Source organism: Phreatobacter sp. (assembly GCF_052440005.1).
In the GTDB taxonomy this organism is placed as follows: domain Bacteria; phylum Pseudomonadota; class Alphaproteobacteria; order Rhizobiales; family Phreatobacteraceae; genus Phreatobacter.
The window spans coordinates 1-54,630 of the sequence record NZ_JBQVQL010000013.1 but is presented as its reverse complement, the minus strand read 5'-3'; the positions used below and the strand labels follow the sequence as shown (position 1 = coordinate 54,630).

Annotated in this window: 56 protein-coding genes and 3 pseudogenes (1 of these 59 only partly in view); 23 read left to right on the top strand and 36 right to left on the bottom strand. The window is 68.5% G+C overall.

The window, feature by feature from the left end; translation table 11 throughout:
• The 8 genes from ACT6XY_RS05425 to ACT6XY_RS05390 all read right to left on the bottom strand — a co-directional run.
• A protein-coding gene (locus tag ACT6XY_RS05425) for a TRAP transporter substrate-binding protein (protein ID WP_444747309.1) crosses the window boundary here: on the bottom strand, positions 1-294 show its 5' portion. Its footprint begins 774 nt before the window's first position; the window shows 294 of its 1,068 coding nt (coding positions 1-294); its start codon is at positions 292-294; its stop codon lies off the left edge, out of view.
• 101 nt (positions 295-395) lie between these two features.
• Positions 396-2,117 carry an FAD-dependent oxidoreductase gene (locus tag ACT6XY_RS05420; protein WP_444747323.1) on the bottom strand — a complete coding sequence of 574 codons (1,722 nt, stop codon included), beginning with the start codon at positions 2,115-2,117 and terminating at the stop codon, positions 396-398.
• A gap of 137 nt (positions 2,118-2,254) precedes the next feature.
• Positions 2,255-3,004: an SDR family NAD(P)-dependent oxidoreductase gene (locus ACT6XY_RS05415; protein ID WP_444747308.1), complete on the bottom strand. Its 750-nt coding sequence runs from the start codon at positions 3,002-3,004 to the stop codon at positions 2,255-2,257.
• A 29-nt stretch (positions 3,005-3,033) separates the two neighbouring features.
• On the bottom strand, positions 3,034-3,816 hold the full coding sequence (locus ACT6XY_RS05410; RefSeq protein ID WP_444747307.1) for an IclR family transcriptional regulator: 783 nt from the start codon (positions 3,814-3,816) through the stop codon (positions 3,034-3,036).
• A 151-nt stretch (positions 3,817-3,967) separates the two neighbouring features.
• Positions 3,968-5,293: a TRAP transporter large permease gene (locus tag ACT6XY_RS05405; protein WP_444747306.1), complete on the bottom strand. Its 1,326-nt coding sequence runs from the start codon at positions 5,291-5,293 to the stop codon at positions 3,968-3,970.
• Positions 5,290-5,808: a TRAP transporter small permease subunit gene (locus ACT6XY_RS05400; RefSeq protein WP_444747305.1), complete on the bottom strand. Its 519-nt coding sequence runs from the start codon at positions 5,806-5,808 to the stop codon at positions 5,290-5,292. Before ACT6XY_RS05400 ends, ACT6XY_RS05405 begins: the two co-directional genes overlap by 4 nt.
• 66 nt (positions 5,809-5,874) lie before the next feature.
• Complete coding sequence (gene dctP, locus ACT6XY_RS05395) at positions 5,875-6,906, bottom strand: TRAP transporter substrate-binding protein DctP (RefSeq protein WP_444747304.1); 1,032 nt, start codon at positions 6,904-6,906, stop codon at positions 5,875-5,877.
• A 69-nt stretch (positions 6,907-6,975) separates the two neighbouring features.
• A complete protein-coding gene (locus ACT6XY_RS05390; RefSeq protein ID WP_444747303.1) occupies positions 6,976-8,286 on the bottom strand; it encodes a hydroxymethylglutaryl-CoA reductase, degradative in 1,311 nt (436 codons plus the stop codon).
• A gap of 138 nt (positions 8,287-8,424) precedes the next feature.
• Between ACT6XY_RS05390 and ACT6XY_RS05385 the strand changes: the two genes are divergently transcribed.
• Complete coding sequence (locus ACT6XY_RS05385; protein ID WP_444747302.1) at positions 8,425-9,801, top strand: aminotransferase-like domain-containing protein; 1,377 nt, start codon at positions 8,425-8,427, stop codon at positions 9,799-9,801.
• Between the two features lie 280 nt (positions 9,802-10,081).
• On the opposite strand, the gene ACT6XY_RS05380 is transcribed toward ACT6XY_RS05385, so the two are convergent.
• The gene (locus ACT6XY_RS05380; protein WP_444747301.1) at positions 10,082-10,465 is read right to left on the bottom strand and encodes a hypothetical protein; all 384 of its coding nucleotides are present in this window, start codon (positions 10,463-10,465) and stop codon (positions 10,082-10,084) included.
• 113 nt (positions 10,466-10,578) lie between these two features.
• Between ACT6XY_RS05380 and ACT6XY_RS05375 the strand changes: the two are divergent.
• Together ACT6XY_RS05375 and ACT6XY_RS05370 are read left to right on the top strand one after the other, a co-directional pair.
• Positions 10,579-10,773, top strand: a pseudogene (locus ACT6XY_RS05375) (transposase); the annotation flags it as partial.
• A gap of 6 nt (positions 10,774-10,779) precedes the next feature.
• Positions 10,780-10,985, top strand: a pseudogene (locus ACT6XY_RS05370) (IS3 family transposase); the annotation flags it as partial.
• A 92-nt stretch (positions 10,986-11,077) separates the two neighbouring features.
• Here the strand turns inward: ACT6XY_RS05370 and ACT6XY_RS05365 are convergent.
• Positions 11,078-11,902 (bottom strand): phosphodiesterase, encoded by an 825-nt coding sequence (locus ACT6XY_RS05365; protein ID WP_444747300.1) that lies wholly within the window; start codon positions 11,900-11,902, stop codon positions 11,078-11,080.
• A gap of 181 nt (positions 11,903-12,083) precedes the next feature.
• On the opposite strand from ACT6XY_RS05365, the gene ACT6XY_RS05360 reads away from it, so the two are divergent.
• From ACT6XY_RS05360 to ACT6XY_RS05340, 5 genes are all read left to right on the top strand, one after another.
• Entirely contained in the window at positions 12,084-13,271 is a 1,188-nt protein-coding gene (locus ACT6XY_RS05360) for an ABC transporter ATP-binding protein (RefSeq protein ID WP_444747299.1), read from the top strand.
• Positions 13,264-14,196, top strand: a complete 933-nt coding sequence (locus tag ACT6XY_RS05355) for a carbohydrate ABC transporter permease (protein WP_444747298.1) — start codon at positions 13,264-13,266, stop codon at positions 14,194-14,196. The genes ACT6XY_RS05360 and ACT6XY_RS05355 overlap by 8 nt, the downstream gene beginning before the upstream one ends.
• A gap of 7 nt (positions 14,197-14,203) precedes the next feature.
• Positions 14,204-15,052: a carbohydrate ABC transporter permease gene (locus ACT6XY_RS05350; protein ID WP_444747297.1), complete on the top strand. Its 849-nt coding sequence runs from the start codon at positions 14,204-14,206 to the stop codon at positions 15,050-15,052.
• 34 nt (positions 15,053-15,086) lie between these two features.
• A complete protein-coding gene (locus tag ACT6XY_RS05345) occupies positions 15,087-16,361 on the top strand; it encodes an ABC transporter substrate-binding protein (protein ID WP_444747296.1) in 1,275 nt (424 codons plus the stop codon).
• Between the two features lie 76 nt (positions 16,362-16,437).
• The gene (locus tag ACT6XY_RS05340; protein ID WP_444747295.1) at positions 16,438-17,727 is read left to right on the top strand and encodes an ABC transporter substrate-binding protein; all 1,290 of its coding nucleotides are present in this window, start codon (positions 16,438-16,440) and stop codon (positions 17,725-17,727) included.
• On the opposite strand, the gene ACT6XY_RS05335 is transcribed toward ACT6XY_RS05340, so the two are convergent.
• The 14 genes from ACT6XY_RS05335 to ACT6XY_RS05270 form a co-directional block, all read right to left on the bottom strand.
• Entirely contained in the window at positions 17,705-19,009 is a 1,305-nt protein-coding gene (locus tag ACT6XY_RS05335) for an RNA polymerase sigma factor (RefSeq protein ID WP_444747294.1), read from the bottom strand. The genes ACT6XY_RS05340 and ACT6XY_RS05335 overlap by 23 nt on opposite strands.
• A 4-nt stretch (positions 19,010-19,013) precedes the next feature.
• Positions 19,014-19,358 (bottom strand): YciI family protein, encoded by a 345-nt coding sequence (locus tag ACT6XY_RS05330; RefSeq protein ID WP_444747293.1) that lies wholly within the window; start codon positions 19,356-19,358, stop codon positions 19,014-19,016.
• Between the two features lie 11 nt (positions 19,359-19,369).
• On the bottom strand, positions 19,370-19,957 hold the full coding sequence (locus ACT6XY_RS05325) for a hypothetical protein (protein ID WP_444747292.1): 588 nt from the start codon (positions 19,955-19,957) through the stop codon (positions 19,370-19,372).
• A 154-nt stretch (positions 19,958-20,111) separates the two neighbouring features.
• On the bottom strand, positions 20,112-20,981 hold the full coding sequence (locus ACT6XY_RS05320; RefSeq protein ID WP_444747291.1) for a metallophosphoesterase family protein: 870 nt from the start codon (positions 20,979-20,981) through the stop codon (positions 20,112-20,114).
• An 84-nt stretch (positions 20,982-21,065) separates the two neighbouring features.
• Positions 21,066-22,358: an ABC transporter substrate-binding protein gene (locus tag ACT6XY_RS05315; protein WP_444747290.1), complete on the bottom strand. Its 1,293-nt coding sequence runs from the start codon at positions 22,356-22,358 to the stop codon at positions 21,066-21,068.
• Between the two features lie 36 nt (positions 22,359-22,394).
• Positions 22,395-23,201 (bottom strand): phosphonate ABC transporter ATP-binding protein, encoded by an 807-nt coding sequence (gene phnC, locus ACT6XY_RS05310; RefSeq protein ID WP_444747289.1) that lies wholly within the window; start codon positions 23,199-23,201, stop codon positions 22,395-22,397.
• Complete coding sequence (phnE, locus tag ACT6XY_RS05305; protein WP_444747288.1) at positions 23,201-24,028, bottom strand: phosphonate ABC transporter, permease protein PhnE; 828 nt, start codon at positions 24,026-24,028, stop codon at positions 23,201-23,203. The genes phnC and phnE overlap by 1 nt, the downstream gene beginning before the upstream one ends.
• Before the next feature lie 2 nt (positions 24,029-24,030).
• Positions 24,031-24,894: a phosphate/phosphite/phosphonate ABC transporter substrate-binding protein gene (gene phnD / locus ACT6XY_RS05300; RefSeq protein ID WP_444747287.1), complete on the bottom strand. Its 864-nt coding sequence runs from the start codon at positions 24,892-24,894 to the stop codon at positions 24,031-24,033.
• Between the two features lie 23 nt (positions 24,895-24,917).
• Positions 24,918-25,763, bottom strand: a complete 846-nt coding sequence (locus ACT6XY_RS05295) for a carbohydrate ABC transporter permease (RefSeq protein WP_444747286.1) — start codon at positions 25,761-25,763, stop codon at positions 24,918-24,920.
• A 9-nt stretch (positions 25,764-25,772) separates the two neighbouring features.
• Positions 25,773-26,687, bottom strand: coding sequence for a carbohydrate ABC transporter permease (locus ACT6XY_RS05290; protein ID WP_444747322.1), 915 nt, complete (start codon positions 26,685-26,687; stop codon positions 25,773-25,775).
• A 13-nt stretch (positions 26,688-26,700) separates the two neighbouring features.
• On the bottom strand, positions 26,701-27,885 hold the full coding sequence (locus ACT6XY_RS05285) for an ABC transporter ATP-binding protein (RefSeq protein WP_444747285.1): 1,185 nt from the start codon (positions 27,883-27,885) through the stop codon (positions 26,701-26,703).
• An 82-nt stretch (positions 27,886-27,967) separates the two neighbouring features.
• Positions 27,968-28,684 (bottom strand): phosphonate metabolism transcriptional regulator PhnF, encoded by a 717-nt coding sequence (gene phnF / locus ACT6XY_RS05280; protein ID WP_444747284.1) that lies wholly within the window; start codon positions 28,682-28,684, stop codon positions 27,968-27,970.
• A 322-nt stretch (positions 28,685-29,006) separates the two neighbouring features.
• Complete coding sequence (locus ACT6XY_RS05275; RefSeq protein ID WP_444747283.1) at positions 29,007-29,633, bottom strand: tyrosine-type recombinase/integrase; 627 nt, start codon at positions 29,631-29,633, stop codon at positions 29,007-29,009.
• A gap of 134 nt (positions 29,634-29,767) precedes the next feature.
• Positions 29,768-30,664 (bottom strand): LysR family transcriptional regulator, encoded by an 897-nt coding sequence (locus ACT6XY_RS05270; RefSeq protein WP_444747282.1) that lies wholly within the window; start codon positions 30,662-30,664, stop codon positions 29,768-29,770.
• Between the two features lie 201 nt (positions 30,665-30,865).
• Here ACT6XY_RS05270 and ACT6XY_RS05265 point away from each other — a divergent pair, with 201 nt between their 5' ends.
• From ACT6XY_RS05265 to ACT6XY_RS05235, 7 genes are all read left to right on the top strand, one after another.
• Complete coding sequence (locus ACT6XY_RS05265; RefSeq protein WP_444747281.1) at positions 30,866-31,618, top strand: pirin family protein; 753 nt, start codon at positions 30,866-30,868, stop codon at positions 31,616-31,618.
• A 17-nt stretch (positions 31,619-31,635) separates the two neighbouring features.
• Complete coding sequence (locus ACT6XY_RS05260) at positions 31,636-32,595, top strand: alpha/beta fold hydrolase (RefSeq protein ID WP_444747280.1); 960 nt, start codon at positions 31,636-31,638, stop codon at positions 32,593-32,595.
• A gap of 347 nt (positions 32,596-32,942) precedes the next feature.
• On the top strand, positions 32,943-33,464 hold the full coding sequence (locus tag ACT6XY_RS05255; RefSeq protein WP_444747279.1) for a helix-turn-helix domain-containing protein: 522 nt from the start codon (positions 32,943-32,945) through the stop codon (positions 33,462-33,464).
• Between the two features lie 250 nt (positions 33,465-33,714).
• Positions 33,715-34,032: a hypothetical protein gene (locus ACT6XY_RS05250; RefSeq protein ID WP_444747278.1), complete on the top strand. Its 318-nt coding sequence runs from the start codon at positions 33,715-33,717 to the stop codon at positions 34,030-34,032.
• 69 nt (positions 34,033-34,101) lie between these two features.
• Positions 34,102-35,805 (top strand): type I secretion system permease/ATPase, encoded by a 1,704-nt coding sequence (locus ACT6XY_RS05245; RefSeq protein WP_444747277.1) that lies wholly within the window; start codon positions 34,102-34,104, stop codon positions 35,803-35,805.
• Between the two features lie 10 nt (positions 35,806-35,815).
• Positions 35,816-37,147 (top strand): HlyD family type I secretion periplasmic adaptor subunit, encoded by a 1,332-nt coding sequence (locus tag ACT6XY_RS05240; RefSeq protein WP_444747276.1) that lies wholly within the window; start codon positions 35,816-35,818, stop codon positions 37,145-37,147.
• A 7-nt stretch (positions 37,148-37,154) separates the two neighbouring features.
• Entirely contained in the window at positions 37,155-38,255 is a 1,101-nt protein-coding gene (locus ACT6XY_RS05235) for a hypothetical protein (RefSeq protein WP_444747275.1), read from the top strand.
• Here ACT6XY_RS05235 and ACT6XY_RS05230 read toward each other — a convergent pair.
• From ACT6XY_RS05230 to ACT6XY_RS05215, 4 genes are all read right to left on the bottom strand, one after another.
• Complete coding sequence (locus ACT6XY_RS05230; RefSeq protein WP_444747274.1) at positions 38,248-38,517, bottom strand: hypothetical protein; 270 nt, start codon at positions 38,515-38,517, stop codon at positions 38,248-38,250. The genes ACT6XY_RS05235 and ACT6XY_RS05230 overlap by 8 nt on opposite strands.
• A gap of 363 nt (positions 38,518-38,880) precedes the next feature.
• Positions 38,881-40,194 (bottom strand): cytochrome P450, encoded by a 1,314-nt coding sequence (locus ACT6XY_RS05225; protein ID WP_444747273.1) that lies wholly within the window; start codon positions 40,192-40,194, stop codon positions 38,881-38,883.
• The gene (locus ACT6XY_RS05220) at positions 40,191-40,928 is read right to left on the bottom strand and encodes a DUF4336 domain-containing protein (protein WP_444747272.1); all 738 of its coding nucleotides are present in this window, start codon (positions 40,926-40,928) and stop codon (positions 40,191-40,193) included. Before ACT6XY_RS05220 ends, ACT6XY_RS05225 begins: the two co-directional genes overlap by 4 nt.
• The gene (locus ACT6XY_RS05215) at positions 40,925-41,917 is read right to left on the bottom strand and encodes an SDR family oxidoreductase (RefSeq protein WP_444747271.1); all 993 of its coding nucleotides are present in this window, start codon (positions 41,915-41,917) and stop codon (positions 40,925-40,927) included. Before ACT6XY_RS05215 ends, ACT6XY_RS05220 begins: the two co-directional genes overlap by 4 nt.
• Before the next feature lie 252 nt (positions 41,918-42,169).
• Between ACT6XY_RS05215 and ACT6XY_RS05210 the strand changes: the two genes are divergently transcribed.
• Positions 42,170-42,658 carry a hypothetical protein gene (locus ACT6XY_RS05210; protein ID WP_444747270.1) on the top strand — a complete coding sequence of 163 codons (489 nt, stop codon included), beginning with the start codon at positions 42,170-42,172 and terminating at the stop codon, positions 42,656-42,658.
• Here the strand turns inward: ACT6XY_RS05210 and ACT6XY_RS05205 are convergent.
• Positions 42,655-43,335, bottom strand: a complete 681-nt coding sequence (locus ACT6XY_RS05205) for a Crp/Fnr family transcriptional regulator (RefSeq protein ID WP_444747269.1) — start codon at positions 43,333-43,335, stop codon at positions 42,655-42,657. The genes ACT6XY_RS05210 and ACT6XY_RS05205 overlap by 4 nt on opposite strands.
• Before the next feature lie 194 nt (positions 43,336-43,529).
• A complete protein-coding gene (locus ACT6XY_RS05200; protein WP_444747268.1) occupies positions 43,530-43,769 on the bottom strand; it encodes a DUF6894 family protein in 240 nt (79 codons plus the stop codon).
• Positions 43,770-43,998: 229 nt separating this feature from the next.
• Between ACT6XY_RS05200 and ACT6XY_RS05195 the strand changes: the two genes are divergently transcribed.
• A complete protein-coding gene (locus ACT6XY_RS05195; protein WP_444747267.1) occupies positions 43,999-44,202 on the top strand; it encodes a hypothetical protein in 204 nt (67 codons plus the stop codon).
• Positions 44,203-44,328: 126 nt separating this feature from the next.
• On the opposite strand, the gene ACT6XY_RS05190 is transcribed toward ACT6XY_RS05195, so the two are convergent.
• Complete coding sequence (locus ACT6XY_RS05190) at positions 44,329-45,432, bottom strand: hypothetical protein (protein ID WP_444747266.1); 1,104 nt, start codon at positions 45,430-45,432, stop codon at positions 44,329-44,331.
• A gap of 280 nt (positions 45,433-45,712) precedes the next feature.
• Here ACT6XY_RS05190 and ACT6XY_RS05185 point away from each other — a divergent pair, with 280 nt between their 5' ends.
• Positions 45,713-46,945 carry a carboxylate-amine ligase gene (locus ACT6XY_RS05185; RefSeq protein WP_444747265.1) on the top strand — a complete coding sequence of 411 codons (1,233 nt, stop codon included), beginning with the start codon at positions 45,713-45,715 and terminating at the stop codon, positions 46,943-46,945.
• Positions 46,942-47,157 (top strand): hypothetical protein, encoded by a 216-nt coding sequence (locus ACT6XY_RS05180; RefSeq protein WP_444747264.1) that lies wholly within the window; start codon positions 46,942-46,944, stop codon positions 47,155-47,157. Before ACT6XY_RS05185 ends, ACT6XY_RS05180 begins: the two co-directional genes overlap by 4 nt.
• Positions 47,158-47,202: 45 nt before the next feature.
• Here the strand turns inward: ACT6XY_RS05180 and ACT6XY_RS05175 are convergent, their stop codons facing one another.
• Genes ACT6XY_RS05175 through ACT6XY_RS05155 form a run of 5 tightly spaced genes read right to left on the bottom strand, consistent with a single transcriptional unit; the run spans position 47,203 to position 51,474 of the window.
• The gene (locus tag ACT6XY_RS05175; protein WP_444747263.1) at positions 47,203-48,225 is read right to left on the bottom strand and encodes a Gfo/Idh/MocA family protein; all 1,023 of its coding nucleotides are present in this window, start codon (positions 48,223-48,225) and stop codon (positions 47,203-47,205) included.
• The gene (locus ACT6XY_RS05170; protein WP_444747262.1) at positions 48,222-49,223 is read right to left on the bottom strand and encodes an MDR/zinc-dependent alcohol dehydrogenase-like family protein; all 1,002 of its coding nucleotides are present in this window, start codon (positions 49,221-49,223) and stop codon (positions 48,222-48,224) included. Before ACT6XY_RS05170 ends, ACT6XY_RS05175 begins: the two co-directional genes overlap by 4 nt.
• 11 nt (positions 49,224-49,234) lie before the next feature.
• Entirely contained in the window at positions 49,235-49,762 is a 528-nt protein-coding gene (locus tag ACT6XY_RS05165; RefSeq protein ID WP_444747261.1) for a DUF1003 domain-containing protein, read from the bottom strand.
• Positions 49,763-49,768: 6 nt separating this feature from the next.
• Positions 49,769-50,707 carry a beta-xylosidase gene (locus ACT6XY_RS05160; RefSeq protein ID WP_444747260.1) on the bottom strand — a complete coding sequence of 313 codons (939 nt, stop codon included), beginning with the start codon at positions 50,705-50,707 and terminating at the stop codon, positions 49,769-49,771.
• Positions 50,704-51,474, bottom strand: a complete 771-nt coding sequence (locus ACT6XY_RS05155; protein WP_444747259.1) for a TIGR04290 family methyltransferase — start codon at positions 51,472-51,474, stop codon at positions 50,704-50,706. Before ACT6XY_RS05155 ends, ACT6XY_RS05160 begins: the two co-directional genes overlap by 4 nt.
• A gap of 182 nt (positions 51,475-51,656) precedes the next feature.
• On the opposite strand from ACT6XY_RS05155, the gene ACT6XY_RS05150 reads away from it, so the two are divergent.
• The 4 genes and pseudogenes from ACT6XY_RS05150 to ACT6XY_RS05135 form a co-directional block, all read left to right on the top strand.
• Positions 51,657-51,926: a hypothetical protein gene (locus ACT6XY_RS05150; protein ID WP_444747258.1), complete on the top strand. Its 270-nt coding sequence runs from the start codon at positions 51,657-51,659 to the stop codon at positions 51,924-51,926.
• 9 nt (positions 51,927-51,935) lie between these two features.
• On the top strand, positions 51,936-53,048 hold the full coding sequence (locus ACT6XY_RS05145) for an NAD-dependent epimerase/dehydratase family protein (RefSeq protein WP_444747257.1): 1,113 nt from the start codon (positions 51,936-51,938) through the stop codon (positions 53,046-53,048).
• Positions 53,045-54,052: pseudogene (locus tag ACT6XY_RS05140) on the top strand (SDR family NAD(P)-dependent oxidoreductase); the annotation flags it as partial. The gene ACT6XY_RS05145 and the pseudogene ACT6XY_RS05140, both read left to right, overlap by 4 nt.
• Before the next feature lie 84 nt (positions 54,053-54,136).
• The coding region (locus tag ACT6XY_RS05135) for a glycosyltransferase family 4 protein (protein ID WP_444747321.1) at positions 54,137-54,630 on the top strand (494 nt) is incomplete at its 3' end.

Genomic DNA, 54,630 nt, shown 5'->3' with positions numbered 1-54,630 from the left:
CATCCAGTCGAAGGCCATGGGAATGGCACCCGACGACACCGCGCCGAACATCTCGAGCGGCGGCGAGAGTTCGCCGGCGTTGCGGACGCGGATCTTCACCTCGCCGTTGGTCATGGCCTCGACCATCTGCGCCCAGCGGCCCGGGCTCGGGCCGAGGGACGGCAGGTTGACCGGGAAGCCGTGCTGCAGGTCGAACGTCCGCGACTGTTGCGCCATGGCGGGATTTGCCGCCGGAACCAGGGTCGCCGCGGCCATGAGTCCGAGGCCCGCCGCCATTGTCTTCAAGAGTTTCATCGCCGTTTCCTCCTCCGGCAGGTCAAGAAGCCCGCTTGGCCATTCGGCCTTGGTGATGCCGGATCATCCTGGGCGGGGGCCAGGATGCCGTCGAGCCCCGATCAGGCACGCGTGCCCTGCGGCAACTCCTGGTCGGATGGTGCGATGGGGTGGTGCTGCATGTGCCGCGCGGCGATGTAGCCGAAGGTCATGGCCGGTCCGAGGGTGATGCCGCCGCCGGGATAATTGCCGCCCATGATGCTCGCAGCGTCGTTGCCGGCGGCATAGAGCCCTGGGATCGGGGCGCCGCTCTCGTCGAGCACGCGGGCGTCGGCGTCGCAGCGGATGCCGGCGAAGGTGCCGAGCTCCCCTGGAACCACCTCCACGGCGTAGAAGGGTCCGGTCTCGATGGGGGCGACGCAGGGGTTCGGCTTGACATCGGGATCGCCGAGATAGCGGTTGTAGGCGGTGCTGCCACGACCGAAGGCGGGATCCTCGCCGCGGCGTGCCGTCTCGTTGAAGTCGCGGATCGTCGCCTCGAAAGCCTCCGGATCGATCCCGGCCGCGGCTGCGAGCTCCCGCAGGGTCCGCCCCTTCTTCAGGTAACCGTTGGCGAGAACGGGCGTGAGCGGCACCGGAAACGGCTTGACGAAGCCGAGCCCGTAGCGCCGCAGGGTCGGATGATCGGTGATGAGCAGAGCCCGGACCTCTGCCCCCTTCGGCGTCGCCCTGAACAGGCCCTGCATGAAGTCGTGATAGGAATTCGCCTCGTTGACGAAGCGCCGGCCTGCCGGCGTCACCGCGATGACGCCCGGCTTGGCGCGATCGATGAAGTGGGGGAAGAGCCCGATGGAGCCGTCGCGGCGCGGCACCCGCGAGACGGGCGCCCAGGCTGCCGGATTGGGATAGTCGGTGACCACAGCGGCGCCGACACGTTCGGCGAGCCCCAGACCGTCGCCGGTGTTGCCGGGCGGGGCGGGGGAGTAGTGCTCCTCGCCCGTCGGCGCATGCGGATAGAGCGCCTTGCGTCGTTCGGCGTTGCGGGGAAAGCCGCCGCTGGCCAGCACGACGCCGCGACGGGCATGGATATCGACCGGACCGTCCGGCGTGTCGACGATCCCGCCGATCACGCGCCCGTCGCGGACGATGAGGTCCCTGAGGCCACTGGACGTGCGGATGGGAATGCCGAGATCGAGGGCCGACTTCGCCAGACGGCCGATCAGCGCATTGCCATTGGTGAGGCGCATGGCGCGACCGTGCAGGGCAAGGTCGCGGGCATAGCGCGCGAGCAGCATGCCGACATAGCCGGCCGACTTCACCGAGCGCGTCACGTTGAAGAAGTGCAGCAGCTCCTTGCCGGAGCCGATCATCATGCCGAGGAAGGTGATCTCGGGGAGCGGCGGGCGCAGGCGCTTGATCTCGGCGCCGAGCTCCCGGCCGTCGAAAGGCTCGGCGACGATGGAGCGACCGCCGGGTTTCGCACCCGGTGCGTCCGGATGGTAGTCGGAGAAGGCCGGCCCAAGCACGAACTTCACCGCGGTGTTCTTCTCGAAGAACGACACCATCTCCGGCCCATTGGCGAGGAAGGCGTCGACCCTCTCGCCGTCGAAATGGTTGGCCGCCTCGTGCTGCAGGTAGCGGCGGGCCTCGGCCGGCGTGTCGGCGATCCCGGCCTCCTGCGCATGGGGATTGCAGGGGATCCAGAGCCACCCGCCCGACCGTGCAGAGGCGCCGCCGAACAGGGGCTCCTTCTCGACGACGATCACGTCGAGCCCGCCAAGCCGCGCGGTCACAGCGGCGGCGAGACCTCCGGCGCCGGAGCCGACGACGAGCGTGTCGGTCATGATGGCCGTCACGGACAGGGCCTCCCTTGAGGGGTTGGGGTCGCCAGATATTCGCAATGAACGAATGCGTTCGTCACGCTAGGCGAGGTCCTGCCTCGATGGCAAGCAGCCGTTCGGCGGGTCCTGATCTGCACATGTCAGACGGCGAGATAGCCTCCGTCGACGACCAGCGTCGTGCCGGTGACGTAGGTCGACATGGGCGAGCAGAGGAAGACGACCGGACCGACCAGTTCCTCCGGTTCGCCGAACCTCGCCATCGGAATCCGGGCGAGGAATTTCGCCGCGCGCGCCGGATCATTGCGGGTGGCGGTCGTCATCTCGGTGGCGATGGTCCCCGGGGCGATGGCGTTGACGCGCACGCCGCTCTGGGCGAGTTCCTGCGCCAGGTTCTGGGTCAGCATCTTCAGGGCCGCCTTGGACGTCGAATAGCCGAGGGACGTGGCGGTGGAGACGAAGGCGGCGATGGACGCGATGTTGACGATGCAGCCGCGGGTCCGCTTCAGCGCCGGCAGCACCGCCATGGTGACGTTGAGCGCACCGTCGAGGTTCACCTTCATCACCGCGTCCCAGGCCTCGAAGAGGGTGGGATCGTCGATGCCGTGGCGCGGGCAGATGCCGGCGCCGTTAACGAGGATGGAGACGTCGCCGGTCCTGTCCATGATGCCGGCGAGGACAGCTGCGGCACCCGTGCGGTCGGTGACGTCGAGGGCAGCCCATTCGGCCCGGCCTCCTGCGGCCGTCACGGCGTCGGCGGTGGCGCGGCACGCCTCCTCCGACCGGTCCGTGGCGATCACCACGGCCCCCTCGCGCGCGAGGCCAAGGCACAGCGCCCGCCCGATGCCGCCGCCGGCCCCCGTCACCAGCGCCACGCGCCCCTGAAGCATCATCTCGGTCTCCCAGTCGTCAGCGGGTCCCTTTACGGCGCCCGATATCCCAGATCGGAGGATAGTTTGCCGGCAAAAGCCAGCATGGCCTTGGCGCGCTCGCCGCCGACCCCTGTGTCGAGCATGCCGGCGGCGGCGATCATGGTCACGACGCACTGGAGCTGGCCAGTGTAGTCCCGCACGGGGGCGGCAATGGCGTTGACCCCCGGCACCGGCTGTCCCTCGATCGGGGCAAAGCCGTGCCGGCGGATGAAGGCCGCATGCTTCTTCAATTCCGCCAGCGTGGTGACCTGACCGATCCGCTGCGTCGCACGATCGGTCCGCTCGGCAGCGACGCGCTCGGCGATCAGGCTTTCGGGCAGGTGAGCGGCGAAAACGCGGCCGGTGGCCGTGCCCGTGATGGAGAAGACCGTCCCCGCACGCACGTTGACATGCAACTGGTGCGGCCCCTCCTGCACCTGGATGATGGTGGGCCCATAGGTGCCCCAGACCGACAGGGCGATCATGGCGGACTGTTCCGTCGAAAAGCCGACGATGGCGCTGCTCGCCATGCGCAGAGGTTCATGCGTGCGCAGCCTGACGAGGCCCAGGTTGAGCGCCGTCGGTCCGAGACGGTAGAGGCCCGAGCCGTCCTCCTGCTCGACCAGTCCGGCGCTCTTGAACGAAACGAGGTAGGCATGCGCCTGGGCTGCGGTCAGGCCCGCGTGTTCGGCGAGGTCGCGCAGCATGGCTGGCCGGCCGATCGTGACGAAGGCGTTGAGGATACGGCTCCCGGTTTCGATCGCCCCGATACCTCGCTGGGGTTTGGTCTGCACGGCCATCACTCTCCGCCCGACGTCTGCCCCGGCATCCTATCACGCTGCCCGGCACCTGCACGGATCGCCGCGCCGGTCCGGTCAGGGGTAACCCGAGCGGGCCCGCGTTGAACAGCATGTCGAGGCGCGACGCCGGATCCGACCCTTGAGCCTAGCGGTCCATCAGGGTCGGCAGGATGGTCATCAGGCCGGGGAAGGCCATGGCGATGGCGAGGCCGACGGCCTGGAGCAGGAAGAAGGGTATGATGCCGCGGTAGACGACGCCCATGGACAGGTGCGGCGGCAATGTCCCCTTCATGTAAAAGAGCGTGTAGCCGAAGGGCGGCGAGATGTAGCCCATCTGGATGGTGATGGCGTAGAGCACGCCGAACCAGATCTCGTCGAAGCCGAGGAACTTCACCACGGGGATGAAGACCGGCACCGTGAGCAGGATGATGCCGATCTCGTCCAGAACCGTGCCGAGGAAGATCAGGATCGCCATCATCACCAGCAGGATGACGATGGGCGCCACGTCCAGCGACTTGATCAGGCCGAGCAGGGTGTCGGCCCCGCCGAGGCCGGTGAAGATCGCCACATAGGCCTTCGCACCGATGGTGATCCACAGGATCATCGCGGTCGCCTTGGCGGTGTCGACGGCGGAGGAGACGAGGGCGTCCCGCGTCAGGCGCTTCTCCATGGCCGCGGCGATGACGGCGCCGAGGACGCCTACGGCGGCCGCTTCCGTCGGCGTGGCGATGCCGAAGAAGATGGAGCCGAGGATCATGACGATGATGAAGGTCGGCAGAATCAGCGAACGCAGAGCCCTCAGCTTCTCGGCGAGCGGCACGTCGCCGGTGTCGTCGGCGAGCGGCGCGACCTCCGGCTTCAGCCAGGAAATGACGATGATGTAGAGGATGTAGAGCGTCGCCAGGATGATGCCGGGCACGATGCCGGCCATCAGCATCTTGCCGATCGAGACCTGCGCCGTCACGGCATAGACGATGGTCAGCACCGAGGGCGGGATGAGGATGCCGAGCGTGCCGGCGGCGCAGATCGTGCCGGTCGCGAGTTCCGGCGAATAGCGCCGCCGCAGCATTTCGGGGAGGGCGAGCAGGCCCATGGCGGTCACCGCCGCGCCGACCACGCCCGTCATCGCCGCCATGATCACGCAGATCACCACCGTGCCGATGGCGAGGCCGCCGCGCAGCCGCCCGAACCACAGTTCCATGGCGCGGTAGAGCTTCTCGATGACCCCTGAGCGGGACAGCAGCGCCGCCATCAGGATGTAGAGCGGAATGCCGAGGAGCGCCTCCGACTTCATCGTGTCGAAGATCTGCAGGACGAGGATGACCACCGCCTGCGGGTTCCACAGCGTGACGGTGATGACGAGGGACAGGCCGCCGAGCACGAAGGCGATGGGCAGTCCGGTCAACATGAACAGCGTCAGGCCGCCGAACATGAGCACGAGAATGGCGGTGGACGAGAGTGCCGGCGTCATGACGCGACTGCCTCATAGCCGGAGTCGCGGAACAGCAACCGGAGGAACTCGGCGAGCGCCTGGGCGAGCATCAGCGCGAGGGAGAGGGGGACCGCCGCCTTCGCCCACCAGATCGGCGGGTTCCAGGCCGAGAAGGAGGTCTCGCCGTAGTTCCAGGAATCGACCGCCAGCGGCCAGGAATACCAGAGCAGGATTGCCGCGAAGGCGATGATGATCGGCATGTTGACGAGGTCCAGCACACGCCCGGCACCGGGCGAGAGGCGCTGGCGGATGATGTCCATGGCCACGTGGCCCTTGAGGTGCAGGACGTAGGGACCGGCGAGCAGGAAATACGGGCCGAAGATGAGGACGGCGAGTTCCATTGCCCAGACGGTGGGGCTGTTGAAGACGTAGCGCATGGCGACGTCGATCAGCATCACCGGCACGATGGCGTAGATGGACAGCGCGGCGAGATAGAAGGCCGCCCGGCTGACCGCGGTGACGGCGCGCGCGAAGGCGCTGATGATCGGCGGCACGGCCGGCTCCTCGGGGAGGGGGTCGAAGGCGACGTCGGCCGGGCAGTGCCCGGCCGACGTGCGGCATCAGGCGAGGACGCCGAGCTTCTTCATGAAGTCGATCTGGCTTCCGATGATCTTCTTCGCCAGCGCGTTGTCCTTGGTGGCCGCCTGCCAGGCCGCGACGGCCTTCGGACGGTTGGCGAGGATGTCGGCGCCGTCCAGCATGTGGATGGTGCAGCCCTTGGCCTTGTACTTGTCGAGCACGAGCACGTCCTGGACGAGGATGTGCTGGCGCAGGCTGGTCGAGATCTCCCGCGCCGCCACCGTCAGCGCCGCCTTGAACTCGGCCGGAAGGGCGTCGTGGGCGCGACGGTTGGCGACATAGCTCGTCGCCGTCGTCGGCTGGTGGACTCCCGGCAGCACGACATGCTTCGCGACTTCGGCGAGGCCCGCCTCGAAATTGGCGGTGAGGTCGCCGCGGTCGGCGATGTCGATGACCCCCTTGTCGAGCGCCGAGTAGACCTCGCCCGTCGGCAGCGGCGAGACCGAGACGCCGAAGGCGGCCATGACGGCGGAAGCGAGGCCGACGAAGCGGCCCTTCTTGCCGGCGAGGTCGGCGATCCTGGTGATCGGCACCTTCGAGTGGATCGGCTCCTGGCCGTAGATGGTCGGGGCGACATAGACGAGGCCGGCAGGGGCATAGGCTTCACGGGCCATCTCCAGGCCGCCCATCTCGTAGAACCAGGCCTCGAACTGGTCGGATTCGGGGAAGCCGAACGGAATGGTCGAGGTGAAGGCGAAAGCGGGGATCTTGCCGGCCTCGTAGCCGTCGAAGGTCTTCATCATCTCGAAGGCGCCGCCGCGCACCGCGTCGAAGGCCTGGGCAGCGGGCACGATCTGGCCGCCCGCGAAGAGGTCGATGGTGAACTTGCCGCCGGTGAGCTCACCGACACGCTTGACGAAACGCTCCTCGAACTTCTGCGGGGTCGTGCCCGGATCCCACAGCGCCTGCATGCGCCACTTCACCTGGTTCTGGGCGAGGGCGGGGGCGGCGAGGCCGGTGGCGGCGGCGGCGACGGCCGCGCCCTTGAGGACGATGCGACGGTCGAGAGTCATGGGATTCCTCCAAGATTTGTTCTGGTTGTGGACGAGGACGCGCGTCGGGGCACGTCCCCCATGCGCTGGTCAGCCCTGACGGAGCCGGGCCAGAATCTCCTTGGCGCGGTCGGTGCGCACGTCGTGGGCGGCGGCAAGCTCGGCGGCCACCGTGTCGATCTCGGGACCGGTGGCACCGGCGACGATGGCGATGTTGCGGGCGTGAAGGGCCATGTGGCCGCGCTGGATGCCCTCGGTGGCGAGCGCCCTGAGGGCCGCCATGTTCTGCGCTAGACCCACCGCAACCGTCACCTCGGCGAGTTCCTGCGCGGTCTCCACGCCGAGGATCTTCAGGGAGAGCTGGGCGAGGGGATGGGTCTTGGTCGCACCGCCGACGAGGCCGAGCGCCATGGGCATTTCGAGGGTGCCGACCAGGCGGCCGTCGGTGGAGAGCTCCCAGGTGGTGAGCGAGGTGTAGCGCCCCGAGCGCGCCGCATAGGCATGGGCGCCGGCCTCGATGGCGCGCCAGTCGTTGCCGGTGGCGACGACGACAGGATCGATGCCGTTCATGATGCCCTTGTTGTGGGTCGTCGCGCGGTAGGGATCGACGGCGGCGAAGGTATAGGCGTCGAGGATGCCGTCGATCATCCGCTGGCCGGAGAACTCCTTGGTCGCCAGCGCCTCGGGGGTCAGGCTGACCCGGGCCCGGGCGACGCGCAGGTCAGCAAGGTTGGAGAGGATGCGCAGGCGCACCGTGCCACCGGTCACCCGCTCGGCGATGGGCGCCACCGTCTCGGCCATGGTGTTGACCGTGTTGGCGCCCATGGCGTCGCGCACGTCGACGAGGAGGTGCATGACGACGATGGCGCCGCGCGGGGTGTGCGGGAAGACGTGAACCTCGATTTCGCGGCAGCCGCCGCCGAGGGAAATGAGCACCTTGTCCCTGGCATTGGCGGCGGCGACGATCTCGTCGCGGGCGCCGAGCAGCCGGAGCCGCGCGCCGTAGGGATCGGTGAGGCCGACGATCTGCACCTGGGCGCGCATGATCGGCAGGGTGGAGGAGGTCTCGAAGCCACCGCAGCCGCGGGCGATGCGGGCCATGTAGGAGGCGGCGGCAACCACGGAGGGCTCCTCCACCGCCATGGGCACGAGATAGTCGCGGCCGTTGACCTGGAAGTTGGTGGCGACGCCGAAGGGCAGTTCGAAGGTCCCGACGACGTTTTCGATCATGCCGTTGGCGCGGGTCAGCGGCAGCGCGCCAGGAGCGGTGAGCATGGCCTTCTCGGTCTCGGTCAGGCCGACGGCGTCCGCGAGCATGGCGACGCGGTCGGCCGGCTCCAGGCTGCGGTAGTTCTCCAGACGCGAATTGACCGCGTTGCGACGCGACGGCTCGGCACTCATCGGCAGTTTCCTCAGACGGCGGCCACGGCGGACCACGCTTGATTTTCACGAGAGTTTGGCCAGTCTGCGCGAACCCACAAGGTACAGTTCGGCCTATCGTCCGCCCAACTGTGCCAGTAAACCAGCTGGTACGATTTGATGCGCACGAGCCGTTCCGAACAGATCGCGGCGATCATCCTCAAGCTGATCGAGGAGGGGCACCTGCCGCCGGGCCGGCGCATCGCCTCGGTCAGGGCGGCTGCGCAGGAATACGGCGTCGCCAAGAATACCGTGGTGGAGGCCTATGACCGGCTCGTCGCGTCGGGCGCATTGGAGCCGCGGGCGGGGTCCGGCTTCTACGTGGCGGCGCCGCGCCGCCGCGGCGTCGAGGTCCGGCCGGCCCATGTCGCCGCGGCCATCGACCATCTGTCGCTGCTGCGCGAACAGCTCGACCAGCATCATGCCGTCAGGGTCGGCGACGGCCGCCCGCCGCCCAGCTGGATGGAGGGCTCGGAACTCAGGCGGTTCCTGCGGCCGCGCGCGGGCCTCGGCGGCGGCGAAATGGAGCATGGCTACGGCGCCCCGCAGGGCTTTCAGCCGCTGCGCGAGCGCATCGCGCACCAGCTGATCGAACGCTCCATTCCCGCCACCTCCGCCGAGGTGCTGATGACCTTCGGCGCCAATCACGGGCTCGACCTCATCGTCCGCCATTTCCTCGAGCCGGGGGATGCGGTGTTCGTCGACAGTCCGGGCTACTACCCGCTGTTCGGCAAGTTGCGCCTCATGGGCGCGACGCTGGTGCCGATCCTGCGCACGGCGGAGGGACCCGATCTCGATGACTTCGAGGCCAAGGCCGTGCAATACCGGCCGAAGCTGTTCTTCACCCAGGCGCTCGCCCACAACCCGACCGGCACCTCCATGGGGCTCGCCAGCCTGCACCGCCTGCTGCAGGCGGCGGAGCGCCACGACATGATGGTGGTGGAGGACGACCCCTTCGCCGACATCCTGCCGCCGATGACGCCTCGCCTCGCCGCGCTCGACCACCTCGACCGCGTCCTCTATGTCGGCACCTTCTCCAAGACGCTGTCGGCCAGCCTGCGCGCCGGCTACATCGCCGGCCATCGTGACGTCATCCGGTCGCTCACCGACGTCAAGATGCTGACCGTCGTGAACAGTTCCGGCTATGTGGAGCGGCTCATCCATGACCTCATGGCCGAGGGCCATTACCGCCACCACCTGAGGCGGCTGCGCGACCGCGTGGCGCGGGCGAGCGAGGCCGCGGCCGACAACCTCGGGCGGCTGGGCCTCCCCGGCTTCAGCCCACCGTCGGGCGGCTACTATCTGTGGTGCCCGCTTCCAGAAGGGTTCGACGACATGGCGCTGACGGCGCGGGCGGCCGATGCCGGGATCTTCATGGCGCCGAGCTCGATCTTCACACTGGACCGGGTGGGATACCGGCCGGCGATCCGCGTCAACGTCGCCTATGCGGACGATGCCCGCTTCCTCGCCTTCATGCGCGCGGAAATCGACGCCTAAGGTGAACCCTCGGAGCCCGCGCCCCGGGGCGTCCGGTCAGGAGCGGCGACCTCCGCCGGTTTTCGTGATTCCGGACTCCGCGGAGCGGACCAGCGCCATAGACCTGTGCCATGTCTGCCCCGACCGATGTCCGTTGGCGGGTGGTGGATCAACTTTCTCGTCCTATTCCCCTTCGAAGGCCGTCAGTGCAAGCGCCCCCTCATCTCAGAATGAGGATGACTAGCGAGGCGGACTGATCGCCTGCCGCGTCCGCTCATCGGCCGGATAGGGTGCCGACATGTCAGGAGGTATGGGCCAGCACGCAGCAGATTGTGATCGCTGCAGACGAGCAATGCCACTGCCAATCGTCCTCTCCACGAAAGTAAAAGTGGTAAAGTGCATGGAGCGACAGCAACACTGCGACAGGTGCATTAGGCAAGGGGATGCCGGCCGCAGCAAGCATGTAGACGTTGGTCGCGACGAGACAGAGCGCCAGCAGCTGATCGAGCCAACGAAGGTGCGTCTCGTCGCTGAGGTGATAGAACGCGGAGACGATCGCGACCGCGAGAGTGAGCGCTGCGGTTGCAATCAGGCCCTTCGTGAATGCTACGAGGCACGGCACCAAGAACGCCGCGTTGCTTGCGACCTTGGATACGAGCAAAGGGTGTCGCGTGGCATGACCCATGGCCCTCCAACGAGCAACAAGGGCCACCGCTCCTATTCAAGTGGCATTTCCACAATGGCCTGGGGAGCTCGATAGGCTCGCCTGCTCGGGAATAGGTTCGCTGTGCGAACGCCTTGCACGAGAACGTGCTGCGCAAATGGGTGCGGGAGCTGGCGTTCGATCCCTGCCATGCCTTTCCAGGTCACGGTCAGATGAAGCCGGAGCAGCTTGAGATCTGGAAACTGCGGCGGGAGGGTGCCAAACGCGGAACGTGACATCCTGAAGAAGGCCGCAGCCTACTTCGCGAAGGACGTGACATGAGGTTCGCGTCCGCCAGCGAGCAGCTCCAGAAGCTGATGGCCGACCATGGCGTCGCTTGCTCGATGAGCCGATCCGGCAACGCAAGGCCTACCGCACGCGCAACGAGGCCCGGGCCGACGTGTTCAACTGGGTCGAGAGGTTCCAACGCGCTGTCCGCAGGCACTCGACCCTAAGCTGCGTCAGCCCGATGGAGTTCGAACGGAATGTGGGATTGGCTTAACTGCGCGTCCACGAAACCATGAGCGGGCCAGGCTGCCGTGGTTCGGCGCTGGGACGGTCCAGCCCGGTTCAGCCCGGTCGCAGATTCCCGCCTCAGGCGCCGGGATAGTCGGGGTCGCGCAGGAAGGGGAAGGGACCCGCCGCCTTCTCGACATAGGCGGTGTGGCTAACGAGACCGGACGTCTCCGTCCACAGGTGCAGGTGGAAGGCCGCCGGCTCGAAGTTGAACTGCCCGGCAGGCTTGTCGTTGAGGTCCAGCACCACCTGGTGGGCGACGGAGGGGGCGACCATGGCGAGGGTGCCGGCGAACAGCGCCTGGATCGGCCGGTGATGGTGGCCGGCGAGGACGCGCACCACCTGCGGGTGGCGGCGGATGACGGCCTCGAACTCCGCCGTGCCCTCGAGCAGGCTGATCCGGTCCATGTGATGGATGCCGCAGACGAAGGCCGGGTGGTGCATGGCGACGATGGTGGGCTTGCCCGGCGCTTCGGCGAGGCGTTCCTCCAGCCAGGCGAGCCGCTCGGCGCAGAGCCGGCCGGCGCCGGAGCCCGGCACCACCGTGTCGAGGCCGACGAGACGCACCGGGCCGAGGTCGGTCGCCCACTGGGCGAAATGCGGATGGTCCGACAGGCCGGGGAAGTCGGCGAACATCGCCTTGAGGTTCTCGCGGCGGTCGTGGTTGCCCGGGATCAGCCAGACCGGCATCGGCAGCCGCGACAGCATCCGCTTCAGGTTCTCGTATTCGGCGGGGAGGCCGTTGTCGGTCAGGTCGCCGGTGATCAGCACCGCGTCGGGCCTGGGATCGAGGGCCAGGACCGCGTCGATGGCCCGCTCCGTCAGCATGTTGGTCTCCGCCGTGCGGTAGGCGGCAAGCCCGTGGGGGCGCACGTGGAGATCGGTGAGATGGGCGAGCAGCATGGCGCGATTCCGGATGGACGATGCCGGCTGCCTAGGGGCGGCGCATGACGGCACGACGACAGCCGGACGCCGTCGCGAGCCGTCACGGGAGCGTCGTCCAATCGTCGGTGAACCGTCATCGGCGCGTTGCCGTTCCGTCGTCGAAGCCGCGTAGGCCAGCCCCATCACGGAGCGGGTGGGCATGGCCGGTATCGTCCTCGATGCGATCGAGAAATCCTTTGGCGAGACGCGCGTCCTCAAGGGCGTGAGCCTCGCCTTCGACCAGGGCGCCTTCGTCTCGCTGGTCGGTCCTTCGGGGTGTGGAAAGACCACGCTCCTGCGCATCATCGCCGGCCTGGAGAGCGCCGACAGCGGCCGTGTCGTCATCGGCGGCGCCGAGGTCACCGGCCGGCGCGCCGCCGACCGCGACGTCGCCATGGTGTTCCAGAACTACGCGCTCTATCCGCACATGACGGTCGAGCAGAACATGGCCCTGCCGCTGGTCATGCGTCGCCTGTCGGCCCTCGAGCGGGCTCCCTTTCTCGGCCGTCTCGTCTCGGGTACGGCCGAGCGCCGCGCCGCCATCCGCCGCGAGGTGGAGGAGGCGGCGAAGCTCCTCTCGATCGACCATCTCATGGCCCGCCGCCCCGGCCAGCTCTCCGGCGGCCAGCGCCAGCGCGTCGCCCTCGGCCGCGCCATCGTCCGCCACCCCAGGGCCTTCCTGATGGACGAGCCGCTGTCGAACCTCGACGCGGCCCTGCGCCACGACATGCGGCGCGAGCTCGTCGACCTGCACCGGCGCGTCGGCGTGACGACGGTCTATGTCACCCACGACCAGGCCGAGGCCATGACCATGTCCGACCGCGTGGCGGTGATGCTCGGCGGCGTGGTGCTGCAGTTCGGCTCGCCCCGCGAGATCTACGAGCAGCCTGCCACGATCGACGTGGCGAAGTTCATCGGCTCGCCGCGCATCAACATCCTGCCTGCCGAGACGGACGCCGAGGGGCGCGTCGTCGTCGCCGGTTTCGCCACCGGCGAGGTGGCACCGCGGACCGGCGGCCGCATCGAGGCCGGCATCCGGCCCGAGCACCTCGTGCCTGCGGCCAACGGCCTCCCGCTGGCGGTGCGCCATGTCGAGTTCCTCGGGGCGGAGGTGCTGGTCTATGGCGAGCACAAGGCGACCGGCACGGCGCTGATCGTCCGCCTCGACCCCGAGGCCTGGGAGACGACGCCGTCGCGCCACGTCCTCTGCGTCGCGCCGCTCCCGGGCCGGCTCCTCGCCTTCGACGCCGCCGGCACCCGCGTCGGCCTGATCAGCGCCGAGGCGGCGCGCCAGGTGCAGGCGCCGGCGGCGCCCGGGCCGCTGGTGCGGGTGCCGCGCTATGTCTGACCTCGCGCTTCCCGCATCGCTGGCGCCATCCGACCGCCGCGCTGACCCGATCGGCCGCGGCGAGGCGCTGGCCGCCTGGCTACTCACCGGCCCCGCCATCCTCGCCTTCGTGCTGATGCTGCTGGTGCCGACGCTCGCCGTCGTTGCCATCGCCTTCACCGACTACGAGCTCGGCGCCACCGCCCTTCGCTTCGTCGGCTTCGCCAATTTCGCCGAGCTGATGGAAGACCGCGGCTTCGTCGTCTCCTTCCGCAACACCGCCTTCTTCGTGGCGGTGACGACGCCGGCCTCGGTCGTCGGCGGCCTCGCCCTGGCGCTCGCCATCGAGGGCGGCCGCCGCGGGCGCACCTTCTTCCGGGCCGTCTTCTTCCTGCCCGTCGTCTCGCTGATGGTCGCGATGGCGACCGCCTTCCAGTACATGTTCCACCCGACCATCGGCCCGGTGAACGCGCTGCTGCGCGGCCTCGGCATCGTCGGCCCGAACTGGCTCGGCTCCTCCGACAGCGTCATGTGGACCCTCGCCATCATCGGCGTGTGGGAGCAGATCGGCTTCAACATGGTGCTGTTCCTGGCGGGGCTGACCGCCATCCCGCGCGACCTCTACGCGGCGGCTGAGGTCGACGGCGTGCGCTCCGGCTGGTCGCGTTTCTGGACGGTGACCTGGCCGCTGCTCGGCCCCACCACGCTCTTCGTCCTGACCATCACCATGATCCGCTCGCTGCGCGTCTTCGACATCGTCGCGACGCTGACCCAGGGCGGGCCGAACAAGGCCTCCGAGGTGCTGCTCTACACCATGTACACGGAGGGCTTCACCTACTTCCGCATGGGTTATTCCGCCGCCATCACCGTCGTCTTCCTCGCGGTGGTGGTCGTCCTGATGCTGATCCAGACGCGCCTCATCGACCGGCGCGTGCACTACGGGTGAGGCGGTCATGATCCCCGGTTCCAACGACCGCAGCCTTCTCGCCGACCTGCCGCGCCTCGCCATCCTGAGCGCGCTCGGCCTGCTCTTCCTGATGCCGTACCTGTGGATGATCTCGGTGTCGCTGAAGCCGCTGGACGAGGTCTGGCGCGCCTCCATGTCGCTGATCCCCGAGACCTTCGCCATCCAGAAGAACTACGGCCGCGTCCTCTCCGAGGTGCCGATCGGCCGCTATCTCCTCAACGGCGCCATCGTCTGCTTCGGCATCCTCGTCTTCCAGCTCGCCTTCGCCCTCCCGGCCGGCTACGCGCTCGCCAAGCTCCATTTCCGCGGCCGCGAGACGCTCTTCGCCTTCGTCATGCTCGGCCTGCTGATCCCCGCGCATGTGCCGGCCATCCCGCTCTACATCGCCTTCGCCAAGACGGGCATCCTCAACACCTATGCGGCGCTCATCGCGCCCTCGACCATCTCGGTCTTCGCCATCTTCATGTTCCGCCAGTTCTTCCGCTCCATGCCGGACGAACTGATCCAGGCGGCGCGCATGGATGGCCTCGGCGAATGGTCCATCGTCTGGCGCATCGTCGTTCCCAACGCCTGGCCGGCCGCCACCGCCTTCGCGATCTTCTCCGTCGTCGCCCACTGGAACGACCTGTTCTGGCCGCTCATCGCCGTCTCCGGCAAGGGCGAGCTCGCAACCCCGGCCCTCGGCGTCGTCTACTTCCGAACGGAAGAGGCCGGCGACGATTTCGGCGCCCTGATGGCCGCCGCGACCCTGACGACGCTGCCCCTCGTCGCCGCCTTCCTCCTCGCCCAGCGCCGCTTCATCGAAGGCATCACCATGACCGGGCTCAAGGGATGAGCCCGGCCCGCCCCCGTCGTCCCCGGAGTTCGCGATGACCGTCCGCCTGACCCGCCGCACCGCCCTCGCCGCCGCCGCCGCGACACTTGCCGCCCCGCGCCTCGCCTTTGCGGCGCCGGTGGAGATCGAGGTCCACTACGCGATGCCCGCCGTCTACAAGGACGTGATGGACCGGCTCGCCGCCGACGCCATGGCCGCCCACCCCGACATCAAGGTGAGCTATCGGCAGGCGAGCGCGAGCTACGACGACGGCGCCCAACTCGTCCTGCGCGAGGCGGTGACCGGTCGCCAGCCCGACCTCTCCTTCCAGGGCCTCAACCGCCTGCGCGTCATTGCCGAGCGCGGCTTAGCCACCGACCTCGCGCCGTTGCTCGCCGCCGAGGGCGATGCCGGCAAGCTCGGCTACACGCAGGAACTGCTCGGCCTCGGCAAGGCAGGCGGCGTCCAGGCGGGCCTCGCCTTCGCCACCTCCAATCCCATCGTCTTCGTCAATGCCGACCTGTTCCGCCGCGCCGGGCTCGACCCCGACCGGAAGCTGACGACCTGGAACGAGATCATCGAGGCTTCGGGGAAGATCTCCGCCCTCGGCGGCGGCGTCCACGGCTCCTACTATCGCTGGCAGGGGGACTGGATCTATTCGGCCCTCCTCTTCGGCTTTGGTGGCCGGATGATGGACGAGGCCGAGCGCGAGATCGGCTTCGCCGGGCCGGAAGGCCGGGCTTCCCTCACCGTGCTCGACCGCCTCGTGAAGGAGGGCGGCATGCCCGCCCTGTCGGGCGAGGCGGGCGCCCAGGCCTTCGCCGCGGGCCGTGTCGGCATGTATTTCTGGTCGACCGCTTTCCTGCGCCAGGCCCAGCGCTCCCTCGGCGGAAACTTCCAGCTCGCGACCTGGGAATTCCCTCTCGGCGACCGCGCCCGTGGCCGGCTGCCGACCGGCGGCGCCGCCGGCATGGTGTTGGCAAAGGACCCGGTGAAGCGGCAGGCCGCCTACCGCTTCCTGCGTCACTGCACCTCGCCGGAGGGCACCGCGGTCATGGTCAAGGGCACCGGCTACGTGCCGGTCAACCAGCTCGCCGCCGACGATCCGCGCCACCTCGGCGACTTCTACCGCGAGAACCCGCTGTTCATGACCGGCGTGCGGCAGATGCCGATCATGGTGCCTTGGTACGCCTTCCCCGGCTCCAACGGCGTCCGCATCTCCTCCGTCATCACCGACAACGTCTCTCGTGTGGTCGAGCAGAAGGCGGGCGTCGACGCCGCCCTCGCCGACATGGCCCGCGACGTCACGCGCCTCTTGCCGCGCGCCTGATCCCCTCATGCCCCGCGGGCCGGAGGGGCCGGCCGGCGGGGATCTTGTTCAGACCAGCCCCGGAACCGAGGTTGTCATGTCCACCAAACTCACCCGCCGCTCGACGCTCGGCCTCATGGCCGGCGCCGCCGCCATCGCGATGCCGAACGTCGTGCGCGCGCAGACCGTCGAGGTCGTCGCTCACTATTCCATGCCGCCCATCTTCAAGGCCGCCATGGAGGCCGTTGCCGAAGCCTTCAACAAGAAGAGCGACAAGGTGAAGGTCACCTATGTCAATCCGACGCCCACGTACGAGGACGGTGCCCAGCTCGTCCTGCGTCAGGCGACCACCGGCGGCCTGCCGGACGTCTCGTTCCAGGGCCTCAACCGCCTGCGCCTCTTCGCCGAGCGGTCGATCGCCGCCGACCTGAAGCCCTTCCTCGATCGTGAGGGCGACCTCGCGAAGATCGGCTACTCCCGGCCCATCCTCGGCCTCGGCCACCATGGCGGCGTGCAGTGCGGCCTCGCCTTCGCCACCTCGAACCCGATCAGCTACATGAACGTCGATCTCCTGAAGAAGGTCGGCGCCAGCGCCGAAACCTTCCCGAAGAACTGGGACGACGTCATTGCCCTGTCCGCGAAGATCGCCGCCCTCGGCGACGGCAATACCGGCATGTTCTTCCGCTGGCCGGGCGACGACTGGATGTTCTCGGCGCTGCTCTACGGCTTCGGCGGCCGCATGCTGACCGAGGACGAGACGAAGGTCGCCTTCGACGGCGCCGAGGGTCTCGCCGCGCTGCGGCTGCTCGACCGCATGGTCAAGGAAGGCAAGATGCCGAACCTCACCGGCAATGCCGACCTGCAGTCCTTCGGCGCCGGCAAGATGGGCATGATGTTCCGCACCACGGCGCAGGTGCGCCAGGTCTCCGGCATGGTCGGCAGCAACTTCGAGATGCAGACCACCACCCTGCCGGTCATCGATCCCGTGAAGGGCCGCCTGCCCACCGGCGGCGCCGGCGCCATGATGACCGCCAAGGACCCGGCCCGTCAGGCCGCGGCCTGGGAGTTCATCAAGTTCGCAACCTCCGCCGAGGGCACGACGCTGATGGCGAAGAACACCGGCTACGTGCCCTGCAACCAGCTCGCCATCGACGATCCCGCCTATCTCGGCGAGTTCTACAAGGCGAACCCGCTGTTCCAGGCGGCGACGAAGCAGGTCCACCTGATGATCCCGTGGTACGCCTTCCCGGGCCAGAACTCGGTGCGCGTCACCCAGGTCATGGTCGACAATCTCGCCCGCATCGTCGAGCAGAAGGCTTCCCCGGACGAGGTCCTGCGCGACATGTCGCGCGAGGTCACGCGTCTCATTCCGCGTCGCCAGGGCTGATCGCAGCCTGTTCGAACCCGCCCGGCGCCAGCCGGGCGGGTTCGGTGGAGGGCTGCGCGGTGCGCCCGGTTCTCTCCGCCAGGAACTGTCGCACGGCAGGGTCGCGGCTGAGGCCGATGGCCCGCTCGTAGGCCCCCCGCGCCTCGCTCTCGCGGCCGAGGGCGGCGAGGAGATGGGCCCGCGTCGCCCAATAGGGTTGGTGCGTGGCGATCCCGTCCATGGCGATCCTGTCCAGCGCCTCCAGTCCTGCCGCCGGCCCGTCGCATTCGGCGAGCGCGGCGGCGTGGCCGATGCGGGCGCCGATGGCGGGGACCCGCGCGACGAGGCCGCGGTAAAGGTGTTCGACCGCGCGCCAGTCGGTGCGCCCTGTCCGGCGACGATCGGCATGGACCGACTGGATCGCCGCCTCAAGTCCGTAGCGGCCCGGAGCTTCGCCGGGCCTCGCCCGCCGCAGGCGCTCCTCGGCCTCCGCCAACAGCGCCGCGTTCCAGTCGTCCGGGTCCTGCTCGGACAAGGGTACGAAGGCTCCGCTCGCCCGGTCGCGGCGCGCCGGTTTGCGCGCTTCGGAGAACAGGAGCAGCGCCAGAAGCGCATTCGCCTCGGCATGGTCGGGTGCGAGTTCGGCGACGATGCGCCCCAGCCAGCAGCCCTCTTCCGTGAGATCGCCGCGCGCATCGTCGGCGGCGAAGTCATCGTCCCAGCCGAGCGTGTAGGCGGCGTAGATGGCATCGAGGACCGCGTCGATCCGCTCCGGCAGCACGTCTGCGCCGGGCAGCTCGAAACCGAGACCCAAGTCGCGGATGCGCGCCTTCGCCCGCACCAGGCCCTGGGCCAGGGTCGCCGGCTTGAGAAGGAAGGCCGAGGCCATCCTGCGCACCTCGATGCCGAGGATGATCTGCATCATGAGCGGCGTGCGGATGGCCGCATCGATGGCGGGATGGGCGCAGGCGAGCATCAAGGACAGCCGCCGGTCGGGAAGCGGTCCGTCCTGCCGCGCGAGCCGTTCCTCATCGAGGAGGGCGACCTCTGCACGGAGCGCGCCGGCCGTCGCCTGCCGCCGCCAAGCGTCCACCGCGATGCGGCGGGCGGCAGCGAGGAGCCAGGCGTCGGGATTGTCCGGAACGCCCGAGACCGGCCAGGTCTCGAGCGCCCGGAGCAGCGCACCGCCGAGGGCATCCTCGGCGGCGGCGAGGTCACGGCCGCGCGCGGCGAGGAGAGAGAGCAGCCGTCCGTAGGACAGGCGCGCCGCCCGCTCGACCGCCGTGGAGGCCGTGTCCGTCATGGCGTCACGTCGCGAGCACGGGCCGCACCTCGACGGCGCCGGTAACCGCGGCCGGGTTGCGGGCCGCCCATTCCAGCGCCGTGTCGATGTCGGGCACCTCGATGAGGTAGAAGCCGCCGAGTTGCTCCTTCGTCTCGGCATAGGGACCGTCATGGATATCGCGCCGGCCCTCGACGAGACGCAGGGTCGTCGCCGAATGGGCCGGCAGCAGGGCCGCACCGCCGACCAGCACCCCGGCCTCGATGAGTGCCTTGGTATAGGCACCCCAGGCAGGCCCGTCCGGGGCGTTGTCGGGGCGGCGGTCGGCGAAGCCGTCGGGGTGGACGTAGTTCAGAATGGCGAAGCGCATCGCTCTCTCCCTCACTGCCGGACGACAGGCATGAGCAGCGCCGTCGGGCGACGCTCGGCGGTGCACATGTCGTTGTCGCGCGGCCTGACGCCAAAGTAGAGCCCGGCTGCATCGATGGCGATGAGGTCGTGGTCGTCCGGGCAGACCGACACCGGCTTCCAGCCGGCGCAGCCGGTCGCGGAGATGTCCACCTCGACGTTGAACTTCAGCCCGCAAGAGGCGAAGCCGAAGGCCTGGACGATGGCCGGGTCCTCGGTCAGCAGCGTGACGCGTTTCGTTTCTTCGGTGAAGATGCCCTCGTAGGCGCCGGGAACGGCGCGCGAGGCCGTGCCGATCCGGTAGGGGCCGTAGGTGCGGAAGGCGAAGGTCGGACGCCGCATCTCCGGATCGAGCGCATGGGTGAAGACGAGGCTCCACCGGCCGTTCTCGAAGGTGAAGCGACGCGTGCCATAGCCGCCGTACCAGGGCTCCGGTCCGGTGCTGGCATAGGTGCCGGACAGGCGTTCGATCTCGGTGCGCGGGCCGAACCGGTCGCCGGCGAGGGCGGGGAGGGCGGCGAGGGCCACGAGGCCGGCCGCAAGGGGGAGAAGGCGGGACATGAGGGTCTCCATCGGGCTTCTGTGAGAGGCTCCAGACGAGCCTCCGAACCCATGACGGGCGGACCTTCGCCAATTCGACACGGCGCCGCCGCGCGCATCCTCCGTCATACGCCCGAGGGCGTACCTGAGCTTCCCTCCGCCGTCGCCTTCCAGCCTACTCCGCCGCCTGGTGCATCTTGCTGCCGACAACCTCGCGGAAATCGGGCAACGGGGACAACCAGCGGCGGGCCAGGGCCTCCGTGCGGGCGGACCAGGCGAAGCCGTCGGTCCCGTGCACCCGCCACAGCACCTCGTCCGAGAGCTCGACCAGCGCGAAGGCGCCGGCCGGCTCGCCCGCCGTGGTGAAGGTCTCGGTGAGCGACTGCAGGGTGATGTGGGCGATGCCGTCCACCATGGTCAGCGTGTTCCAGTGGACGTGGCCGGAGATCCAGATGACCGGGACCCTGGCGGTGCGCAGCACGGCGCGCACGCGCTCGGCCGTCGGGTAGGTCGAGAAGCGGGCGTTGTTCTCGAACCAGTAGTTGCCGACCTGCGAATGGCCCGACACGGGCACGTGGCTGACGATGGCGAGCGGCCGGTCGGCGACTGCGATGGTCGCCGCCAGCCAGGCGAGATCGGCGTCCTGCAGGGCGAAGCCCTGGGGCCGGTGGAGCTTGGCGTCGGCGCGCCAGACCACCAACCGCCAGTCGCCGACGTCCACCGTCTCGTGGCCGGCGCTGCGGCCGAGGATGGCGTCGTTGTCCGCCACCGCGAGGTAGTCGCGGTCGTGGTTGCCGTCGAGATGGAAGCGCGGCGCGGCGATGGGGGCGAAGGCCTCCGCCACCTCGCGCTCGAGCGCGAGATCGCTGTCGCGGGCCTCGTCGGAGATGCGGTCGCCGAGATCCAGCACGAGGTCGGGACGGGTTTCCGCGACGAAGCGGCGGAACTCCTCCAACAGGCCCAGCGCGGCCGGCCCGGCCTTCGAGAACGACGGCTTGCCGTGGTGGATGTCGGTGACGATGCAGATGCGGGCGGCGCGGGACATGGAGGGGATCCTCGGGGTGGAAGCGGCAAAGGCAAAGGCCCGCCCCGCCGGTGGCGGGACGGGCCGGATCGGCATCGGCAGGCGTCAGCTGGCGCGGCGCGGCAGCAGCGGCTGCACGGCGGCGGCCATGGCCTTCAGCGCCTCGTCGGCCGGCTTGGAGCGGTTCACCACCGACTGCAGGTGATCGTTGATGACGTCGGTGATGCGCAGGGCGTTCTGGCCGGGGAAGGCGTACCAGCCGTTGATCACGTCCTGCTGGCGGATGGCGACGAGGTGGTTCGGGTTGTCACGGTAGAACTTGCCGAGCAGGTCCTCGCGTTCCGCCGGAATGGTGGTGCCCGGCATGTAGCCGGTGGCGTTGACCATCGCCGTCGCGCCGATGGGGCCGGTGGCGTATTTGATGAACTTCCAGGCCGCTTCCTGCTTGGCGCGGTCCTTGGCAAACATCATCGCGACGTTGCCGCCGGCCGGCAGGCGCGGATTGGCGGCCGACAGCGGGAAGCGACCGCAGACCAGCTTGAAACGCCCGCCGATCTCGCGGTTGTAGCGGCCGAGCTGGGCGGTGGACTGCATCGACATGCCGAGGCGGCCGGAGAAGAAGTCCTGGAAGGCCGTGTCGGGGCGGATGTCGGGCATCTTGCCCTCGTCCACCATCTTTCGCAGCACGCGGATCGCCTTCTCGCCCGGCTCGTCGGCGAAGGCGACGCGGCTCTCGTCTGCGTTCAGCATGGTGCCGCCATGGGACATGACGAGGGCCTGCCAGGCCCAGTTGCCGGTGATGGTCCAGTCGTAGAACAGGCCGGTGCGATTCTGCGCCGGGGCGGAGATGGCGGCGGCGAGGCGGATCACCTCGTCCCAGGTCGTCGGCAGCTTGTCCGGATCGCCGCCCGCGGCCTTCAGGAGGTCGACGTTGTAGTAGAGGATCGGCGTCGACATGGCGAAGCCGATGCCGGTCTGCTTCGTGCCGGTCTGGCCAAGCGAGAGCAGCGAGGGCGAGAAGCCGAGCGATGCGGTCTCTGGGTCGGCGTCCATGAAGGGCTTCAGGTCGACGGGGATGCGGCGCTCGTCGAGCGTGCGCTGGCGGTTCAGGCCGTGGAAGGCGACGTCCGGCAGGCTGTTGGTGACGACGTCGCGGAGGTTCCGCTGGAGGATTTCCTCATAGCCGACCTCCGGGGCGCGCAGCGTCACCTTGATGGTCGGGTTGGCCTTCTGGAAGTCGGTCGCGATCTTCTCCATCAGGTCCTTGAAGAGGACCGGGATGGAGTACTGCACCTGCAGCTCCACCGGCGTCGACTGGGCGCGAAGGTAGGAGGGCATCGCGACGGAACCGGCCAGCGCGGCCGTCGTGGTCAGGAATGTGCGGCGGGACGTCGTCATCGGAAGGCTCCGGGGTCGGTGAGGAGAGGGCATGCGTCAGGCGGCTGCGATGCGCGGGGGCGCCTCGCAGGATGAAAGGGCTGCGCCGCCGGGCGGCGGCTCGGGGGTGCCGTAGATGTCGGCGAAGGCGGCGGGCGTCAGGGCGCCGGCGGGTGCGTCGAGCACGACCCGGCCGCCGCGCAGCGCGACGACCCGGTCGGCGAAGCGGCGCGCGAGGTCGACCTGGTGCAGCGAGCAGAGGACCGCGATGCCGTTCTCCCGGGCCACGGTGCGCAGCACGCCGAGCACCGTGTCGGCGGCCTTCGGGTCGAGGCTCGAGACGGGCTCGTCGGCGAGCAGCACCCGCGAACGTTGCGCCAGCACCCGCGCGATGGCGACGCGCTGCTGCTGGCCCCCTGACAGGGAATCGGCGCGCTGATAGGCCTTGTCGAGGAGTCCCACCCGGTCGAGGCAGGCGAGGGCGAGTTGCCGGTCGGCGGCGGGGAACATCCGGGCGACCACCCGCCATGTCGCGACATGCCCCATGCGCCCCGCCAGCACGTTGTCCAGCGCCGACATGCGGCCGATCAGGTTGAACTGCTGGAAGATGAGGCCGATGTCGCGCCGCGCCTCGCGCAGATCCCGCCCGCCGAGGCCTGAAAGGTCGCGGCCGAGCACCGAGACGCTGCCGCTGTCGGGCGCAACGAGGCGCGTCACGCAGCGGAATACCGTCGACTTGCCGGCGCCCGACGGACCGACCAGCGCGACGACCTCGCCGGGCGCGAGGGAGAAGGACACCTGCGCGAGGGCGGTCGTCGCCCCATAGGTCTTGGACACGCCATTGAGGCTCAGCACCGGGGCCATCAGACGAGCCTCCGGCGCAGCCAGGCCGAGAACTGGTCGATGGCGGTCACCATCACCAGCACGATGGCCGAAAGGGTCAGCAGCTTCTGGAAGTCGAGGAGGTCGATCGCCGCCTTGATCTCGATGCCGATGCCCCCCGCTCCGACGATGCCGAGGATGGTCGAGGTGCGGACATTGGCTTCCCACACATAGAGCGACACCGAGGCAAGGTTCGGCAGCACGGTCGGCAGCATGGCGTAGGTGACGACCTTGGTGCGGTTGGCGCCGGAAAGGGCCGCGGCCTCCAGCGGTGCCGGCGGGATGGTCTCGATCGCCTCGGCATTGAGCTTGGCGATGACGCCGAGGGAATGGACGATCATGCCGAGCACGCCGGCGAAGGGCCCGAGACCCACGGCCGCGACAAAGAGGATGGCGAAGACCACCGTGTCGATGCCGCGGAAGGCGTTGACCACCGCGCGGACCGGGATCGACAGCAGCGGCGAGGGCGTGACGTTGCGGGCGATGAACACCGATAGCGGGAAGGCGAGCACGGTCGCCACCGCCGTGCCGACCGTGGCGATCGCCACCGTTTCCAGGGCCCGGTAGAGGAAGGCGTCGAAGTCGCCCGTATAGGGCGGCCAGGCCGTCGAGGCCCAGGCCCAGAGCCGCGGCAGGCCCGTCACGAGCTTCGCCGGGTCCACTTCGGCGATGCGCACGGATGCGAGCACGAAGGCGAGGACGGCGAGGACCACGGCCGCCCGCGTCACGCTTTCGCGCGACAGGAGGGCGACCGGCGGCTCCTGATAGGAGCCGTCGGCGCGCCGGATCGGCAGGGTGGGCCTCGCCACGGTCACGAGGTCCGGATCGCGCCGAGGTCGCGGCCCATCTTCTCGAGGCCCTCGTAGGGCTGGTGGGTGGCCGGCACGAAGCCCGTGTAGGGCCAAGGCAGCAGCTTCTTCTCGTCGTCGGAGAGCCCGGCGAGAGCGGCGCCGAGGGCGGCCGCGCGGTCCTGCGGGAAGCTCTTCGAGACCACCACGCACTCGTTCGGCAGCGGGTCGGATTCCCAGACGACCGTGTTGGAGGTCGGCTGGATGGTGCCGTTGCGGATCATCGTGTTGCGGTGGGTGTCCCATCCCGTGGCGAGATCCACCTGGCCGTTGACGGTCGCCATCTGGGCAGCGGCGGCGGAGGCGCCCTCGGCGTAGCGGCCGAAGAAGCTCTTCGGCTCGATGCCCTTGGAACGCAGGAAATGGGTCGGCACCAGCCAGCCCGAGGTCGAGCCGACGTCGAGCATCTGCATCGACTTGCCGCGCGCGTCCTCCGGGAACTTCGCGACCGTCAGGCCCGGGCGGGCGACGATGATGGCCTTGTAGGTCGGGATGCCGTTGACCAGCATCGTGTTGATGATGCGCGCCTCGCCGCGGACCTTGGCGAGGATGTAGCCCCAGGGGCCCATCTGGGCGACGTCGATCTGCTCGTTGGCGAGCGCGGTGGCGATGCCGGCCCAGTCGTTGGCGACCTGCAGCTCGAGATTGGCGCCGACCTTCTCGGCGACGGCCTTGTAGACCGGCTCCCAGACGCGGCGGGTGTCGGCCTGGGTCGGCTGCTGCGGCCCGAGGCCGATCTTCAGCGTCGGGCGGCCCTGCGCGAGCGCCGGGGCGGCCAGCGTGGCGCCGGCGGCGGCGAGGAGGAGGCGGCGGTCGATGAGGGTCATGGTCGGTCTCCGGTGGGTCGAGATCACTTGACGGCGGTCATGGTGACGCCGTCGATGAACCAGCGCTGGGCAGCGAGGAAGGCGATGACGAGGGGGGCGGTGATGGCGGTGGCGGCGGCCATGAGCGGGCCGTAGTTCGTCCCGGCCTCGGCGTTGGCGAAGTAGACGACCCCGAGCGGCGGCGTCGCGAGGTGCTCCGACTGGATGACGATCAGCGGCCAGAAGAACTCGTTCCAGTTCCACACCAGCGACAGCACGCCGAAGGCGACCACTGCCGGCATCGCGGTCGGCATCATGATGCGCCAGACGATGGCGAACTCGCCGAGCCCGTCGAGCCGGGCCGCGTTGATGAGGTCGTCGGGGACGGTGAGGAAGAACTGCCTGAGCAGGAAGATGCCGAAGACCGAGATGGTCGAGGGCAGGATGACGGCGGCATAGCTGTTCAGGAGGCCGAGCTGCCAGAGCAGGATATAGAGCGGGATGGCGGTGACCTGCGGCGGGATCAGGAGGCCGAGCAGCACCAGCAGGAACATCGTCTCCTTGCCGCGCCAGCGCAGCTTGGCCAGCGCATAGGCGCAGGGCAGGGCGGTCAGGAGCTGGCAGGTGAAGATGGCGCCGGTGACGATGAAGCCGTTCAGGATGTAGCGGGCCAGCGGCTGCTTGGTGAAGGCGTCGGTATAGTTCTGCCAGGCGTGCCACTGTTTCGGCAGCAGGCTGAACTCCGGCGAGAAGATCTCGCCCGAGGGCTTGAGGCTCACCGAGACCATGATGACGAAGGGGGCCAGCATCAGCACCGCGCCGAGGCCGAGCACCGCATGACGGAAGATCTGGAAGCCGAGGCCGGAGGCGGCGAGGGACCTTGTGCGCATGGGGTCGCCTCAGCCGTAATGGGTGTGGCGTTCCTGCAGCTTCACCTGGATGACGGTGACCAGCAGGACGAAGCCGAGGAAGACGACGGTGAGGGCGGCGGCATAGGCCGAGCGCAGGAAGGAAAACCCCTCCTGGTACATCTGGAACAGGAGCACGTTGGTGGACTTGTTCGGGCCCCCGTCGGTGAGGACCTGGACCGTGTCGAAGACCTGGAAGGCGCGGATGGCGGTGATGGTGACGACGAAGAGCGTCGCCGGCCCCAGCATCGGCCAGGTCACGCGCCGGAACCGCTCGAAGGCGCCGTCCGCCCCGTCCACCGCGGCGGCCTCGTAGAGGTCCTTGGGGATCGCCTTGAGGCCGGCGACGAAGAGCACCATGGACAGGCCGATCGCCTGCCAGATGCCGATCACGCCGAGGGCGAAGAGCGCCGTGTCCGGGTTCTTCAGCCAGTCGGTCGTCGGCAGGCCGAAAAAGGCGAGGGTCAGGTTGATGGCGCCGACCGTCGGGTGGAAGGCGAACTGGAACACCAGCGCCATGGCGAGGAGGGTCGAGACCACCGGCAGGAAGAAGGCGGCGCGGTAGAAGCCGCGCAGGCTGGTGCCGGCCTCGATCAGGATGGCGGCGCCGAGCCCGAGGAACACCGACAGCGGTACGACGAAGGCCACATAGGAGAGCGTGTTGCGCAGCGTCTTCCAGAACACCTCGTCGGCGGCCATCTCTCGGTAGTTGGCAAACCCCGCCCAGGCGATCTCCGGCATGCCGAAGGTCCAGTCGGTGAAGGACAGGGCGAAGACGGCGACCGTCGGTCCCAGCAGCATGATCCAGATGAGCAGGAAGGCCGGCCCCGCCAGCACCCAGGCCGCCATCTGCTCGGCCGCCTCGCCCGCCGCCCGGCGCCGGCGGACGGCGGTGGCTCCCGCCATGGGCAGCGCCAGGTCAGACATGGAGCGCCTCGATCCGCTGCGGCTGCAGCGGCGCGTCGGTGAGCACCTGCGCCTTCAGCCGCCGTCCGTCGGCGGCGAAGACCAGCACCCGGTCGGGCTGCACCGTGAAGGCGGCCTCCTCGCCCGGGCGGAACCGCGCCCCGACGGCCGGCTCGACGCGTGCGACGACGGGCTTCTCCGCCCCCGTCACGCGCAGGTGCACGAGCGTCTCTGCGCCGAGCATCTCGACATGGCGGACCGTGCCGGTGATCCCGATCGCTGCCTCGCCGCGTCCCGCCGGCAGCAGAACCTCCGGCCGGACGGCGGCGGTGACCTGCCCCCCCGTCGACGTGGCGACCGCCACCGGCCAGCGCGCACCGAGCACCGTGAGGCCGCCGTCGGCCTCGATCCGCGCCGGCAGGGTGTTGATCTCCGGCGTGCCGATGAAGGTCGCCACTGCCAGGTCCTGCGGGTCGTCGTAGATGACCTGGGGCGATGCGACCTGCATCAGGCGGCCGCCCATCATCACCGCCACCCGGTCCGACATGGTCATGGCCTCGGCCTGGTCGTGGGTGACGTAGACGAAGGTGGTGCCGAGGCTCCGATGCAGCTCAGAGATTTCCGTGCGCGCCTGCACGCGCATCTTGGCGTCGAGGTTCGACAGCGGCTCGTCCATCAGGAAGGCCTTGGGCCGCCGCACCATGGCGCGCGCGAGGGCGACGCGCTGGCGCTGGCCGCCCGACAACTGGGCGGGCCGCCGCGCGAGCAGGTGGCCGATCCCGAGGCCCTCGGCGACCGCCGTCACGTCGGCGGCGATGCCGGCGCGCGCCGTGGCCGCGCCGGGCATGATCCGCCCGACCAGAGGCAGGCGCTGGGCCGCCGAAAGCCGGCGCATCTCCAGCGGCAGGCCAATGTTCTCCGCGACCGTCATGTAGGGGTAGAGGGCGTAGGACTGGAACACCATGGCAATGTCCCGCGCCTTCGGCGGCAGGTCGTCGACCACCGCGCCGTCGATGACGACGTCGCCCGCGTCCTGGGTCTCGAGCCCGGCGAGGATGCGCAGGATCGTCGTCTTGCCGCAGCCCGACGGGCCGACCAGCGTCAGGAATTCGCCCTGGGCGATGTCCAGCGAGACGCCCTGCAGGACCGGCGTGTCCCGAAAGCTCTTCGCGATGCCGCGCAGCGATATTCCGGCCATGGCGCCCTGCCCATCGACGCCCCGCGGGGCTGACTTGTCGCCTTTAGCTCGACAAGTTAACGGGCGTGTGACGGACGGCGTTTCAGAGCGTGTCGATGCGCACGATGAGGCTGCCGGACGGGATCACGGCATTGCCGTAGAGCAGCGGTCGCCCCTCGGCGTCGCTGTCCACATACATCATCACCAGAACGGGCGCGTCGAGCGGGATGGAGAGCGCCTCCGCCTCGCGCGGCCGCGGCATGCGGCAGTCGAGCCAGGTCGAGGCGCGGTAGAAGGCGTCGACGCCGTATTCGGCCAGCGCCTGGGTGAAGCTGCCAGAGCGCGCCACGGCCTCGCCGATGCCGGCGAAGCGGCCGCCGTCGAAGAGATGGTAGCCGTAGATGAGGAGCGACGGGCTGGCGCCGCGCACCGTCTCGACCATCACCACCGGCGTGCCCTCGGCGAGGCCGAGATGGCCGGCAATGGCGGTCGTCGCCAGTCGCTCCTCGGTGCCGACGACGCGCCCCGAGGGCCCGGCGTTCATCTGGCGCTCGATCTCGCTCCATTTGGAATCGCGCGTGATACGGTACTCGGGGGGCCGGTCCTCGACGAAGACGCCGCGTCCGCGGCGGGCCCGCACGAGGCCGAGCATGGCGAGGTTGGCGAGCGCCATGCGCACCGTGTGACGGTTCACGCCAAAGCGTTCGGCCAGCTCGTTCTCCGACGGCAGTTGGTCCCCCGGCCCGATCAGCCCTGAACGGATCTCGGCTTCCAGATCACTCTGGATCAGCCGCCAGACCGGGAAGCGCGTTTTCGCCATGGATCGTACCGGTTCCCATCGCAGCTACCAGGCCCCCGTCATTTGCGGGCCAGTTGCACGCCAAGGGGACTCGCTGATTGCGGAAAAGCCAGGCGGCTCAGGGCCAACCCTAAAACGGTCCCTTGGCCCTTGGCCCCGTCCTCACAAAACAACGGTTTCCACACCCGGATCAAGGTGGCACCGCCGCCGCTTTCGGACCATCTCAGCTGCGGGAGGCCTTGGCCGAACCACTCGACCTGCCAAACCCGACACCCTGGATGTCGGTTTTGGCCCCAAGCCCTATGGCAGCGGCGCGGCGTTGCGATGCCGCGCCGCCAGACCCTCAGAGATCGACCTGCTCGGAAAGTTCAAGCGCGTCATCGAGTTCCACGCCCAGGTAGCGAACCGTCGTCTCCAGCTTCGTATGCCCAAGCAGGAGTTGGCAGGCCCGCAGATTGCCGGTCCTCTTGTAGATCAAGGCGACCCTCGTGCGGCGCAGACTGTGGGTGCCGAATAGCGTGTGATCGCGCCCGGCCAGATCCAACCAGTCGCCAAGCAGCCGCGCGTATTGGCGGGTGGTCAGGGGCTGTCCCGATTTGCTTCCGATAGGGAAGAGCCAATCGCCATTCCGCTGGGGGCGAACTCGCAGCCACCCCAGCACAGACTCTCGCGATGCCTCCGTCAGCTCGAAGACAACAGGTCGACCGGTCTTTCTTTGCCCAACGGAGGCTCGCGGCCGGACGCTGCCTGCCAGAACGACATCAGCGACGCGGAGGTGCACCAGATCGCAACCCCGCAGCTTGCAGTCGATCGCGAGATTGAACAACGCGAGATTGCGTATGCGGTGCTGGTGTCGGAGCTGGGCCCGGATCGCCCAAATGTCCTTCGGCTTGAGCGGCGGTTTGGGGCCGACCATCAGTCCCGAGTTCCACGCGTGCCGGACCTGTTCGGATGATGTCTCTCGTTCCATGACGCATCCTCCAAAGGATGCCGCACCCGGAAAAAATCATACCACCGCGCTGCAGCTTCCTGCCTCGACAGCAGAAACAGCAGGCTCGCCAAAAGTAAATGCTGAAAAGGTGCTCCTATGGCGAGGCATTGTTCTCACATCTTCGCGAGATACTCCTTCATCTCGGCTTGAAGAAAGCTGGTGAATAGATCAGCGCGTGGATTTCCCGCGGCCGTCCCGTAGTGAACGATCGACATTTGGACAGGCGCAATACGATGTTCGGGCAACACGACTTCAAGAGCGCCTTCGTTTAAGCCTGGCTGCGATAGGAAACGCGGGACGAGCCCAATTCCGCCCCCTCCGCGAACGATGGCGACCAGCGTTTTGGGGTCGTTGACAGCGACCTGCGCCTTAAGTTCAGTCTCCATAACGCCTTCCGGACCGCGAAGTGTAAGTCTGGTTTCCCCCCTAAAGCCGGCGAAGCAGTGCTCGGATAGAGCGGCAACTGTCTGGGGCCTGCCGCGCGCGTTCAAATAGGCTGTACTTGCCACGAGATGCTGGGGCATTGCTCCGAGGCTCCGACGCATTAGGCTGCTGTCGTCCAATGGGCCGATCCGCACGGCGAGATCGAACCCCCCGGCGATCAGGTCCTCGATCTGGTTGGATACCGCGATCTCAAGCCGGATGCCGGGATAGAGCGCTGCAAACCGCCCAACAGCCGGGCCAACGATCTCCGCGGCGAAGGCGAAAGGCAGGCTCAGGCGCAGCGCTCCGGTGGGTTGGGCGACATGCGCCTCAATGCCCGCCAAAGTCTCAGACACCTCCTGAACCATCCGTGCGGCTCCTCGGGCCAGAACGTGCCCCGCCTCAGTCAACCGATTCTGACGGGTTGTGCGGACGACCAGTTGCAAACCGAGGTTCTTCTCCAAGGCAGCGACATGTTCGCTGACCGTCGAGGTGGGCAGACGCAACCGTCTGGCCGCGCCCACGAAACTGCCGGCCTCCGCCAGCGCGGCAAACGTCATGAGATGGTTCAGGTTGGGGTAGGTCATTCGAAAATCCGGACAGTAAATCCAATTTCAGCCACTACCATCCCGTGGCCCGGATGTTCTAGCCCTTCCCTATCGAGCGAAAGGACCAGCGATGCCGCCCGGCCTCTCTGTTTTCACAATGCCCAGGGGCATCAATCGACCGGAACTGGTCACCCGTGACCTGATTGCGAACAACCTCGGCGGCTGGACGACCCCTTCCTGGTGGTGTCGCTCTTTGAAATGCGCAGCCCCCTCTTCCCGCCGCACCCGCATGCCGGGTTTTCGGTTGCGACCTACATTTTTCCCGAAAGCCAGATCGGGTTCTGGAACCAGGATACGCTGGGTAATCGGAACCTGATCCCACCGGGTGCCTTCCATCTCACGGTCGCGGGCGCCGGCGTGATGCATGAGGAGACGGTAACTCGCAGCGGGCGGTTGGCGCTCGGTTTGCAGATCTGGATCGACCACGCCGCCGCCGATCGTGAGGTTACACCTGCTGCATTGCATCTGCCCGCTGCGGACGTTCCAATGATCGCATCGGACGGAGTGCTGCGCCGGGTCTTGCTTGGCACGTCTGCCGGACTGACCTCGCCGATTAAGGCGCCGCTTGCGGCGCGGATCGTGGATATTGAGCTGCAAGACGGCGCAGTCCTGGAAGAGCCGATCCCGGATGGTGAAGCCGCCTTCGTCGTGATCCGCGACGGCGAAGTTGCAACAGCGGCAGGCGTCGCAGACCGCGGGACCGCTGTGTTCAGCAACGTTGACGCCTTGCGCCTGACCGCGCGCGGCAATGTACGACTGACCCTCTTTGGAGGGCCACCGCTGCGCCAATCCGTCATTTCGGCTGGCCCCTTTGTCGCATCGAGCCAATCGCAGGCCCGCGCCTTTGAGGCTCGCTTCAGGGCAGGTGGCATGGGTCGCCTGACCGCTTTCGATCAATCCGAGCTCGACCGCGATTTCGATCAGACGCGATGAATAAGAGGTGTGGATTCATGACATGCGTTGGCACCCATCCGCATGCATTCGAGACGCTGGCTCTGCCCACGGACCCTGGCCAAGATGCGACAGGAGGCAGCTTTGCTAGTTTCACCACCCACCGGATCCAGACGGCCCCAGGCGTCAACCTGTTCGTGCGCGAGGCCGGCAACGGAGAAGCGCTCGTCCTGCTTCATGGATGGCCGCAGCACGGACTCATGTGGCACACAGTTGCGCCTGCACTTGCCAAGCGCTTCCGCGTCATCGTTCCCGATCTGCGTGGCGCGGGTAACTCGTCAATTCCAGCCGATGGCTATGACAAGGTGACGATGGCCGCGGACATCGTGGCGGTCATGGATGCGCTCGGCATTCGCAACGCGAATATAGCAGGCTACGACCTCGGTGCCGGCGTCGCCTATGCACTTGCCGGGGGCCACCGCGAAAGGGTGGTGCGATTGGCGGTCATGGAGTTTGGCCTCGCCGGCTTCGGCTATGAGTCATTCATGGTACCGACCCCAGACTGGACCGACGCATCAAACTGGCATCTCGGCCTGTTCACGGTACCGGACGTGGCCATCATGGCGTTTCAGGGCCGCGAACGCGAACTGCTGAGCTGGTTCTTCTGGCACATCGCGCATGATGGCGAAGCTGTCAGCCCGGAGCATTTCGAAGCCTATCTCCGCGCAATCCAGCGACCTGGCGCCTTGCGCGCTGGGATTATGTACTACGCCAGCGTCTGGCAAGACGCCGCCGACAATGCGCGGCTTGCGGCTGTGCCCCTCGACATTCCGGTTCTCGGGATCGGCGGCGCCATGAGTGGCGGGCCATACATCGAACAGCTTTTCCGCGCGGTGGCGACCAAGGTCGCGGGCGCGGTGATCCCCAAAGCCGGCCACTGGTTGGGCGACGAAAACCCCGAGGCACTGGCGCAGGTTCTTTCCGGCTTCTTCGATGCAGCCGTTCCCGGCCGCGCTTAAGGGGCACGCGGTCCAGAGCGTGAATGTCGTTTCTGATCTCCGCTAGCCGGTCCCGGATACGCTCGGCTTCATGGAACAGCATGGCTCGGTTGGTGAGCAGCCCGGATATCGTGTGTTCGAATGTCGGGTTCTGGCGGGGCGGATGGTGTCTGACATGCCCGCATCATAGGTCAACGCCTTGCGTTGACATCAACTTTTCTAGGTGAGTTTGCTACCTAATGCCGCTGTTGTCAGGCCTCACACGCTCACAGCTGTGGGGAGGCTGAGACCCGGAGCAAGCGCCACAGACGCAGGCGCCAACAAGGACCTGCCGGCAATGGCGGGCTGCATATCGGGAGGATGGAGCCATGCCAATCCGGGGCGCGACAGACGGCCCGCCAGGGCCGCTCGAGGAACGGGCCCGCGAGGTCCGCGAGGCCTTCGCCGCGCGCTATCGCGAATATCAGTATCGCTTTGTTGAATTCCTGACGGAGCATCTCAGCGACCTCTCGCGGGCCTTCGGCGGCGACCTGCAGGCCATGCTGGTTTTGGCCATCGTGGGACAGGTGCGGATCGCCTCCCTGGCGCATGCCGGAGCCGACGGGGACCAGGAGGAGCGAGGCGCCATCACCGCGTCACGCCTCGCGGACGTCACGGGTATTCCGCGCGAGACGGTGCGCCGCAAGCTGACCTTTCTCGCAGAGAGGGGTTGGATCGAGCGGACGCCCGGCCGGTCGTGGAGGCTGGTGGTGCGCGAGGAAGAGGCGGTGGCGCGACAAGACCTGTCCGATCTCGACCAGAGAGCGATCCATCGGATCGCCCGCCTGTTCGCGGGTCTGGAGGTGCTCGTCGTTCCGGATTCGCGCCAGGGCAGGCGGCCTAAGGCTTGAGGGTTCTCGTGCGCCCATGGCCCTTCGGCTGCCATGGTGAACCGCACCGGCTTCGGGCGTCCCCGCGGTGAGGTCGAGCCTCCAGCCTCGCCGCGACAATCACCAAGATGCCCCGGGTTTCACCGCTTTGCCGCAATTGGCGCAGGAACGCCGTGAGGCGCCGGACGGTTGTTCACGTGTCGATGCACTCGAAGGCCATGCCAACGACATCGTCGACTAACCCTTTGAAGTCATTCAACGGAGACACATTATGTCCATTCTCGACCAGCTCCTCGGTGGCGGTGACCGCGAGTCCACCAACGTGAACTCGGAGTCCTCGACTTTCGACTCGGTGATCGGCACCAATCCGGGCTTCGGCCTGAACACTTCGGATGTCCTCCATTCCTCGAACGCCAGTTCGGATGGTGACGGCGATATGGAGTCGAGCGAGTTCACCGGCATCGGCGATCTCGGCATCGGTTTCTCGGCCCCGACGGTGATCGGCGTCAGCACGTCCAACGACAGCGTTTCGGGCTCCTCGTCCGAGAGCGACGGCGGCAACGGCGGCCTGCTGGGCGGCCTTCTCTAAGGTCGTTCCCCCAGGGGGCGGAGCCAAGGCTCCGCCCCCGCCATCGTGATCGGCACGGTCCGGCCCGCTATGACAGAACCTGACGAAGTGAAGGCCTCGCTGAAAAGGCTCTGGCGGCCATTCGCTGTGGCGGCGGTCTTCAGCAGCGCCATCAACCTCCTGTATCTCGCCTCGCCGCTCTACCTGATGCAGGTCTACAACCGCGTGCTCGTCAGTGAGAACGTGACGACCCTTGTCATGCTGACGCTGATCCTCACCCTGGCGCTGGCTACCATGGGCATTGTCGACGCCCTGCGCTCGCAGGTCCTCATCCGCTCGGGCGTCAAACTCGACGCGGACCTGTCCAGCCGGGTTTTCGAGGCGCAGGTCGTGCGCTCCGCCCGTAATGGCTATTCCCGTGGCGCGCAGCCGCTGCGCGACCTCGACCAGTTCCGCACCTTCATCACCGGCCCAGGTGTGCATTTCGCCTTCGACCTGCCGTGGATCCCGATTTATCTCCTGCTCCTCTGGTTCATCCATCCGGTCCTCGGCGCCGTGGCCACAATCGGCGCCCTACTGCTGTTCGGGCTCGCGCTGCTGAACGAGAAGATCACGCGCCGCGCCCTCCGCACGTCGGAGCAGGCGGCCAATCGCTCCTATGTCTTCACAGAGAACATCCTCCGCCACTCTGATGTGGTGGTGGCCATGGGCATGCAGCCCTCGGTGGAGCGCAACTGGTCAGGCAGCCGCGATGGCATGTTGTCGGAACAGGCACTGGCGAGCGACCGCAATGCGCTCGTTTCCTCGGCGATCCGCTTCGCCCGGCTGCTGCTCCAGGCACTGATGCTCGGCGTCGGGGCCTGGCTGGCGATCCGGCAGGTAATCCAGCCGGCGACCATCTTCGCCGCAAGCATCGTCATGGGACGGGCGCTGGTGCCGGTCGAGCAGGCGGTCGGCACCTGGCGGCAGTTCAACGAGGCCAGAGAGGGCTATCGCCGGGTCCGTGCGCTGTTGCAGGAGGTTCCCGCCCGCGCCGTGCAGACCATCGTCCCGCCGGCCGACAACAGCCTCAGTTCCCAGGACGTGAGTTTTTCGGTCGCGGGCCGGCCGGAACCCATCCTGCGCGACATCTCCTTCGCCATCGGCTCGGGCCAAGCGATCGGTCTCGTCGGGCCCAGCGGCTCCGGCAAGAGCACACTCGCCCGCCTTCTGGTCGGCGCAGTCCAGCCGCAGCAGGGCACGCTGAAGCTCGGGGGGCTGGGCTACGACAAGTGGGACCGCGACGCCCTCGGCAGCCGCATCGGCTACCTGCCGCAGGACACCGGACTGTTCGCCGGCAGCGTGCGCGACAACATCGCCCGGTTCGGCGACGCCTCCACCGAGGACGTCGTCGAGGCGGCGATGATGACCGGAATCCACGACATGATCCTCGACCTCCCCAACCAGTACGACACGATGCTGGGGCCGGGCGGCGTCGGGCTTTCCGGGGGTCAGAAACAGCGGCTCGGACTGGCGCGGGCGCTGCTCGGTCGTCCCTCGCTCATCGTGCTCGATGAACCCAACGCCAATCTCGACAGCGCCGGCGAGGAGGCGCTGAAGCGCGCGCTGCTGGCGCTCAAGGCGGGTGGTACCACCATCGTCGTGGTCACCCATCGCAATACGGTTCTCGAGGTGGTCGACGCCCTGATGTTCGTTCGCGCCGGCCGCGTGGAGAAACTGGCGCCGCCCGAGGAGGTCTATGACCACATCCGCGCCACCATGGCGGCGACGCCGGCCGCAGCCACCGTGACCTGAGGAGGAGAGTATGGGCGCAGCCCACCGCCACGCCCTGCCGCTCACCGCCACACGCCGCGGCATCTATCTCGACAGCCGGGGTCCGGCGATCGCCGGCTTCGCAGCAATCGGCGCCTTCGTCGCGATCCTCGCGCTCTGGGCCTCTCTTGCTCCGCTGTCGGGCGCGGCCATCGCGCCGGGTACGCTTCAGGTGGAGGGACGCCGCCAGACGGTGCAGCATCCCTATGGCGGGGTCATTACGAACCTCGCGGTCGCCGACGGCGACGTGGTCGCCAAGGGGCAGGTGCTGATCACCCTGTCGGATGCGGAGCCGCGGGCGCGCCTGGACGTCCTGCTGGCCGAGCGCGACAGCTTGATGGCGCAGGAATCGCGGCTTGTTGCCGAGCGCGACGGCGCGGAAACACCGGCGTTCGCGACGCTGGATGGGCGGCGCGGGGAGGATCGGGTCGCCCAGGCCATCGCCAACGAGATGGCGATCCTCGCGGCGCGCCGCAGGCAGCACAACACGGCCGCCGACATCTTCCGGCAGAAGGCGGCGCAAGTGGGCGAACTGCGTCGCGGCTTACGGGCGCAGATCGAGGGCCTCACGCGCCAACGCGCGCTCGTGGATGAGGAGACCACGGGGGCGCGCGCACTGCTCGCCTCAGGCTATACACCGCGCACACGCGTGCTCGGGCTCGAGCGAGACCTCGCCCGCATCGATGCGGAGATCGGAGCCCGCCAGGCGGAGCTCACACGTGCGCAGGAGGCGGTGGGCGAAACCGAACTGGAAATCGCCCGACTGGACCGCTCGATGATCGCCGAAGTGACCGAGCAACTGCGGCAGACACAGGCAAAGCTCGCCGAAATCGCGCCGAAAATCCTGGTTGCGCGCGACGCGCTGACACGCACCAAGATCACCGCGCCGGCGACCGGAACCGTGGTCAGCGCCACGGTGTTCACTGAAGGCGGGGTGGTGCAGGCGGGAGCGACGCTCCTCGACATCGTGCCGGCCGACAATCCGCTGATGGTCGATGCGCGCCTGCCCATCGGCGACGTCAGCGAGGTGAATAGGGGCCAGACTGCCGATGTCCGCCTCGTCAGCGTCAACCGCTCCGAACGCCCTCATATCCGCGGCGAGGTGGTGCTGGTCTCGGCGGACAGGGCGGTCGATGAACGCTCGGGCACGGCCTACTACCCGATGCGGGTGAGAATGAATGCCGAGGACGTGCGCAACGCGCGCATGGAACTGAAATCCGGCATGGCCGCCGAGATCGTGGTGACGACCCGTCCGCGGTCGCTGGTCGACTACCTCATCGGCCCTCTGGCCGATGAGATCGCGGGTTCCTTTCGGGAGAGGTGAGCATTGCATGGCCAAGCGCAGCAAGACCCATGACGACGCACAGCCGAACCGCTCTGCGCCCGCCTTCGACGGCATGGCCGGCGGCCTGCTCTCCGGCGCCATGCTGGCGGGCGCGGTGGCAGGTGCGGTCGAGCACAGCCTCGCCCCTCAGGGTGCCGAGGGACCGCCCGCCGGCCCGGTCGGAACCGCCCGTGCCGCAGACGGCGGCGCTGGCGACGCACAGCCTGCAAGGCTACCGTTTCCTGCGCCTGGTGCTCCCGAAGTGGGACCCGCCAACGCACCGCACATGGAAGCGGCGCCCACGCAGGGGGAGCCCGCGCCGACCCTGACGTCGGCCGCGCCGTCGCAGGCGGGGCCGGGCGCGACCGGTGCTCAGGCGGCGCCGCGTCCGGAGGCCGCCCCGTCGACGTTCGTGGAAAGCACCGCGGCTCGCCCAGACGTGACCGCCACGCCGGCAGCGCCGACCTCATCGGTGGCCGAACAGGTGGAACCGGCCGCGATAGCGCCTGCAGTGGACCTCGCGGCGGTGCCTGCCGGCCTGTCGCCGCTCGTGGACCAAGTCGCCGGCGATCTGACTCAGGATCTTACGGCGCTGACGGACGCGGTCACAGCCGAGCTCAGTTCCCTGATTGCCATGCCCGCGATCACCACCGAACCCGGGTCCGCGCTGGAGGCGCCGACCAAAGCCGTGGCCGACCTTGCCGCGGCACTGGACACCCAACTCGCGGGCCTGCCGACCGCCGCCGAACTCGCCCCCGCCCTCATGGGCCCGGTGGCCGAGGTAGCAGCACTGGCAGAAACGGTCGCCGCCATTCCGGCGACCCTGCTCGGGGCCGAGAGCCTCGACGTGCCGCTCTCGCCGCTGAGCATCGCCCTCGGCGCCGAGGCAAACACCGCGCCGCATCTGTCGGTGACGTTGCCCGGCGTGACGGCTGACATGGGGGTGGAGATCGCGGCGGAGGTGGAGGCGGGCATCCTCGACCTCGGGGGGCTGGACGGTGGCGGTGCCCTCGCCATCAGCTTCGCCGGCCTGTCCTATCTGGACAGCCCGGAGATCGACGGCGGCACGACCGGCGGCAATGCCGGCCTGTTCCACGGCCTCATCTGACCGAGCGGAGCCGACGCGCCACGAAGCCGGGAGCCAGGATGCGGGCTGCCTCCTCGAAGGCGCGCGTCGCCTGGCGGATGTGGCGCAAGGAGCCGGAGGCCTTCGCCTCTTCCAAAATCCGCCGCGTCCGCAGCCAGCGCGGATCGCCGCCGCCGCAGGCGTCCAGATAGCGGATGGCCTCGGCCAGCGTGACGATGACCCGCTCGTCTTCGGTTCCTGGATAGAGGCTGACCGATCGCATCAGCAGTGTTCGTTTCGGCATATCGTACTCCCATGTGGGAAACACGTGCCGGTGGGTGGCAGATGCAATAGGCTATGATTTCTCGTGGGCTGACTTGCCAGTCTGTACCGCACCCGCAAGCCGGACACACCGCCGGGCGCTCAAGCGGACGGCCGATGACTGGATAGCGCCGGCGGAACGGGGTCATTTTCTGCGCATTACTTGAAGCGTGCGTGTCCTGCCTTCGACCCTATGCTCGAGGCCGCTCCGCCCTTCGCAACCAGCCGTCAAGCGGTAGGGCTCGTGTCACCCCGGTGATCGTGCGCCTGGCTGGCGGTTTCCGTCTCGCCAACAGCCGCAGGGGCGAGCTGCGGCTGAGTACCTCTGTCCCGCAGTTCAGCGCGGCTACGCATCCAGGCGGAGCCGGATGGCGTAGTTGTCGAGTGTTCCGCGCAGGGGAGGAGGCCCGTTCAGCCAAGCCGGATGGAGGACCGAGAGGCGAGAGCACGTGATCAGCTCTCGTAGCGCCTCGGCCGCCAGAAATGGAACGAGGTTTTTGGCGGGGCAGGACGCCCGTCCGGCGCTGAACGGCACGAGCGGCAGCGCGTCCTCGGCGTCCCGACCGATCCAGGATCGGGGGCGAAAGCGGTCAGCGTCCGGCACCCAGCTGGCGCGGTGGAAGAAGGGCGCATAGATCAGGACGCCCGCGCCTTCAGGCAGACCGCCCGTGCCAAGGGTGGTCGCCTCAGTCGTCTGGCGGAGGATGGCGGGGGTCGTCGGGAACAGGCGCAGCGTCTCCAGGATACAGGCTCTCAGGAAAGCCGGCTCGCTGCCAGCGTTCACGAGGGCCAAAGCCTCGGCGTCTGCGACGATCAGCGCGAGGGCCCGAAACGCGGTCATGCCCGCGGGATCGAAGGCGAAGAGCCATTGTGTGACCTGATGGGTCGCGGCGCTGGCTTCCGGCATTCCCGTAAGGCGGGCCACGAGGCTGCCGGGTTGGCCGCGTTCGACATAGGCTCGAAGCCGCGCATGGAGATCGTCGCGGGCACTCCGATCCCTCGGTCGCGCGAAGGCCCAGTTCGCCCGCCGCCGCAGGCGCTCCATCAGGTCTGAGACGGCTTGGTCGTCCCGCGCGAGGTCACCGAGCACGATGCGCCTGACGATCCGTGACCAAGCCTCGGCGAACGCGGGCCATGCGAGTTCGCCCGAAGCGCGGCTGCTCGCGAGCAGCACCTGCACCTCCTCGGCGATCACCATGCGGAAACGATCGGCTTGGCTGTGCACGGGAGCCGGTGTTTCCAGCGCCCTTTCGCTGAGCCGCCGACGCGGCGCGCGTTCGGCGCCCCGCGTGACGAGTGACGTGTCCGGCTCGAAATGGCCGAGCGCCGCCCGCTTCTCGTCGGATGCGGACGTGAACGGTGCGGGCGTCCCGTGGAGCACCGCCGCGACATCAGCCGGGTCGAGCACGAGCGCCTGCGTGCGGATCGGATTGCGGACGAGCGCGCTGCGGCCCCCATAGGCACGGTGCAGCCGCTCCATGTACCGTACGGCCCGGGCGTCGAGGTCCAGCCGTTCGGCGAGCGCCACCACGCGCCGCCTCCGAATGATGACGCCCTTTCCCCAGGTCGGCAGTGCCACCCGCAGCCAGAATCCCAGCGAATGGGCGATGGACATTGTCGGCAGGGCAGTGCCCGGCCCGGCGGGGTGCACCATCGTCATGCGAGCCACCGCAGCGAATGGGCCAGCCGCGCGGCGGCGTCCATGTCGAACCAGAGGCCATGGGCGAAGATGACCCGGTCGGCATTCAAGGCCACCAGGCGGCGCCCCGCATCTCTCGCCGGCCCGCCGGCCGCCCTGACGATGGCGCGCAGATAGACTGGGGCCCGACCGTCGGGAGCCGTAATCCCGGCGACCGCGGCGAGAGGCCGGACCAGGAGGGGCATCTTTTCAGGCTCCAGGTTCTGGACCAGGTCTGTGAGGATCAGCGTCCTGCTGTCTTGGTGAAACAGGGCGACCTCGCGAAAGCCGCCGAGGCCGGGGACGTGGACCTGGGACAGGTCGTCCGGCCAGTCTGCGGCGCTCTCCATCAGATCCTGGTCCAGCCGCACGCCCGACCGCTTCACCTGGGCGCGGTCGCGCAGGCCCGGCGCCGCCCAGGTCGTGGCCCGCGGCGCGTGCTCCTGCCAGGCGGCGAGATACATCCAGTGGGCGCTGTTCGGCGCGACGATATGGCGGATGGGCCCGATCTCTGCGAGGCGCCGGTGCAGGTCGGGTGTGTACCGCGTCGGCGAGTGAAGCAGCAGGCCGCCGTCAGGCAAACGCACGACGGTCATCCGGACCGGCAAAGGCACCAGGCCCATCGCCTTGAGCGGGCCGCTGTCGACGATCCACACATTCTCCGCAACGCCCTTCGGCACGTCGAGCGGAGGATAGGTGACGTCCGTCCTGTTCATCGGCGGGCCCGCGCGGCACCGGCGGCCATGGCGACGAGGAATACACCGCCGAGAACCGCCGCCACGGTGACCGCCGTCTGCCGATGTTCCGGCGAACGCAGGCCGCCGTCGATGCCGCCGGGAATGGCCGGTGGCCGGAACAGATTGCCGCTCGTCTGGCGGGCAGCCGGGGCTCTGCGGAAATAGGCGGTGAGGAACCGCGACATCAGCCGGCCGCTCAGCTGCGGCGACAGGAAGTGTCCCAGGCGCACGAGCCCGGTCACGGCGCCGACCATGGTGGTGGGCCGGGGGTTGCGGGCGAGGCGGACGATGGCTGCGGCGACCGTCCGGGCGTCGAGCAGGGGCGGGGGAGCGGACAACTGCCGGCCGGTATAGTTGGCCCCGTGGGCGATGCCCGGCGTATCGACGAAAGCCGGATAGATGTCGCAGACGTGGATCCGGGGATGGTCGATGAGTTCGCCGCGCAGGGCTTCGGCAAAGCCACGCAGGCCAAACTTGCTGGCGCTGTAGGCGGCGGCAAAGGGCGCCGGGGCGAAGCCGCCGAGCGAGATCATGTTGATGAAGACACCCTCGCCCTGGGCGATGAAGACCGGCAGCGCCGCATGGGCATCGTTCATGTGGCCGATGAGATTGGACCGGATGACCTGCTCGTGAGCCTCGATGGGCGTTTCGTGGAACGCCCCGACGGCGCCGGTGCCGACATTGCTCACCCAGACGTCGATCCGTCCGCCGAAGGCGACCGCCTCCTTCGCCAGATGACGGACGGCACTTGCATCGCCGACGTCGGTCGCCACCACGAGCGCCCGCCCGCCGGCCTGGCGGCAGTTCGCCGCGACGGTCTCGAGCGCCCTGGCGTCGCGCGCCGCCAGGACGATGCTGGCGCCGTCGCGTGCAAAGGCGAGGGCGGTGGCTTCGCCGATGCCGCTCGATGCACCGGTGATGACGACCACGAGGCCTGTCCTGGTCAGGGCTGTCTTCGCGTCGGTCATGTCCCGGCCTCGTCCTGCAACCGTGTTTTCCCGGTGGTCAAGCCGGCGGGAGAGCTGAAGGTTCCAATCGGAACAACGGCGACCCCGCAAGGCGAGCAGCCCTCCCGGGAGCGACCCTTACGCAGGCACCGCGGAATGTCGGATTTCGCACAGAGCGTAGTGCGGGGGCTTCAGCCGCTTAGGATCATGAATGCCACGGGCAAGATTTCAGTGGCGACCATTTGACGGCAATCCATTCAGCGAGCCAGAACCATGCAACGCCCGCAGATGAAGTCTCGTCTCCAGTTGTGGGATGAAAGAGAACCGGGGTTCCAGATCGGTGATCAGGTCAGGACCCTCTCCGGTGGACCCGCGATGGAGGTCACCGGACTGCAGGGTGGCGGCCTCGTTGCCTGCAGGTTGAACGGCAAGACCTTCGTACTTGCGGCGACGATCCTCAGACACGCCGAGCTGCCGTCGGCGCGGGAACTGGGCCTGCCCCGTCGCGGTCGAGTGGTGAGCAGCCGGCGCTCGCTGACGGTCTCCGGAAGCGGGACGCCTTCTCTCGCGACCGCTCCGGGTCAGGTGTTCTCCGCCATCGAGGTCGCAGCCATGCGGGACGCCTTCGCCGGCGCCTGCGCGCGCCTCAGGGCGGAGGGCGACCCGGCGCTGCGGCACGAGATCGCGGTGGCCGTTCTTCGGTCGTGGTCGCCTGTCTCCCGCGACGACGGTGCAGGCACGGAGGCCCTCGGAGGCCGCTAGTGCACGCGCTTCGGCGGAGAGTAGATGCCGCCGACCAGCGCGAGGAGCCCATGGCGATCGAGGATGCGGATGTTGCCGCGCGTCCCCTTGATGAAGCCTTCGCCTTCCAGGGCCTGGATGCCGAGGGTCACGGCCCCCCGTCCGGTGCCGAGCATGGTCGCCAGATATTCGTGGGTGAGCGGAATGTTCGGCCCGTCGGCGCGGTCATGGCACATGAGAAGCCACCGGGCGAGCCTGCGATGGGCAATGACCCGTGCATTGGCATAGGCGGTTTCGCTGACCTGGAAAAACAGATGCAGCAGGTTGGCGCGGACGATCTCGCCGAGGCGCGGGATTTCCGCCATGAGCGCGGGAAACCTCTCGGCGGGCAGGCGCAGGCCGAATCCGGGGATCTGGACGAGGGCGCGGTGGGGGGACACGGACAGACCGAAGGCAAGGGCATAGCCGACGGCGCCCTCGCGTCCGATCATGCCGACCTCCGCCAGGGAGCCGTCGACGTCGTGGAGGAGCGAGGTGACCCCCGATTCCATGAAATACATGTGATCGATCGGACTGCCCTGACCGTGCAACTCGCACCCCAGCGGCAGGTGGATTCGCTCCGTCTGCCTCAACACATGGTCGGCTTCGTCGGGTGCGAGGTCTTTCAGCACCTCGTTGAGATGAGGTTGGGACGGCATTGCGCGTCTCCGTCGGGCAGGTGGGGTCGACGCGACCTCCGCGGAGGTGGCGACACGCGCAGCACGCCGTCTGTGAAACGCTGTGGCGACTATAAGCAACGCAGGGTCTGCAGCTCTAGGCCATGTCCAAATCGGTGCGGTGAGCGCACGACAATCAGCATCAAATGCACGAAACAGAGCGTAGCACGCCCTGTCTAGGGCGTATCGACCAAAAGCTCCAGGCGGGCGGACAACACCATCCTGTCGTCTCCCCAGTCATAGACCTGCACCTGGAGACGTCTGGATCCCCCGCCCTGACGCACCGAGTCGAGCATCATCTGCGCCAGCATTTCCGTCGCTTCCCGCTCGATATGCGACGACCTATCCAGGTCCACCCGCTCGCTGAGGTCCGTCACCAGGCCGTCTTCAACGACCGAGAACCGGTATCCGGGCATACGGCCCTCCTTCGGTCGGGTGCTGGATCGCGCCGGCTCGGCCGACGAACGGTGCCGGGTCCGAAATGGGATGAAACGCCGTTCCGGCCGCGCCGTTCCTTCCCCGCCGGGGGAAATGTATGATTCCGGACAAAGGGTTCGCGACGTTCCCGTGTCGGTCTTGGATGGACGGTGACCAAAGGCATGGAGTGCCGTCATGTGCAGCCCGCCTATCATGGAACCGGCATTCGTGACCCCCGAGCAGCTTCAGGACGCGCAGACCGTCTTCGATCAGGTGTGCGAGGAGTTCGCCTTCAGGGCGGACGACCATTCAGCCCGCAGCCGGCTGGCGGAGGCCGTGATGACGGCGGCATGCCTGCGCCATGACCTGCCCAGCCAGTTCTGGACCATTGCCCGGCGGACAGCCGCCGACATCCTTCAGGAGCGAGGCTGACGCAGGGCCGGTGGGCACGAACCCGCTGGCTGCGCCGGCCTCCATTTCGTCTCGCCGGTGCCAGCGTTCTTGAACCTGTGCGGCGCGGGCCCCGCGAAGCTTGCGAAGCCATCCGGGAGAGGGACGTCAGAACTCCCCCCGGCGCTGGCACCGACCAATGGCAGGGGCGACCCTGACCACCTCGACCCCCCTGACCGCATAGCGGGTCCCTGTCCGGGAGAAGATGCGCCCCCGCGCCGGTGATCTCAGTTCGCAACGGACGCGTGAAGCCGGGTCGATGAGAGTCGCCACGACATCGTTCTCGTCCACGATTGCCCCGAGTTCCGCCTGAAACAACAGAATTCCCGGTCGAGGAGCCACAACGGGGAGAACCTCGGATTCCTGGATCACGAGAGGTTCCTTACCCTCGGGCGGCAACCGCCGGGCATCGGGGCTGAGCGCGCCCCGATACGCCAGGAAGCTCAAGAGGGACCGGGCATCGCGAGCAGCGAGGTCGTCGGAAACATCACGTTGCCCTCTAAGCTCGACGGTGGCGACGAAGGGCGGGGGCGCGTCATCGGGGGCAGTCCGCCCTTCGTTCATCTGCGCGCCGATGGAGGCGTCCTCGAAGGTCAGGCCCGATTCACCGCCCGAGGTCGTGATCACCAGCGGTGCTCCCATCCACCGCGCCAGGATTATGGCCTCCCCGGCACCGGGCACAGGCGCATAGACGAACAGTTCAGCGTCGTGATTGCTGTGGAGATCGAGGATCGTTTCCGCGTCGCAGCTCAATCGCAGCAGCACTCCCTGGAGCTCCTCGAGAATGTCCGAGGGCGGATGCTGACGCAGGACGCGTTTGACGTCCGATCCGGTTCGGACCTCCCGTTCCGCAGGAGACAGCGCCGGCAGGTTCCGCCTGGTCTCGGCCGAGACGTCAGGAAAGCCTCTGTTGAAGTTGGCCCCGCTCGCGAGATCGAAGCGCCCTTGCGGCTCCCCCAGGACCCGTTGCGAGAGCCCGATGGGATTGGCACACGGAACGATCGTGACCGTCCCGCAGATCGCTCCCTCTTCCTCGAGCCTGATCAGGGGGTCGATCAGGTGAACCGCGAGCAGGTAGCCCGGCACTTCGTCTGCATGAAGGCCCGCCTGAACATAGACACGGGGACCCGAGCCGGTCCCGAACCGGTAGACTTCAACCTCAAACTGGCAGCCGGTGGTCTGAGGAGATAATCGGAGAGTTTCGCGCTGCATGGCAGAATTTCAGCGTTGGGGTCGGCGCTCAGGCCATGGCCAGGTGATCGCAGTCCCCACGTTGGGCCGATGGATCGATGTGCCTCCAGATGAGGGGGCCGCATCGTCTGGATCACCAACGCGTCTCCACCGCCCTGGGTCCTCAACGACGGCGCGCTTCCTTCCTGCATTGGACCTCCGCCGCCTGTCCCGGTCGGACCGCCCGGCCTTGGCCTCTGGCTGGTCCTATTGAAACATCGGACGGGAGGCAGAGTTGAGGAAGTCCACAGGATCGACCCCCATGCCCAGCCTCTCCTCGCGGGACGACCAGTTCTCCTACCGGTTCGGCATCGAGGAGGAGTACTTCGTGGTGGACCGTCGCACCGGCGGGGTGCGGGCCCAGATGTCGGCCGATTTTCTCAATGTGCTGACCCGGACCTTTGGGTCCCACGTGATGACCGAGTTGCTGCAATGCCAGCTTGAAGTCGCGACTTCGCCGACGGGTTCCCCGGCATCGGCACGTCAGCAGCTGTTGGACTTTCGCCAGGGCATCACACAGGCTGGCAAGGCTTTCGACGCGGGCATCATCGCGGCCGGTACCCATCCCTCCGCGAAATCGGCGCAGATGCATCGCACGCGCAAGCGCCGCTACGACAAGGTGATCTCGGACCTGCGAATGATAGGCACGAACAACGTCCTGTCCGGCCTGCACGTTCATGTGGAGCTGCCCGATCCGGAGCGCCGGGTTCAGGTCATGTACCGGATGATCCCCTATCTCCACCTGTTCATCGCCCTGTCCGCCTCGTCGCCCTTCTGGGAAGGGCAGGACAGCGGGCTGGCGAGCTACCGGACCGTGGGCAACAAGATGCTGCCCCGCAGCGGCCTGCCCGAGCTGTTCAAGACGCTCGACGAATACTCGTCCTATGTCGGGGCGCTCGTGGACAGCCGGGTCATTCCCGACGCCTCCTACATCTGGTGGGGCCTGCGCCCCTCGCTACAGCATCCCACCCTGGAACTGCGCGTCATGGACAGCTGCACCTCGGTGGAGGATGCCGTTGCGCTCGCGAGCCTCTACCGCTGTCTCGTCAGGCACCTCTGCCGCGACGACCGGATCCACGAGGGGCTGACGGCCCTCGACCGTGCGATCGCCGACGAGAACACGTGGCGCGCTGCGCGCTACGGCACCGGAGCGACCTTCATCGATCGGCAGTCTCCGGCTTTGCCGTTCCGCCAGGAACTGGCCCGGGTTCTGGAACTGGTGGATGAGGATGCTGACGCCCTGGGTCTGGGCGATGAACTTGCCAGGATCCGGACTATTCCGCAGCGGGGAACAAGCGCCCACCGGCAGGTGAATATCGCCAAGGCGACGCTGGAGACGGGACGCACGTCCTCCTTCGCCATGCGCGAGGTGGTCCGATGGCTCCGCGTCTCGACGGAGTCCGGCACGCTCGTCACCTCCGAGACCCCGCCAACCGACCACGGCCCCGGCCGCCCGGAGACACTCCCGACCCAACCTGAAGCAGCGGAAACATGACCATGCGCGATCAAGATCTCGGAGCAACGGTGGCGCGGCTCGCCGCCGACGTGAAGATGCTGGAGCGCCGGCTGGCAGAACTCGCGCCTCGGACCCCCGGACCGGCCGAACCGGGCGGGGTCTTCCCCAGCGCAGTCGGCAACTCCTGGTCGGTGCGGCCGGATGACGAACCGGCGACGCCGTTCACCGCGAAAGACCGCGGGAGCCACTGATCTACGCATCAAGGCTGGCAGCCGACAACCCCGGTGCCAGGCGTTTCAGGACCTGCGGCCGTAGATGCGGTCGATGACCGCCGCGACGTCGCAGACCGCCTCGACCGCGGGATCGTAGCCCTTGCCGGCCGCGAGCGCCCGCGCCCAGTCCGCGGCGACCCGCCCGCCCCACTCGTCCGGCGGATCGCAAAGCGCCACGGTGCGTGTCCCCTGGTGGTGTTCGGCGACGAAATCGTAGAACGAGCCGCCGACATTGGCGAAGCGGACTCCGCCCGCCGTGCCGTGAAACACCGCCTCGATCTGCGCGTCCCGGCCGACTGGCAGGCGCCAGGAGCAGGCGAGGCGCAGGACCGCACCGTCGGCGAGTTCGATCGTCGCCAGCGCATGGTCCTCAACCGCCCCGTCGAGCGCGGCGAGGCGGTGCCCCTCCTTGAACAACTGGCTCGTGACGGTGCTCACCGCCGGGCCACCAAGGGACCAGAGCGCAAGATCGATCAGGTGGATGCCCAGGTCGACCACGCAGCCGCCGCCCGAGAGAGCGGGATCGTAGAACCACGGCTTGTCCGGCCCGTAGCCGTTGTGGAAGACGAGGTCAGCCGACTGGATGCGCCCGAGCGCGCCGGACTGCACCACGGCGCGCACTGCCTCCAGGGCGCGTGTGCGGCGATAGGAGAGGTCGACACCGAGCAGCAGATCGGCGGCCCGTGCCGCCTCCACCACGGCGCGCGTCTCCGCGGCGTTGCGGCCGAGCGGCTTCTGGCAGAAGACGGCGACGCCGGCCTTCAGGGCGCGGATCGCCTGGTCGGCATGCAAGGCGCTGGGAGTCGCGATCACCAGCCCATCGAGGTCGCGCGCGAGCAACTCGTCGAGGCTTGTGCAGGCGACCGCGTCGGGAGCCACGGCCAGCGCCGCTGAAACCGCCTCGGGCGAGGCGTCGGCGACCGCTGCCGCCTCGGTGACGCCATCCTCGACGATCGCCGTCATCCTGTGGCGGCCGATCCAGCCGACGCCGAGATAGCCGATGCGCGGGCGGCCGCGCGGCGCGGGGCGGGGCAGGGCGGCTGTCATGGCAGCACCAGCGCCTTCATGAAGCCGTCGGGCTTGTCGCGGGTGGCGTCCAGCGCCTCGCCCAGCCGGTCGAGGGGAAAGCGATGGGTGTAGAGCGGCGTCGGATCGAGCCTCCCGGCGACCACCGCGGCGACGGCCTGGCGCATGCCGGCGACATAGACGGCGGGGTCGCGCTCGTGGGCGTTGACCACGTCGAGCCCGCGCCAGTTCCACAGCTGCATGTTGACCGTCCGCGGCCCGTCCTGGTGATAGCCTGCGATCACCAGTCGCCCGCGCTCGCGCGTCAGTTCGGCGGCGAGGTCGAGCGGCCAGGGCTTGCCGACCGCCTCGATGACGCAGTCGCAGAAGCGCCCGCCGGTGAGGTCCCGGACCCGCGCGATGATTCCCTCGTGATCGTCGAGCACGAGCGTCTCGGCGGCGCCCATCGTCCGCGCGAGGTCGAGGGCGAAGGCGCGGCGCGACAGCGCGATCACGCGCGCGCCCGCGCCCGCGGCGAGCTGGACGAGCAGCGCGCCGATGAAGCCGATGCCGATGACGGCGACGGTGTCGCCGGCCCGGATGCCGCTGCGGGCCATGATGTTCATGGCGCAGCCGAGCGGCTCCCCGGCGAAGGGCAGGCCGTCTAGGGCGGCGGGAAGCGGCACCACGGCATCCGCCGCGGCGATGTCGTAGCCCGCATAGGCCCGGTAGCTGAGCGCGGCCACGCGGCTGCCGGGGGCGATGGAGGTCACACCCGCGCCGAGCGCATCCACCGTGCCCCAGCCCTCGTGGCCGAGGTCGCCGGGTGCGGTCGGGAAGCGCATCCAGTCCGGCCCGGCCCAGGGCGTCAGGTTGGAGGCACAGACGCCGCAACCCTCGATCCGCACCCTGATCTCGCCGGGGCCGGGCTCGGGCCGCGGCACCGGGGCGACGATGACCCGGCCAGGCGCGACGATGACCGCCGCCGCCATCGTCGTCTCCGGCGCCGCGGCGGCGCCTCTCGCGGGCATCCCGGCCATCGTTTCGCTCCTCACGGCTGCGCGCTCCGTTCCTCGATGACGTCCAGCACCGCCTCCGGTGCCACGTCGGTCTTGATTTGCCCGAAGCCGGCGACGGCCTCCTGATCGACGCCCACCTTGTCGGCGATGGCGCCGATGAGGGTGGCGAGCTTGGTCAGTTCGTGTTCCGTCAGCAGGCTGATGTGGAGGTCCAGCTCCGCCCGCCGCTCCGCCTCCGCCGCCATGCGGTTCTGGGTGATCAACACGAAGGTCGACAGGAAGATCGCCTCCACCGAGGCCGCCATGGCGAGCACGACGAAGGTCGGGTCGAACCGGGGCAGGACGGGCACGAGGCCGGTATTGATCAGAATCCATGCTCCGTAGAGCACGAGGTGCAGGTAGACGAACGTCATGCTGCCGGTGAAGGTGGTGATGACGTCAGCCACCCGCGCCTGCACGCCCTGACGGCGCTCGTCGTCGGCGCGGCGGCGCGCCAGCGCCTCCACATTGGCCTCCAGCGTCTGGCCGATGCCGTCCGACCTGTCGCTCCCCGGGGTCATCGCGGATCAGGGCGCGAGGGCGGTTTCAGCCGCCACCGGTGTCTGGCGCGCTACGCCGGACGTCGCGTAGCGTCGGACCATGTCGGCGCAGAAGATCGCGAATTCCTCCGCCACGAGCGGCGGGCTCGTGTGGTGGGCCTCGATTCCCCGATGTTCCGGCGTGAAGCAGAAGGTGACGGTGACGTCGAAATCGGCCAGCGCCGCCATCTGGCGGTCGAACCAGTCGAGGGCGTTGGGCCGGTAGGAATCGGCCCAGGACAAGCCCGTCCGCAGGTGGCGAACGCCGAGCCGCTTCAGCCATGCGACCGCGTCGTCGAGGCGGTGATCCTCGAAATGAAACCACTGGCAGAGGCCGAGGTCGCCGCCATGGGCGGCGAAGGCGTCCAGCGAGGGCTTCGGCGTACCGTCTTCGCGCAGCAGCCCCATGTAGAAGTGGCGGTAGTAGGAGGAGCCCTCCGCCTCCCGGTGGCGCGTCGTCGCCTCCCAGGCGCGCGGCAGGTCGTAGAGGCTGTACCAGTGAATGCGCGGCGCCAGACCGGTCAGCAGTTCGGCGCTGCGACGCAGGCCCCATGCCTGGACCTCTTCCGATCCGAACGAGGAGACGCCAACCTCCGTCACCCAGACCGGTTTGTCGGTGACGGCCCGGATTTCTGCGACCCTGTCGGGCCAGGCCTCGATCGGCCAGAGGTTCCAGTCGAGCGGGAAGCCATGCACCGCAACCGCATCGACATGATCGAGCGCGCCCTTGTCGGCGAGCCGGCGCAGAAATCCCGGATCGATCGGCGACATCCCGCCGAGCACCCGCGTCAGGCCGGGCGCCTCGGCGGCCACAGCGCTGCCGCAGAGCCTGACAAGTTCGGCGTAACGGTCCCATTCCGGATCGAGGAGCGGATCCCAGTGCGACTTGTTGTTGGGCTCGTTCCAGATTTTCACGGCCTCGATCACGGGCGCACCTCCTCTCCCTCGCCGGCAGGGCGGACCGGATACACGGGCCCGGAGGGCGTGGGGCGCTCGGCGCGGCGACAGATATAGACCTCCTCTTCGGGATGGTCGGTGATCTCGAAGCCGGCGCTGCGCAGCATGGCCTCGGCGCAGGCCGCATTCGGCACCCACCAGTTGGTCCAGTCATGGGCGTACTGGTGCTCGACGAAATGCATCTTCGGATAGCCAGCCCGGTCGAAATGGTCGGTGTCGAAGAAGTCGTAGTCAGACGCCACCGGCGCGACCTCGCTCGCGCCCCGCTGCATCGACTGGAACACCAGCATGTCGCCAGCGACGTGCTCGTGGATGAGGTCGAGGGCGAGCAGCGGGTGGCGCAGGTGGTAGAGCACGCCCATGAACAGGACGATGTCGAAGCGCTCGCCGAGGGCGGCGACGTCATAGATGGACAGTTCCCGAAACTCGATGTCGAGCTCCACCACCTCGGCTGCGAGCCGCGCCTGGGCGAGATAGCGGGGGTCGGAATCGATCCCGACGACCCGGGCGGCGCCACGCCGCTTCATCTCCATGGAATAGAAGCCGGCATTGCAACCGATGTCGAGAACGCTCGCTCCCTTGAGGTCCTGGGGTATGGCGTGAGCGAAGCGGTGCCACTTGTCCGCCGGATAGCGGTTGAGAAAGTGGTTGGGAGCGGTGCGCACCCCCTTGAGGTCCAGGTCATGGAACCAGTCGCCGAGTGCTGACACCCGGTTCTGGATCTCTTCGCGCGTCATATGCATCGCCGATCCGTCATCTCTCCTCGACTGGCGGTCAACGGCATTGCCGGTAGCGGGTTCCAATTGCTCGTCCCCCAATACCGCGGCAGCGGCAGCGGCTGAGAAAAGGAACCAGCCCGCGCGACGTCCGGTTGCTTTCGCGAATTGCCGCACCGTGTCTCCAACCCCCCAGGCCAACGATGAGCAAAGCCAAGACCCTCACCGATCACGACGCCATCCGCCGCTGGGCTGAAGAAAGGGGCGGGCGCCCGGCCCGCGTTCGCGACACGGCGGACGAGGGCGGCGGCGGCGTCCTGCGCTTCGACTTCGGCGAGCCTGAGGAGCGGCTGGAGGAGATCGACTGGGAGACCTTCTTCCGGATCTTCGACGAGAACGGCCTCGCCCTGCTCGAGCAGGACGAGACGGCCGGCGGCAAGACCAGCCGCTTCTTCAAGTTCGTCAATCGCTGAGGCGCCTCCATGGCCGAGACCATCCTGATCACCGGCGGCGCGGGCTTCGTCGGTCGCCATGTCGCCTTCGCGCTGCTTGCCCGCGGCTACCGCGTCCGGGCGCTCGACGGCCTCATCGGCCAGGTGCATCCCGACGGCCGCCGGCCGGGCGAACTCGATCCCGCCGTCGAGCTCGTCATCGGCGACATCCGCGACCCGGTGGCGGTGCGCGCGGCGCTGCAGGGGGTCGACGCGGTGATCCATCTCGCCGCCGAAGTCGGCGTCGGCCAGAGCATGTATGCGGTGGACCGCTACACCTCGGTCAACGACCTCGGCACCGCCATCCTGTTCCAGCAGCTCATCGACCGGCCGGTGCGGCGGGTGGTCACCGCCTCCTCCATGAGCATCTATGGCGAGGGCCTCTATCGCAGCCGCGACGGCCGGCTGGTGGAGGACGCGGTCCGGGGGGGACGCAACCCCGACGGCTCCTGGGATCCCCTGGGCCCCGACGGCCAGCCGATGGAGCCCGTCCCGACGCCCGAAACCAAGCGGCCCTCGCTGCGCAGCGTCTACGCCATCAACAAATATGTCCAGGAACGGCTGACGCTCACGCTGACCCGCCAGTACGGCATGCAGGGCACGGCCCTGCGGCTGTGGAACATCTATGGTCCCGGCCAGGCGCTCTCCAACCCCTATACCGGCGTTCTCGCCATTTTCGCATCGCGCATCGCCAATGGTCGTCCGCCGATGATCTTCGAGGACGGCCGGCAGCGACGCGACTTCGTCCACGTGCGTGACGTCGCCCGCGCCTTCCTCCTGGCGCTGGAACGCCCGCAGGCCGACGGCGAGGTCTTCAACATCGGCTCGGGCATCGACCGCACCGTCACCGACGTGGCGCTGCTCCAGGCCGCCGCCATGGGACGACCGGACCTCGAGCCAGAGATCACCGGCCAGCAGCGCGCCGGCGACATCCGCCACAACATTCCCGACCTCATCAAGGCGCGGCTGGAGCTCGGCTTCGAGCCGAAGGAGGACTTCACCGACGGCCTCGCCGAACTCGCCGCCTGGGTGGCGCGCAGCGAGGCCCTCGACAGGGTTGCCGAGGCGCGGCGCGAACTCGAGGAACGGGGACTCGTCGCATGAGCACGCCGCCTCTCCTTGTCACCGGTGGCGCCGGTTTCATCGGCTGCAATCTGGCCGACCGCCTCGCGGCGGAGGGGCACCGGGTACGCATTTACGATTCCCTCGCGCGAGCCGGCGTGGAGGAGAATGTCGGCTGGCTCAGGGAGCGCCACGGGGATCGCATCGAGCCTGTCGTCGCCGATATCCGCGACGAGGCTGCCCTGCGCCGCGCGACAGCCGACGTCGCCGCCGTCTTCCACCTGGCTGCGCAGGTGGCGGTGACCACCAGCCTGGCCGACCCCGGGGCCGACTTCGGCGTCAATCTGCAGGGCACCTTCACCCTCCTCGAGGCGTTGCGCGCCCGCAGCGAGCCGGTGCCCCTCGTTTTCGCCAGCACCAACAAGGTCTATGGGGATCTCGCCGAGATTCCCCTGACACTTCGCGGCGACGCCTGGCTGCCGGAGGACGACGAGGTGCGCCTCCGCGGCATCGGCGAGGACCGGCCGCTCGACTTCCACACGCCCTATGGCTGCTCCAAGGGGGCCGCCGACCAGTATGTCGTCGACTATGCCCGCAGCTTCGGCTTGCCGGCCACGGTGCTGCGCATGAGCTGCATCTATGGCCCTCGCCAGCGCGGAACAGAAGACCAGGGATGGGTGGCCCATTTCCTCATCCGTGCGCTCGCTGGCGAGACGATCGGCATCTATGGCGACGGCCATCAGGTCCGCGACATCCTCCATGTCGACGATGCGGTGGCGGCCTATGTCGCCGCCTGGCGCGCCATCGACAGGGTGGCAGGACAGGCCTTCAACCTCGGCGGCGGGCCCGACAATGCCGTGAGCCTGAGGCAGGTGCTGGCCGCCACCGGCGAGCTGATCGGCCGGCCCGTCGCCCACGGCTTTCACCCTTGGCGGCCGGGCGACCAACGCTATTTCGTCGCCGATTCCCGTCGGCTGCGCGACACGCTCGGCCTGCCCGAGCCGCGCGGCTGGCGCAGCGGCCTCGCCGATCTCGCCGGCTGGCTACAATCCAACCGTCCTGCGCCGGCTCCACCCCTGGCCAGGCTGGCCCCAGCGCAGCCACGCGCGTGCGATCCGCGACGGGTGGTCATGACCACCGACGCCGTAGGCGGCGTCTGGACATATGCGACCGATCTCGCTGCCGGCATGGCGGAGGCGGGCATCGCCACCCACCTCGTCGTCCTCGGGCCCCCGCCCGACGTCGCGCGGGCGGCGGAGGCGCGGGCCATCCCGGGCCTGACGCTGGAGGTCCCAGGCCTGGCCCTCGACTGGACGGCCGGATCGCCCGATGAGGTGGCCCATGCCTCCGAGAGCCTCGCCGCTCTTGTGCGGCGGGAGGGTGCCGATCTCGTCCACCTCAACCATCCCGCCCTCGCGGCCGGGCTTTCGCTGACCATGCCGATCGTGGCGGTGTGCCATTCCTGCCTCGCCACCTGGTGGGCGGCGGCGGGTGAGGGCGACATGCCCGCCGATTTCCGTTGGCAGATCGCCCTGCAGGCGAAAGGCTATGCCGCCGCCGACCGGCTGGTGGCGCCGAGCCGCGCCTTCGCCGCCGCCACCGAGGCCGCCTATGGCGTCAGGCC

What these genes read in the sequence shown, in the direction of transcription:
- ACT6XY_RS05340 (WP_444747295.1), top strand. Translation starts at nt 16,438, where the DNA reads ATGTCCACCAAACTCACCCGCCGCTCGACGCTCGGCCTCATGGCCGGC.
- ACT6XY_RS05150 (WP_444747258.1), top strand. Translation starts at nt 51,657, where the DNA reads ATGAGCAAAGCCAAGACCCTCACCGATCACGACGCCATCCGCCGCTGG.
- ACT6XY_RS05210 (WP_444747270.1), top strand. Translation starts at nt 42,170, where the DNA reads ATGCAACGCCCGCAGATGAAGTCTCGTCTCCAGTTGTGGGATGAAAGA.
- ACT6XY_RS05170 (WP_444747262.1), bottom strand. Translation starts at nt 49,223, where the DNA reads ATGGCCGGGATGCCCGCGAGAGGCGCCGCCGCGGCGCCGGAGACGACG.
- ACT6XY_RS05345 (WP_444747296.1), top strand. Translation starts at nt 15,087, where the DNA reads ATGACCGTCCGCCTGACCCGCCGCACCGCCCTCGCCGCCGCCGCCGCG.
- phnD (WP_444747287.1), bottom strand. Translation starts at nt 24,894, where the DNA reads ATGACCCTCATCGACCGCCGCCTCCTCCTCGCCGCCGCCGGCGCCACG.
- ACT6XY_RS05240 (WP_444747276.1), top strand. Translation starts at nt 35,816, where the DNA reads ATGGGCGCAGCCCACCGCCACGCCCTGCCGCTCACCGCCACACGCCGC.
- ACT6XY_RS05180 (WP_444747264.1), top strand. Translation starts at nt 46,942, where the DNA reads ATGACCATGCGCGATCAAGATCTCGGAGCAACGGTGGCGCGGCTCGCC.
- ACT6XY_RS05225 (WP_444747273.1), bottom strand. Translation starts at nt 40,194, where the DNA reads ATGACGATGGTGCACCCCGCCGGGCCGGGCACTGCCCTGCCGACAATG.
- ACT6XY_RS05325 (WP_444747292.1), bottom strand. Translation starts at nt 19,957, where the DNA reads ATGTCCCGCCTTCTCCCCCTTGCGGCCGGCCTCGTGGCCCTCGCCGCC.
- ACT6XY_RS05245 (WP_444747277.1), top strand. Translation starts at nt 34,102, where the DNA reads ATGACAGAACCTGACGAAGTGAAGGCCTCGCTGAAAAGGCTCTGGCGG.
- ACT6XY_RS05380 (WP_444747301.1), bottom strand. Translation starts at nt 10,465, where the DNA reads ATGGGTCATGCCACGCGACACCCTTTGCTCGTATCCAAGGTCGCAAGC.
- ACT6XY_RS05355 (WP_444747298.1), top strand. Translation starts at nt 13,264, where the DNA reads ATGTCTGACCTCGCGCTTCCCGCATCGCTGGCGCCATCCGACCGCCGC.
- ACT6XY_RS05290 (WP_444747322.1), bottom strand. Translation starts at nt 26,687, where the DNA reads ATGGCGGGAGCCACCGCCGTCCGCCGGCGCCGGGCGGCGGGCGAGGCG.
- ACT6XY_RS05175 (WP_444747263.1), bottom strand. Translation starts at nt 48,225, where the DNA reads ATGACAGCCGCCCTGCCCCGCCCCGCGCCGCGCGGCCGCCCGCGCATC.
- ACT6XY_RS05405 (WP_444747306.1), bottom strand. Translation starts at nt 5,293, where the DNA reads ATGACGCCGGCACTCTCGTCCACCGCCATTCTCGTGCTCATGTTCGGC.
- ACT6XY_RS05235 (WP_444747275.1), top strand. Translation starts at nt 37,155, where the DNA reads ATGGCCAAGCGCAGCAAGACCCATGACGACGCACAGCCGAACCGCTCT.
- ACT6XY_RS05295 (WP_444747286.1), bottom strand. Translation starts at nt 25,763, where the DNA reads ATGCGCACAAGGTCCCTCGCCGCCTCCGGCCTCGGCTTCCAGATCTTC.
- phnF (WP_444747284.1), bottom strand. Translation starts at nt 28,684, where the DNA reads ATGGCGAAAACGCGCTTCCCGGTCTGGCGGCTGATCCAGAGTGATCTG.
- ACT6XY_RS05205 (WP_444747269.1), bottom strand. Translation starts at nt 43,335, where the DNA reads ATGCCGTCCCAACCTCATCTCAACGAGGTGCTGAAAGACCTCGCACCC.
- dctP (WP_444747304.1), bottom strand. Translation starts at nt 6,906, where the DNA reads ATGACTCTCGACCGTCGCATCGTCCTCAAGGGCGCGGCCGTCGCCGCC.
- ACT6XY_RS05335 (WP_444747294.1), bottom strand. Translation starts at nt 19,009, where the DNA reads ATGACGGACACGGCCTCCACGGCGGTCGAGCGGGCGGCGCGCCTGTCC.
- ACT6XY_RS05255 (WP_444747279.1), top strand. Translation starts at nt 32,943, where the DNA reads ATGCCAATCCGGGGCGCGACAGACGGCCCGCCAGGGCCGCTCGAGGAA.
- ACT6XY_RS05365 (WP_444747300.1), bottom strand. Translation starts at nt 11,902, where the DNA reads ATGCTGCTCGCCCATCTCACCGATCTCCACGTGCGCCCCCACGGGCTT.
- ACT6XY_RS05415 (WP_444747308.1), bottom strand. Translation starts at nt 3,004, where the DNA reads ATGATGCTTCAGGGGCGCGTGGCGCTGGTGACGGGGGCCGGCGGCGGC.
- ACT6XY_RS05165 (WP_444747261.1), bottom strand. Translation starts at nt 49,762, where the DNA reads ATGACCCCGGGGAGCGACAGGTCGGACGGCATCGGCCAGACGCTGGAG.
- ACT6XY_RS05320 (WP_444747291.1), bottom strand. Translation starts at nt 20,981, where the DNA reads ATGTCCCGCGCCGCCCGCATCTGCATCGTCACCGACATCCACCACGGC.
- ACT6XY_RS05260 (WP_444747280.1), top strand. Translation starts at nt 31,636, where the DNA reads ATGACATGCGTTGGCACCCATCCGCATGCATTCGAGACGCTGGCTCTG.
- ACT6XY_RS05350 (WP_444747297.1), top strand. Translation starts at nt 14,204, where the DNA reads ATGATCCCCGGTTCCAACGACCGCAGCCTTCTCGCCGACCTGCCGCGC.
- ACT6XY_RS05315 (WP_444747290.1), bottom strand. Translation starts at nt 22,358, where the DNA reads ATGACGACGTCCCGCCGCACATTCCTGACCACGACGGCCGCGCTGGCC.
- ACT6XY_RS05330 (WP_444747293.1), bottom strand. Translation starts at nt 19,358, where the DNA reads ATGCGCTTCGCCATTCTGAACTACGTCCACCCCGACGGCTTCGCCGAC.
- ACT6XY_RS05250 (WP_444747278.1), top strand. Translation starts at nt 33,715, where the DNA reads ATGTCCATTCTCGACCAGCTCCTCGGTGGCGGTGACCGCGAGTCCACC.
- ACT6XY_RS05360 (WP_444747299.1), top strand. Translation starts at nt 12,084, where the DNA reads ATGGCCGGTATCGTCCTCGATGCGATCGAGAAATCCTTTGGCGAGACG.
- ACT6XY_RS05420 (WP_444747323.1), bottom strand. Translation starts at nt 2,117, where the DNA reads ATGACCGACACGCTCGTCGTCGGCTCCGGCGCCGGAGGTCTCGCCGCC.
- ACT6XY_RS05275 (WP_444747283.1), bottom strand. Translation starts at nt 29,633, where the DNA reads ATGGAACGAGAGACATCATCCGAACAGGTCCGGCACGCGTGGAACTCG.
- ACT6XY_RS05390 (WP_444747303.1), bottom strand. Translation starts at nt 8,286, where the DNA reads ATGAGTGCCGAGCCGTCGCGTCGCAACGCGGTCAATTCGCGTCTGGAG.
- ACT6XY_RS05385 (WP_444747302.1), top strand. Translation starts at nt 8,425, where the DNA reads ATGCGCACGAGCCGTTCCGAACAGATCGCGGCGATCATCCTCAAGCTG.
- ACT6XY_RS05185 (WP_444747265.1), top strand. Translation starts at nt 45,713, where the DNA reads ATGCCCAGCCTCTCCTCGCGGGACGACCAGTTCTCCTACCGGTTCGGC.
- ACT6XY_RS05270 (WP_444747282.1), bottom strand. Translation starts at nt 30,664, where the DNA reads ATGACCTACCCCAACCTGAACCATCTCATGACGTTTGCCGCGCTGGCG.
- ACT6XY_RS05220 (WP_444747272.1), bottom strand. Translation starts at nt 40,928, where the DNA reads ATGAACAGGACGGACGTCACCTATCCTCCGCTCGACGTGCCGAAGGGC.
- ACT6XY_RS05215 (WP_444747271.1), bottom strand. Translation starts at nt 41,917, where the DNA reads ATGACCGACGCGAAGACAGCCCTGACCAGGACAGGCCTCGTGGTCGTC.
- ACT6XY_RS05190 (WP_444747266.1), bottom strand. Translation starts at nt 45,432, where the DNA reads ATGCAGCGCGAAACTCTCCGATTATCTCCTCAGACCACCGGCTGCCAG.
- ACT6XY_RS05200 (WP_444747268.1), bottom strand. Translation starts at nt 43,769, where the DNA reads ATGCCCGGATACCGGTTCTCGGTCGTTGAAGACGGCCTGGTGACGGAC.
- ACT6XY_RS05285 (WP_444747285.1), bottom strand. Translation starts at nt 27,885, where the DNA reads ATGGCCGGAATATCGCTGCGCGGCATCGCGAAGAGCTTTCGGGACACG.
- ACT6XY_RS05230 (WP_444747274.1), bottom strand. Translation starts at nt 38,517, where the DNA reads ATGCCGAAACGAACACTGCTGATGCGATCGGTCAGCCTCTATCCAGGA.
- ACT6XY_RS05145 (WP_444747257.1), top strand. Translation starts at nt 51,936, where the DNA reads ATGGCCGAGACCATCCTGATCACCGGCGGCGCGGGCTTCGTCGGTCGC.
- ACT6XY_RS05155 (WP_444747259.1), bottom strand. Translation starts at nt 51,474, where the DNA reads ATGACGCGCGAAGAGATCCAGAACCGGGTGTCAGCACTCGGCGACTGG.
- phnC (WP_444747289.1), bottom strand. Translation starts at nt 23,201, where the DNA reads ATGGCCCCGGTGCTGAGCCTCAATGGCGTGTCCAAGACCTATGGGGCG.